The 55,814-nt window shown below is 69.9% G+C and carries 48 protein-coding genes, 1 tRNA gene and 1 pseudogene (1 of these 50 running past the window's edge); 31 read left to right on the forward strand and 19 right to left on the reverse strand.

Translation table 11 applies throughout. The annotated features are described in order from the left end of the window. Positions 1 to 260 (forward strand): annotated as a pseudogene (locus HNR28_RS04960) (hypothetical protein); the annotation flags it as partial. A gap of 141 nt (positions 261 to 401) precedes the next feature. On the opposite strand, the gene HNR28_RS04965 reads toward HNR28_RS04960, so the two are convergent. Beyond that, complete coding sequence (locus tag HNR28_RS04965) at positions 402 to 947, reverse strand: cytochrome b (protein WP_151025647.1); 546 nt, start codon at positions 945 to 947, stop codon at positions 402 to 404. A 350-nt stretch (positions 948 to 1,297) separates the two neighbouring features. Between HNR28_RS04965 and tpiA the strand changes: the two genes are divergently transcribed. Together tpiA and secG are read left to right on the forward strand one after the other, a co-directional pair. Further along, complete coding sequence (gene tpiA, locus HNR28_RS04970) at positions 1,298 to 2,047, forward strand: triose-phosphate isomerase (protein WP_151025646.1); 750 nt, start codon at positions 1,298 to 1,300, stop codon at positions 2,045 to 2,047. A gap of 36 nt (positions 2,048 to 2,083) precedes the next feature. Further along, on the forward strand, positions 2,084 to 2,560 hold the full coding sequence (gene secG / locus HNR28_RS04975) for a preprotein translocase subunit SecG (RefSeq protein ID WP_184142554.1): 477 nt from the start codon (positions 2,084 to 2,086) through the stop codon (positions 2,558 to 2,560). Positions 2,561 to 2,771: 211 nt separating this feature from the next. Here secG and HNR28_RS04980 read toward each other — a convergent pair whose 3' ends face one another. Next, entirely contained in the window at positions 2,772 to 3,308 is a 537-nt protein-coding gene (locus HNR28_RS04980) for a nucleoside 2-deoxyribosyltransferase (RefSeq protein WP_151023938.1), read from the reverse strand. A gap of 231 nt (positions 3,309 to 3,539) precedes the next feature. Here HNR28_RS04980 and HNR28_RS04985 point away from each other — a divergent pair. After that, positions 3,540 to 3,624, forward strand: a tRNA-Leu gene (locus HNR28_RS04985). A 208-nt stretch (positions 3,625 to 3,832) separates the two neighbouring features. On the opposite strand, the gene HNR28_RS04990 is transcribed toward HNR28_RS04985, so the two are convergent. Both HNR28_RS04990 and HNR28_RS04995 read right to left on the reverse strand, forming a co-directional pair. After that, positions 3,833 to 4,297, reverse strand: a complete 465-nt coding sequence (locus HNR28_RS04990; protein ID WP_151023939.1) for a hypothetical protein — start codon at positions 4,295 to 4,297, stop codon at positions 3,833 to 3,835. 178 nt (positions 4,298 to 4,475) lie between these two features. Continuing rightward, on the reverse strand, positions 4,476 to 5,240 hold the full coding sequence (locus HNR28_RS04995; RefSeq protein ID WP_151023940.1) for an IclR family transcriptional regulator: 765 nt from the start codon (positions 5,238 to 5,240) through the stop codon (positions 4,476 to 4,478). A gap of 171 nt (positions 5,241 to 5,411) precedes the next feature. Between HNR28_RS04995 and HNR28_RS05000 the strand changes: the two genes are divergently transcribed. Together HNR28_RS05000 and HNR28_RS05005 are read left to right on the forward strand one after the other, a co-directional pair. Beyond that, positions 5,412 to 6,467 carry a zinc-dependent alcohol dehydrogenase gene (locus HNR28_RS05000; RefSeq protein ID WP_151023941.1) on the forward strand — a complete coding sequence of 352 codons (1,056 nt, stop codon included), beginning with the start codon at positions 5,412 to 5,414 and terminating at the stop codon, positions 6,465 to 6,467. Between the two features lie 261 nt (positions 6,468 to 6,728). Beyond that, a complete protein-coding gene (locus HNR28_RS05005) occupies positions 6,729 to 7,976 on the forward strand; it encodes an MFS transporter (protein WP_151023942.1) in 1,248 nt (415 codons plus the stop codon). Between the two features lie 121 nt (positions 7,977 to 8,097). Here HNR28_RS05005 and HNR28_RS05010 read toward each other — a convergent pair whose 3' ends face one another. The 5 genes from HNR28_RS05010 to HNR28_RS05030 form a co-directional block, all read right to left on the reverse strand. Beyond that, complete coding sequence (locus HNR28_RS05010) at positions 8,098 to 8,718, reverse strand: hypothetical protein (RefSeq protein ID WP_151023943.1); 621 nt, start codon at positions 8,716 to 8,718, stop codon at positions 8,098 to 8,100. Next, entirely contained in the window at positions 8,715 to 9,581 is an 867-nt protein-coding gene (locus HNR28_RS05015; RefSeq protein WP_151023944.1) for an EthD domain-containing protein, read from the reverse strand. Before HNR28_RS05015 ends, HNR28_RS05010 begins: the two co-directional genes overlap by 4 nt. Positions 9,582 to 9,649: 68 nt before the next feature. Further along, positions 9,650 to 9,973 carry a hypothetical protein gene (locus HNR28_RS05020; protein WP_151023945.1) on the reverse strand — a complete coding sequence of 108 codons (324 nt, stop codon included), beginning with the start codon at positions 9,971 to 9,973 and terminating at the stop codon, positions 9,650 to 9,652. Between the two features lie 79 nt (positions 9,974 to 10,052). Further along, positions 10,053 to 11,408, reverse strand: coding sequence for a DUF1329 domain-containing protein (locus tag HNR28_RS05025; RefSeq protein WP_151023946.1), 1,356 nt, complete (start codon positions 11,406 to 11,408; stop codon positions 10,053 to 10,055). Positions 11,409 to 11,423: 15 nt separating this feature from the next. Next, on the reverse strand, positions 11,424 to 13,037 hold the full coding sequence (locus HNR28_RS05030) for a DUF1302 domain-containing protein (protein WP_170288418.1): 1,614 nt from the start codon (positions 13,035 to 13,037) through the stop codon (positions 11,424 to 11,426). Between the two features lie 370 nt (positions 13,038 to 13,407). On the opposite strand from HNR28_RS05030, the gene HNR28_RS05035 reads away from it, so the two are divergent. From HNR28_RS05035 to HNR28_RS05090, 12 genes are all read left to right on the forward strand, one after another. Beyond that, positions 13,408 to 14,244: a cyclase family protein gene (locus HNR28_RS05035; RefSeq protein ID WP_244978184.1), complete on the forward strand. Its 837-nt coding sequence runs from the start codon at positions 13,408 to 13,410 to the stop codon at positions 14,242 to 14,244. A gap of 15 nt (positions 14,245 to 14,259) precedes the next feature. Then, on the forward strand, positions 14,260 to 14,607 hold the full coding sequence (locus HNR28_RS05040) for a cupin domain-containing protein (RefSeq protein WP_151023948.1): 348 nt from the start codon (positions 14,260 to 14,262) through the stop codon (positions 14,605 to 14,607). Continuing rightward, entirely contained in the window at positions 14,604 to 15,404 is an 801-nt protein-coding gene (locus HNR28_RS05045; RefSeq protein WP_151023949.1) for an SDR family NAD(P)-dependent oxidoreductase, read from the forward strand. Before HNR28_RS05040 ends, HNR28_RS05045 begins: the two co-directional genes overlap by 4 nt. 3 nt (positions 15,405 to 15,407) lie before the next feature. Further along, positions 15,408 to 16,319, forward strand: coding sequence for a 3-hydroxyacyl-CoA dehydrogenase family protein (locus HNR28_RS05050; protein WP_151023950.1), 912 nt, complete (start codon positions 15,408 to 15,410; stop codon positions 16,317 to 16,319). 94 nt (positions 16,320 to 16,413) lie between these two features. Further along, positions 16,414 to 17,706: an ABC transporter substrate-binding protein gene (locus HNR28_RS05055; RefSeq protein ID WP_151023951.1), complete on the forward strand. Its 1,293-nt coding sequence runs from the start codon at positions 16,414 to 16,416 to the stop codon at positions 17,704 to 17,706. Positions 17,707 to 17,762: 56 nt separating this feature from the next. Next, entirely contained in the window at positions 17,763 to 18,485 is a 723-nt protein-coding gene (locus HNR28_RS05060) for an ABC transporter ATP-binding protein (RefSeq protein WP_151023975.1), read from the forward strand. Beyond that, a complete protein-coding gene (locus HNR28_RS05065) occupies positions 18,478 to 19,182 on the forward strand; it encodes an ABC transporter ATP-binding protein (protein ID WP_151023952.1) in 705 nt (234 codons plus the stop codon). The genes HNR28_RS05060 and HNR28_RS05065 overlap by 8 nt, the downstream gene beginning before the upstream one ends. Positions 19,183 to 19,184: 2 nt before the next feature. Continuing rightward, on the forward strand, positions 19,185 to 20,048 hold the full coding sequence (locus HNR28_RS05070; RefSeq protein ID WP_151023953.1) for a branched-chain amino acid ABC transporter permease: 864 nt from the start codon (positions 19,185 to 19,187) through the stop codon (positions 20,046 to 20,048). A gap of 3 nt (positions 20,049 to 20,051) precedes the next feature. Beyond that, positions 20,052 to 21,071 carry a branched-chain amino acid ABC transporter permease gene (locus tag HNR28_RS05075; RefSeq protein ID WP_151023954.1) on the forward strand — a complete coding sequence of 340 codons (1,020 nt, stop codon included), beginning with the start codon at positions 20,052 to 20,054 and terminating at the stop codon, positions 21,069 to 21,071. Positions 21,072 to 21,091: 20 nt separating this feature from the next. Then, positions 21,092 to 22,030 (forward strand): beta-keto acid cleavage family enzyme, encoded by a 939-nt coding sequence (locus HNR28_RS05080; protein ID WP_151023955.1) that lies wholly within the window; start codon positions 21,092 to 21,094, stop codon positions 22,028 to 22,030. Positions 22,031 to 22,188: 158 nt separating this feature from the next. Next, the gene (locus tag HNR28_RS05085; RefSeq protein ID WP_211369273.1) at positions 22,189 to 23,403 is read left to right on the forward strand and encodes a WD40/YVTN/BNR-like repeat-containing protein; all 1,215 of its coding nucleotides are present in this window, start codon (positions 22,189 to 22,191) and stop codon (positions 23,401 to 23,403) included. Positions 23,404 to 23,541: 138 nt separating this feature from the next. Beyond that, positions 23,542 to 25,992 (forward strand): efflux RND transporter permease subunit, encoded by a 2,451-nt coding sequence (locus HNR28_RS05090; RefSeq protein WP_151023956.1) that lies wholly within the window; start codon positions 23,542 to 23,544, stop codon positions 25,990 to 25,992. A 137-nt stretch (positions 25,993 to 26,129) separates the two neighbouring features. Here HNR28_RS05090 and HNR28_RS05095 read toward each other — a convergent pair whose 3' ends face one another. The 7 genes from HNR28_RS05095 to HNR28_RS05125 all read right to left on the reverse strand — a co-directional run bounded on the left by HNR28_RS05095 (position 26,130) and on the right by HNR28_RS05125 (position 34,390). Further along, positions 26,130 to 26,912, reverse strand: coding sequence for an IclR family transcriptional regulator (locus HNR28_RS05095; RefSeq protein ID WP_151023957.1), 783 nt, complete (start codon positions 26,910 to 26,912; stop codon positions 26,130 to 26,132). Positions 26,913 to 27,022: 110 nt separating this feature from the next. Next, positions 27,023 to 28,453 carry an aldehyde dehydrogenase family protein gene (locus HNR28_RS05100; protein WP_151023958.1) on the reverse strand — a complete coding sequence of 477 codons (1,431 nt, stop codon included), beginning with the start codon at positions 28,451 to 28,453 and terminating at the stop codon, positions 27,023 to 27,025. A 95-nt stretch (positions 28,454 to 28,548) separates the two neighbouring features. Further along, positions 28,549 to 30,186, reverse strand: coding sequence for a thiamine pyrophosphate-dependent enzyme (locus tag HNR28_RS05105; protein ID WP_151023959.1), 1,638 nt, complete (start codon positions 30,184 to 30,186; stop codon positions 28,549 to 28,551). Between the two features lie 17 nt (positions 30,187 to 30,203). Beyond that, a complete protein-coding gene (locus HNR28_RS05110) occupies positions 30,204 to 30,947 on the reverse strand; it encodes an SDR family NAD(P)-dependent oxidoreductase (RefSeq protein WP_151023960.1) in 744 nt (247 codons plus the stop codon). A gap of 52 nt (positions 30,948 to 30,999) precedes the next feature. Continuing rightward, a complete protein-coding gene (locus HNR28_RS05115) occupies positions 31,000 to 31,422 on the reverse strand; it encodes a nuclear transport factor 2 family protein (protein ID WP_151023961.1) in 423 nt (140 codons plus the stop codon). Further along, on the reverse strand, positions 31,419 to 33,278 hold the full coding sequence (locus tag HNR28_RS05120) for a phytoene desaturase family protein (protein ID WP_151023962.1): 1,860 nt from the start codon (positions 33,276 to 33,278) through the stop codon (positions 31,419 to 31,421). Before HNR28_RS05120 ends, HNR28_RS05115 begins: the two co-directional genes overlap by 4 nt. A gap of 200 nt (positions 33,279 to 33,478) precedes the next feature. Next, complete coding sequence (locus tag HNR28_RS05125; protein WP_151023963.1) at positions 33,479 to 34,390, reverse strand: LysR family transcriptional regulator; 912 nt, start codon at positions 34,388 to 34,390, stop codon at positions 33,479 to 33,481. Positions 34,391 to 34,532: 142 nt separating this feature from the next. Between HNR28_RS05125 and HNR28_RS05130 the strand changes: the two genes are divergently transcribed. The 3 genes from HNR28_RS05130 (at position 34,533) to HNR28_RS05140 (ending at position 37,085) form a co-directional block, all read left to right on the forward strand. After that, positions 34,533 to 35,219 (forward strand): nuclear transport factor 2 family protein, encoded by a 687-nt coding sequence (locus HNR28_RS05130; protein WP_170288419.1) that lies wholly within the window; start codon positions 34,533 to 34,535, stop codon positions 35,217 to 35,219. Between the two features lie 148 nt (positions 35,220 to 35,367). Further along, positions 35,368 to 36,147 (forward strand): EthD domain-containing protein, encoded by a 780-nt coding sequence (locus tag HNR28_RS05135; RefSeq protein WP_151023965.1) that lies wholly within the window; start codon positions 35,368 to 35,370, stop codon positions 36,145 to 36,147. A gap of 41 nt (positions 36,148 to 36,188) precedes the next feature. Next, positions 36,189 to 37,085, forward strand: a complete 897-nt coding sequence (locus HNR28_RS05140; protein WP_151023966.1) for a DAPG hydrolase family protein — start codon at positions 36,189 to 36,191, stop codon at positions 37,083 to 37,085. A gap of 48 nt (positions 37,086 to 37,133) precedes the next feature. Here the strand turns inward: HNR28_RS05140 and HNR28_RS05145 are convergent, their stop codons facing one another. Continuing rightward, positions 37,134 to 37,604 (reverse strand): MarR family winged helix-turn-helix transcriptional regulator, encoded by a 471-nt coding sequence (locus HNR28_RS05145; protein ID WP_151023967.1) that lies wholly within the window; start codon positions 37,602 to 37,604, stop codon positions 37,134 to 37,136. A 122-nt stretch (positions 37,605 to 37,726) separates the two neighbouring features. On the opposite strand from HNR28_RS05145, the gene HNR28_RS05150 reads away from it, so the two are divergent. Together HNR28_RS05150 and HNR28_RS05155 are read left to right on the forward strand one after the other, a co-directional pair. Further along, complete coding sequence (locus HNR28_RS05150) at positions 37,727 to 38,491, forward strand: siderophore-interacting protein (protein ID WP_242404196.1); 765 nt, start codon at positions 37,727 to 37,729, stop codon at positions 38,489 to 38,491. A 197-nt stretch (positions 38,492 to 38,688) separates the two neighbouring features. After that, the gene (locus HNR28_RS05155) at positions 38,689 to 40,992 is read left to right on the forward strand and encodes a putative bifunctional diguanylate cyclase/phosphodiesterase (RefSeq protein ID WP_151023968.1); all 2,304 of its coding nucleotides are present in this window, start codon (positions 38,689 to 38,691) and stop codon (positions 40,990 to 40,992) included. Between the two features lie 97 nt (positions 40,993 to 41,089). On the opposite strand, the gene HNR28_RS05160 is transcribed toward HNR28_RS05155, so the two are convergent. Then, positions 41,090 to 42,541, reverse strand: a complete 1,452-nt coding sequence (locus tag HNR28_RS05160; protein WP_457912086.1) for an RNA polymerase factor sigma-54 — start codon at positions 42,539 to 42,541, stop codon at positions 41,090 to 41,092. 207 nt (positions 42,542 to 42,748) lie between these two features. Here HNR28_RS05160 and HNR28_RS05165 point away from each other — a divergent pair, with 207 nt between their 5' ends. From HNR28_RS05165 to HNR28_RS05195, 7 genes are all read left to right on the forward strand, one after another. Beyond that, entirely contained in the window at positions 42,749 to 45,481 is a 2,733-nt protein-coding gene (locus tag HNR28_RS05165) for an ATP-binding cassette domain-containing protein (RefSeq protein WP_151023970.1), read from the forward strand. A 184-nt stretch (positions 45,482 to 45,665) separates the two neighbouring features. After that, a complete protein-coding gene (locus HNR28_RS18305; RefSeq protein WP_151023971.1) occupies positions 45,666 to 46,853 on the forward strand; it encodes a BON domain-containing protein in 1,188 nt (395 codons plus the stop codon). A 19-nt stretch (positions 46,854 to 46,872) separates the two neighbouring features. Next, entirely contained in the window at positions 46,873 to 47,289 is a 417-nt protein-coding gene (locus HNR28_RS05175; protein WP_043683782.1) for a PRC-barrel domain-containing protein, read from the forward strand. A gap of 243 nt (positions 47,290 to 47,532) precedes the next feature. Then, on the forward strand, positions 47,533 to 48,264 hold the full coding sequence (locus tag HNR28_RS05180) for an SDR family oxidoreductase (RefSeq protein ID WP_151023972.1): 732 nt from the start codon (positions 47,533 to 47,535) through the stop codon (positions 48,262 to 48,264). A 71-nt stretch (positions 48,265 to 48,335) separates the two neighbouring features. Then, on the forward strand, positions 48,336 to 50,075 hold the full coding sequence (locus HNR28_RS05185; RefSeq protein ID WP_151023977.1) for a carbamoyltransferase family protein: 1,740 nt from the start codon (positions 48,336 to 48,338) through the stop codon (positions 50,073 to 50,075). Further along, entirely contained in the window at positions 50,072 to 50,842 is a 771-nt protein-coding gene (locus tag HNR28_RS05190; protein WP_084330686.1) for a PIG-L deacetylase family protein, read from the forward strand. Before HNR28_RS05185 ends, HNR28_RS05190 begins: the two co-directional genes overlap by 4 nt. After that, complete coding sequence (locus HNR28_RS05195) at positions 50,835 to 51,743, forward strand: glycosyltransferase family 2 protein (RefSeq protein WP_184142558.1); 909 nt, start codon at positions 50,835 to 50,837, stop codon at positions 51,741 to 51,743. The genes HNR28_RS05190 and HNR28_RS05195 overlap by 8 nt, the downstream gene beginning before the upstream one ends. Here the strand turns inward: HNR28_RS05195 and HNR28_RS05200 are convergent. Continuing rightward, entirely contained in the window at positions 51,721 to 52,716 is a 996-nt protein-coding gene (locus HNR28_RS05200; RefSeq protein ID WP_151025465.1) for an SDR family oxidoreductase, read from the reverse strand. The two genes, HNR28_RS05195 and HNR28_RS05200, sit on opposite strands and share 23 nt — an antisense overlap. A 284-nt stretch (positions 52,717 to 53,000) precedes the next feature. Here HNR28_RS05200 and HNR28_RS05205 point away from each other — a divergent pair, with 284 nt between their 5' ends. Next, a protein-coding gene (locus HNR28_RS05205) for an ATP-binding protein (RefSeq protein ID WP_151025464.1) crosses the window boundary here: on the forward strand, positions 53,001 to 55,814 show its 5' portion. It continues 183 nt past the right edge of the window; 2,814 of the gene's 2,997 nt are visible here — the first part of the coding sequence; the start codon lies at positions 53,001 to 53,003; its stop codon lies beyond the right edge, outside the window.

Below are 55,814 nucleotides of genomic sequence, written 5' to 3' on the forward strand. Positions count from 1 at the left end.
GTGCGCAGGCCGGTGCCCAGGCGGGCGCGCGCGCGGCCCAGGCGGAGGCCGCCGCCGCGGGCGCCGGCGCCGCACGCGCGGCCCAGCCGGCGCGCATTCCCTCGGCGCCGGAAAAGGTCGTCAGCCCCGCGCCGCACCGGCCCCGCTCCGGCGCACCGGCCGATGCGCCCGCGCCGCGCGCGGCCGCGAAGCCGGCCCTGCGCGCGCCCGGCAAGCCCGCTCCGGCCTCGGCCGGCACCGAGGAGTGGACCGAGTTCTGAGCCCGTTCCCGAGGGCCGCTCCCGTCCCTGCCGCCGCCGAGGAATGGAGCGGGTTCCGAGACGCGCGCCCTCGCGGGCGGCGGGAGGCGCCGCGGCGTGCGCGGCGGCCTTGCGGCCGGGCCGTGCTTCCGCCCGGACGTGTCAGCGGTCTTTGCCGGGCAGCATCCGCGTCAGGGTACCGTCGCGGTCGATGAAATGGTGCCAGAGGGCGCCGACGGTGTGCAGCACGACCAGACCGACCAGGATCGGTCCGGCGAAGCCGGCGTGCACCGTGTGGATGGCCTTGGCCGCCGCCTTGTCCTCGTCCAGCCAGACCGGGATGGAAAACAGGCCGAAGAAGCTCACGGACTGCTGCGCGAACTGCGACATCAGCAGGCCGGCCAGCGGCAGGGCGAGCACCAGGACGACCATGGCCCAGTGGACCGTGGATGCCAGGCGCAATTGCCAGGATTGACCGACAGGCTGCGGGCGGCCGGTGTTCAGCCGCGTCGCCACCCAGGCGATCATCAAGGCCAGGGCCGTCAGCCCGAAGCTCTTGTGGAAGAACATGAGCTGTCCCTTGACGGGATCGCCGCGCTCGTAGCCGCCGGCGGCGACCACACAGACCACCGCCGCGGCGATGATGACGAACAACGACCAGTGCAGGAATTTGAGTGAAGGGCTCCAGGTGGTGGGTGTGGCAGGCATGTGATCCCCCTTGGTCTGAGCGATGCAAGCGGATGATGGAATGGCGATTCTGTCGAATGCGGTTCTGCCGAATGGCCATTCTGACTATAGCCTGAATGGGAACGCATTTTGCACGTACAAGATACAGGATGTGATGGCCTGCCCGAAAGGGAGGGCAGGCAAGCGCGCCGGCCTCGTTCGCCTCGTGCCTCTGGACGCGGCGGCCTGGCCGGCAGAACCGGCGGAGTCGGCGCGGCACGCGCAAACACGCTACAATTCAGGGTTACTCTTTGCGGGGTCGGGCCTGCTTTTCCCCGAGAAAAGCGGGCGCATTCCGCAATCATCCCGCTTTGACTGGATCGACGACACCAATGAGCCACACTCGCACGCGCCTTGTCATGGGCAATTGGAAAATGCACGGCAGCCTCGCGGCCAATGCCGCGCTGCTCGACGGCCTGGTCGCGGGCGCTGCCCGGGCGGGCGCCGCCCAGCTGGCCGTGTGCGTGCCCTTTCCCTACCTGGCGCAGGCGCGCGACGCCCTGGCGGGCACGCAGATTTCCTGGGGCGCCCAGGACGTCAGCGTCCACACCCACGGCGCCTACACCGGCGAAGTCGCCCCGGCCATGCTGGCCGATTTCGGCTGCACCTGGGCGCTGTGCGGGCACTCGGAACGCCGCGCCCTGCACGGCGAATCCAGCGCCGTGGTGGCGGCCAAGGCCGCATCCGCACTGGCGGCGGGGCTGACCCCGGTCGTCTGCGTGGGTGAAACCCTGGACGACCGCGACGCCGATCAGGTCGAGTGCGTCATCGGCGACCAGCTCGATCCGGTCCTGGCGCTGGGCGCCGAAGCCCTGGCGCGCCTGGTCATCGCCTATGAGCCCGTCTGGGCGATCGGCACCGGCCGCACGGCCACCCCCGAACAGGCCCAGGCCGTGCATGCCTTCATCCGCGCGTCCCTGAACCAGCACGGCGCCGGGCAGACGCGCATCCTCTACGGCGGCAGCGTGAAGCCCGCCAATGCGGCGTCCCTGTTCGCCCAACCCGACATCGACGGCGCCCTGGTGGGCGGCGCCTCGCTCGTCGCCGAAGAATTCCTCGGCATCGCGGCCGCGGCCGCCTGATCCGAGAACACCCATAAGGTCCGGAGTCCTATCATCATGCAATGGCTTTCCTCGATCCTGCTGACGCTGCAGGTCATCTCCTCGCTCCTGGTCATCGTGCTGGTGCTGCTGCAGCAGGGCAAGGGCGCCGACATGGGCGCCGCCTTCGGCAGCGGCTCGGCCGGCAGCGTGTTCGGCTCCGCCGGCGCGGCCAACTTCCTGTCGCGCGCCACCAAGTGGGCGGCCATCGTGTTCTTCGTCACCACCGGCGGCCTGGCCTGGGTGGCCCACCACCCCGCCGGCTCGCCGATCGAATCGGGCATCATGCAAGGCTTCAGCGCGCCGGCCAAGGAAGCCGCTCCGGCCGGTTCCGCCGTGCCCGACGTGGGCGGCGGCAGCGCCGTCCCGTCCGTTCCCGCCGCGCCGTCCTCGGGCGCCGCGCCAGCCGCCGCCGTGCCCGCAGCGCCCGCCGCGCCGTCGGCGGGCGATGCCTCGGTGCCGTCCGTGCCGGCGGCTCCCGCCGGGAAGAAGTAAGGCGGGCATGGCATTGCGGCGGGCCGCGCGGCGGACGCGGTTGCGCGAGCCCGCAGCCGCCTGGTTCTGCCGCCGCTTCGCGGAGTCAGCCGCGCTTGCCCGAGTCCGCTGTTGTTTGAGCCTGCCGTGGCTTTGAGCCCGCCGCCGCTTGGATCTGTCGCTGTTGGATCCTGCCGGCGTTTGAGTCCGTCTTCGCGCCGGCCCGCCGGCGTCAGCCGGCCTGGCCGTCGTGCTCCGCCGCCATCCGCCGCAGGCATGCTTCCGCATCGCCGATGACGACTTCCACGCTGCAGGCGATCATCAGGTTCAGATTCAGGCCGAAGTCCTCCACCGTGCAGCCTTGCGCGTCGACGAGCCTCGATCCCTGGCGAACGCAGGGAATCTGCGCCGTCAGCGGGACCGCGACGTCGGTGTAGACCCATACCGGCGTCCCGCGCGCCACCGCGAAACCCACCTCGAACACCGTGCCCGAATCGGGCTCCGCACCCCGGAAGGGATTGAGATTGGCCATGACGAAGTCCGCACGCCGCAGAAGCTGGACGTTGGCCTCGAAGATCCATCGGGCGAGCGCCCGGCCGGCCAGCCCGGCGGGTGCCGCGTTGTCCAGCGGATAGAGTCCCTCGAATCCGTACCGGCCGCAGAGCCGCTTCAGATGCTGCCCGTGTTCGATGGCGTCCGGGCGGAAGACATCGAAGCCGGCGAGGTAGACGGAGGGGTTCGCGGGGGAGGCGTGGGTGGCATGGGTCATGGCGTCAGCCGGGTGGGCGCTTGGTCATGGGTTCGGGCGGCCGGTGAAGCGGGCGTTTCCGCGGGCGACAGGGGCGGGGCCGCCTGTTCCTGCCACCGGTGGTGGGATGTTAACGTTTCGCGGGATGTGCTGCCGGGCGCCGGCGGCTCCCTGCGGAGCCAGGCCGGCGATGCCGCCCGGCCATGGCCTCGTCTTTGTGCTAGAATGCCCGTCTTTGCCGCAGGGCAAAACGCCGTCGTGGTGGAATTGGTAGACACGCTATCTTGAGGGGGTAGTGGCGAAAGCTGTGCGAGTTCGAGTCTCGCCGACGGCACCATCGAATAGTCCAGGCTGATCCGGATCAGTCCGGGAAATCAAAGGAAACCCGCATGAACACTGGTTCTTGCGGGTTTTTTCTTGTCCGGGTGTTCCGGGTCGGGTCCCACAATCGGTACGAAGCAGTGGTTGGTGCGGTTTCTCACCCCTGGGCTATGCAGCAGGCTTCAGAGGAATGACGAGCAAGCAGGGTGATGCAGTACGGAGCCCTAGAACGGCGCTCCGCCAAAGTCGTCGACGGACGGATCCTCCGGGGCGTGCACGGCGTCCATGTCCATCATGAGCGCATCCGCGTCGGTCCCGCAGGACTTGTACATGACGACCTTCGTCCCCTTGTAGACCACCAGGCCGGTGAATTCCCAGCCCTTGCCGATGCCGCTGTACGCGACGTAGCTGTAGGGGCCGGTCGCAAACCGCACGTAGCCGGCGCCGCCGCCTGAAAACATGACGGAGCCCTTGTAGACCGTGATGCCGCGCTGTCCGGCGGCGAGCGTGATTTCCTCTTTTTCCGCCGTGCCGTAGCGGTAGGCCGGCGCCGTGCCGAGGTGGCTCAGGGAGACGGTCTTGCCGTTTTCCAGGGTGCAGCCGGCCGTGCCGCCGGCCAGCGCGGCGGAGGACAGGCAGGAGAGCGCCAGTAGGTGTGCGAGGTGTCGGGCGTGCCGTCTGAGGTTCATGGGAAGCCTGAAAGCGGGTGAGAGTTGCGGAATGGCCTTGTGCCGTCATTCAGCATACGCCATGAAGCGCGCCGTGTTCATCCGGTTCTTTCATCGGCCCGGGACGGATGCTTGGACGATCCGGCGGCCGGACACCTTCCAGGCTGGAGAAAAGCGGGACTGGAGAAAGCCGATCCCCTCAGTTCAAGCGCTTTTCGATCGTCCTGAGGGCGTGGAGCAGCACGTCGCGCAGGGTTTCCTTGGTGTCGCGGTAGCGCGGGGTCGGCAGGGTGATGGCCAGGGTGCATCGGGTGCCGCCGGGGACGGTGAACGCGATGGCCAGGGAACTGATGCCTTCGGAGTGCTCTTCGTTGTCCTCGGCGATACCCTGGGCGCGGATGCCGGCCAGTTCCTTTTCCAGCCGGGGCCAGGTGGTCATGGTTCTGGCGGTGTACTTTTCCAGGGTCAGGGTTTCGCGGGCGGCCTGGAGTTCGGCGGGGCTCAGCGCGGCGAGGATGGCCTTGCCGCTGGCCGAGCAGTGCAGGGGGAGGGTGGCGCCGACTTCGATGATGGAGGTGACGCGCTGGCGGGCGAGGATGCGGTCGACGAAGACGACGTGATCGGCTTCGGCCACGCCCAGTGCGACGGTCTCGTCGGTGTCGTCGGCCACCGCGGAGAGGATCGGGCGGATCAGTTCGGTGACGGGGAAGCGGGTGGCCGCGGCCAGGGACAGCAGCATGGGGCCGAGCCGGATGCGCCCGCCGCTGGTGCCGATGAACACGAGGGACTCGTCGGACAGCGAGTCGACGATGCGCTGTACCGTCGAGCGGGCGAGGCCGACCTGCTGCGCCAGGGCGGTGAGGGTCATGCCTTCGGAGTGCTTTTCCAGCACCCGCAGCAGCGCTGCGGCCCGGGCGATGACCTGGATTCCTTGCCTTTCGGCGTACCGGTTGACGTCGTTCATGGGGGTTTCTGGCCTGGCCGTAGGGTGTAATTTCAGTACAATTGTATTGTACTATGGTTTCTTTGGGCTGGCTGTCGTCCGGCGGGGTGCCGGATCGCGCGTGCGGGCCTGCCTGGGCGCCACGCCCGGCCGGCCGCGCAGCCAGTCCCCCAGCCGAGGGCGGTGGATGACATGAAATGCGCAGTCTATTACGGGCCGGGAGACGTGCGGCTGGAAGACCGTCCGGTTCCCGAGCCGGGGCCGGGCCAGCTGCTGGTGCGGGTCGACTACGTGGGGATCTGCGGCACCGATGTGCACAGCTACCAGCGCGCGGGCATCATCGCTCCGGTCCGGGTCTTCGGCCACGAGACGGTGGGCACGGTGGCGCGGGTGGGCGAGGGCGTCGCCGGGTTCCTGCCCGGCGAGCAGATCCTCTGCGGTCCGCCCACCCATTGCCGCGAGAACTGCCCGTCGTGCCGGCGCGGGGAGACCAACATCTGCCTCAACGGCTTTCCGCGCACGGCGGGCATCGGGGCGCTGGACGGCGGCTATGCCGAATACATGCTGGTCCACGACGTCCGGCACACGATGCTGGTTCCGGTGCCCGCCGGTGTCGATGCCCGCGAGGCGGTGCTGTTCGACGTGGTGTGCGTGGCCTTCCACGCCATCCGGAAGTCGCGCTTCAGGCTGGGCGACACCGCGGTGGTGAGCGGCGGCGGGAGCATCGGGCTGTCGGCCATCGCCCTGCTGAAGCTGGCGGGCGCAAGCCGCATCATCGCCCTGGAAGTCGCCGAGGACAAGCACGCGATCATGCGGGCCTACGGCGCCGACCAGGTAATCAATCCGGCGCAGGTCCACGACGTGGGCGCGGCGGTGCGCGACGCCATCGGCAGCGGGGTGGGCGCCGACGTGGTGTTCGAGTGCGTCGGCCGGGCCGAATCCGTCGAAACCTGCGTGATGCATTGCGTTCGGCCCGGCGGCCAGGTGATGCTGGTCGGCGCGGGCGCGGAGCCGCTGTCGCTGGTGACGGCGCGGTTCGTTCCGCGCGAGATCGATCTGCAGTGCTCCTTCGTTTACACCGAGGATGAGGTCCGCACCTATCTGGCGCTGATGGCCGCCGGCAAGGTCGATTTCAGCGCCCTGGTGACCGACGTGATCCGCCTGGAGGAGTGCGTCGAGCGGGGCCTGGAGCGCCTGTCCAGGCCGGGCAACGGGCAGATCAAGGTGCTGATCGCGCCCTCGGCTTGAAGGACCAAAGGACCAAAGGACCAAAGGCCACAGGCCCAAAGGGTGGATGGGCCGAGGACCTGGGAAGCCAGGAGGCTGAAAGTCCGATCCTTTTGAAGACACATCGGGGCGCCGGCTGCGCCCGCCTCCTTGGGGAGGCCGCGGCATCCGGCCCGCATCCGATGCGCCTCAATAAAAAACAATACATTTGTATCGTATAGCGGTATATTAACGATTATTCGGATAACGGGGGCCATTGCGAGCCCCAGACGGAGACAAACGATGATTCTTTCAGCCGGCAGCCATTCCGCCAACGCGCACGCCCCCGTGCGCACGCCCCGGGCCATTCACGCCTTCATCCTGCTCGTCGCCAGCGGCCTGTCGGTCCTGGTGACGGCGATCCTCGGCCCGAGTCTGCCCCAGATGCAGGCGCATTTCTCCGACGTGCCCAATGCCGACTACTGGGTGCCGATGACGATGACGCTGCCGCTGCTGGTCATGGCCCTGTGCAGCATCTTCGCCGGCGCGCTGGCCGACCGGATCGGGCGCAAGCCGCTGATGGTCTGGGCCACCGGCCTGTACGCGGTGGTCGGCGTGGCACCGATGGTGCTCGATTCGCTTTCGGCCATCGTCGCCAGCCGCGCGGTGATCGGCATGTGCGAGGCCATCATCATGACCATCAGCACGACGATGATCGGCGACTACTACAGCGGCCAGCGGCGGGAGAAGTTCATGTCGCTGCAGACCACGGTGGCGTCGGGCTCGGCGGTGTTCCTCAACATGCTGGGCGGCATGCTCGGCGGCATCGGCTGGCGGGCGCCCTATGCGATCTACGGGGTCGCGCTGCTGCTCATGCCGCTGATGGCCTATTACCTGTGGGACACGAAGCCGGGCCGCCCGGCCGGCGATGCCGCCGCGCCGGTCCAGGACGAGCCGGGGATCCGCTTCCGCCCGCTGCTGCTGCTCGGGATCTGCGCCATCGCCTTCCTCGCGGGCCTGGTGTTCCTGATGGTGCCGATCCATGGCGCCTACCTGATGGGGGCCATCGGCGTGGAGTCCACCGGCGCGATCGGGATCGCAATGGCGTTCAACAGCGTCGGGGTGGTGGCGGGGACGCTGGTCTTCGGCTGGATCGTCGCGCCGCGCCTGCGGGTGCCCGCGCAGCTGGCCCTCGCCGCCGCGATCGCCGCCGCCGGCTTCCTGATGATGGCCTCGGCCGGCGATTACCGGGCGCTGACGGCCGGGGTGATGGTCAACGGCTTCGGCGCCGGCCTGCTGCTGCCGACCATGGTGACCTGGAACATGCGCGAGCTGCCGTTCTCCCATCGCGGCTTCGGCAATGGCGCGTTCATCTCGTGCCTGATGTTCGGCATGTTCGTCAATCCGGTCCTGGTGGTCTACCTTTCCCACCACGCCGGCGGCCGGGCCGGGGTGATCGGGCTGATCGGCATGGCCATGGGCGGGCTGGCGCTGGTGGCGCTGCTCGTCGGCTGCCTGCGCCGCCGGCGCGTCGCCGGGCATGCCGCCTGAGGGCGGACGAAGGAATCGGGATCGCGGCGCCGCCATGCGGCCCGGCCCGCCGGACGGAGGGCCGGCGGGCCGGGCGGTGTGATATCTGCCGGGCCGGGCCGTGGGATGCGGCCCGATGCGGCTACTTGATGTAGCGATAGGCGGCGTCCCGCCCCCGGCCGTCGACGGAGAGGTCGGCGTAAGGGTTGCGGCGGGTATCGGTGACGACCTTGTACAGCGTGTAGAGCTGGGGCAGGAAATTTCCCCAGTTGCCGATTTCCTGGGCGCAGTGGGCGGCCCAGATGCGGCCGTCCTCGGCGGTTTCCTTGCGCCGGGTGCCGATGCCCGAGGATTTGCCGACGACGCCGGCATCGGTCTTCTGCCACTGGTGGATGCGGTAGCCCATGGGGTCCGGCTTGATCAGGCATTCCTCGCCCAGGCCCAGGCCGGCGACGATCACGACGTGCTCGTAGACGAGGTAGTCGCGCACCTCCGCGGGCACGTCCTCCAGCCGCTCGAAGCGGATGTAGAGGTTCTGGCGGCGGCCGTCGTCCCAGGTCTGGGGCGCGATGTGGATCGAGCCGATGGGATTGCCGTGGCGCGGGGCGATGGCCCATTCGAGCGGCTCGTGCTGCTCCGGGTGCCACAGGATGAAGCCTTTCTCCATGTTGCTCCAGAACCAGTCGATCATGCGCGCGGTGACGCCTTCGTGCTCCCAGTCGATGTGGGTGCCCATGGCGTCCTGGCTGACGGTGTATTTCATGGTGTGTCCTTGGCGAGTGTTTGCGGGGGGATGTTCCAGCCGCGCAGCCCCTGGCGGAAGATGGCGGCTTCGAGGCTGTCCGGATCGTGGATGGCGGCCGGCGGGCTGCTTTTGTCGCCCAGCGTGTAGTCGTAGATCACCCGTTCCGTGGTGACCATCGAGAAGGTGCCGCCGGCATCGACGAAATCGGCTTCGCTGGCGCGGATCGCCTCGTGGATGCGCGGGTCGCGGCGCATCTGCGCGAGGTCGTCGAGCGAGTCGAACCAGAATTCCTCGACGCCGTCGTAGGCGTTGACGCTGCCGTGGGCGAAGATGCTGCCCGCGAAGAAGCCGCGGTCGAAATCGTGCTGGGTGTTCAGCACGTACTTGCGCACCAGCCCGCCGCCGGTGGCGGCGAGCACGGCGGGGGCGTGCCGCTCCTTCCAGTGGCGGTTGAATGCGTCGATGGACATCCCCGGCTTGCGCTTGAGGAAATGGATCAGCTTGACGCCGCCCGCCTCGAAGCCCTCGTCCTGGTGGACGACCGTGCCTTCGGCCAGCATGAGGACGAATTCCTTGTCGCCGAACACGTGCGGCTGCATGCGCTGGACGTAATCCTGGGCATGGGTGGAACCGAGCATGCTGTCGATGCTGTCCAGCCAGTGATCGGCCATGTTGTCCCATTCCATCGGAGACAGCGGGTGGATCAGCATGTCGTCGGTGATCCCTGAAATCGAATAATGCTGGACGTAGCGCTTGAATGTCTTGCCTACGACGGATGGGGTCGTGATCATCAGGGCGACGTGGATGATGCCCCATTCGTAGAAATAGCGCTCCTGCGTGTCCTCCCGCTTGCGGCGGGCGGCGATGATGAACTTGATCATGAAGAGTCTCCTGGTTCGTGTTGTGAGTGGGGTCGGCGCGCCATGGCGGCGGGGCTGCAGGCGGGAGGCTACAGACTACAGGTAGCCGCGCGAGTCGCGCCAGAATTCGTCGGTCGGGCGTTCGAGCAGGAACGAGCTGACGAAGTCCTTGCCCGGCTGCAGCAGAGTTCGACCAGGCGGTCCCAGGCATGCAGGATGCTTTCGGGCGCGGGCCTGCCGCTCCGGGGCCATTCGCCGGGCAGGGAGAGCGGCTCGCGGATCGCCCGGTGACTGAAGAAGCGGAACAGTCCCGGCTGGCGCATGATTTCCGGCGCATGGTCCCGGTAGTACCAGCGTTCCATGGCGGCGACGTGGTCGATGGGGATGTCGTGGAGGACGACGCTCTTGAGCATGGGGATCGTTCCGGACGGAATGGGCCGCGCCCCCCCGCCGCGCCCCGGGAAGGGTGCGCGGCGAGGGGGCGTCCGAGGCTCAGCGCACGCCTTCGCCGGACATGGCTTCGGGGGTGAAGACCGTGTCGTCGTAGCGCGGCATGATCTTGTACTGCTCGCGGGCGTCGTTCAGGATCGAGTCGTAGTACCAGGCCCCGGACAGCAGGTCGTAGAAGCCGAACACCATCGGCGGCGCGGTGGCGGGGAGGTCGGGCATCACGATCGGCATCGAGAAGCCCATCTGCCAGAGCTGGTCGTTGGCGTCCCAGTGGTCCGCCAGCACGGCGACCCAGGTGTCCTCGTCCACGTAGTAGCGGCGCTTGGGCGACTGGTGGCGGAAGCCCTGCGCGACGGTGGCTTCGATGACCCAGACGCGGTGCTTTTCCCAGCGCACGTCGTCCGGGTTGAGGTGGTGCGGCAGCAGCACGTCCTTGTACGAGCGCTGCAGCGCGCGGTTGGTGTTGTACGGGATGATCATTTCCTTCTTGCCGAGGATCTTCCAGTCGAAGCGGTCCAGGCGGCCGTTGAAGACGCCGGTCTGGTCGAACATCGAGACCCCCGCGCTGGCCGGCGTCGGCGTGTCGCAGCAGGCGTTGGGCAGCTTGCGCACGCGGCGCTGGCCGGTCAGGTAGACCCAGGTCTGGCTGTTGTCCGGGTTGATCGATTCCCGCCCCACGATCGCCTCGCCCGCGCGGATCGGGGGGCCGTAGTTCATCATGCGGATCATCCAGAACACTCCCTTGAACGATTCCGGCGAGCCGTCCTCGAAGTAGTAGGGCAGCTGGAAGTCGCTGGACGAGAACACCGTCGGGACGTGCTTGCCGTCGCCGGTGCCCTGCATGCCGCGGACATCGACGTGGAAGGACGTGCCGCGCCAGTGCAGCAGGTGGTTCCACATGACCTCGGTGCCCGTCTTGGGGATGGGGAAGGGGATGCCGCCGTAGGCGCCTTCGAGGGTGTTGCCGGTGATATGGGCGCGCGTCGCGTTCTTGAAGGTGTTGTCGTAGACCCATTGCGGCGCGGCCGCGGTGCGGTGGGTCGGATACACGTCCACGCGGTAGGTTTCGGGATACTTGCGGATCAGCGCCTTGACGCCTTCGGTGAGCTGGTCGGCGTACTGGTCGACGTTCTGCGCGTTGATCGACAGCAGCGGCTTTTCGCCCGCGAAGGGATCGGGGCGCCGGCCGCCGTTCTTGAAGTCCGGCTGCGGCGTGGTGTAGCCGCCGGTCCAGGCGGGGATCGAGCCGTCCTGGTTGCCGGCCTTTTCGGCGCCGAAGGGCGTGAGCTCGGTTTTCAGCTTGGCCGCCTCCTCGGGGGAGACCGCCGCCGTCGCCGGCGCGCCGATGAGGGTCGTCCCGAGCACGGCAGCCGCTGCAAGTGCCAGTTTGAAGTTCATGCGTGACTCCTGATATCAGAACGTATGTGAAATCGATGCCGAGATGTAGTCGCGGTCGGCGTAGTACTGGCCCCAGTTCATGATGCCGTTCGTGGTCTCGGTGGCGGCCCTGCCGAAATAGTGGGTGTAGTTCAGCGAGCCCTTCCAGGAGCCCAGGTAGACGCCGGCCACGCCGATCGAGATGTCGCCGGTGCGGTGGCCGCCCAGCGCGTTGCCGATGGCGCTGGACTTGCCGATGGAGGCGCCGATGTTGATGGGGATCGAGATGTCCAGCCCGTCGAGGACCTGGCGGTACTTGGGCTCGTAGATGAAGCGGATGGCGAAGGCGTCGCGGCTGGCGTTCTCGTCGTAGTGGCCGCGGGTGACCGACAGGGTGCGGTTCCAGGCGATTTCGCCCACGAAGTCGGCTTCCCGGGCGACGAAAGAAGGGCCGAGCGAGGCCAGCCAGGAAATGTTCCAGTGGGCGGTGTCGCCGACCGGGTAGGGGCCGTTGACCGATGCGCCGTTGGCGTAGAACACCGGGACGCGGTTGGCCAGGGTGACGTTCTTGCGGATCGAGAATTCCGTGGCGAGGTTCACGTTGCCGAAGGTCCGGGTCGCGCTGATGCCGTAGGCCTTGGCGCCGGTGTGGTAATCCAGCCAGTACTGGCCGGTGGCGAAGTCGCCGGTGGGCGTGGGGAATTTCTCGTTGTAGCGCAGGGCGTAGAAGCCGAAGTCGGTCTCGATGCTGTTGACGCGGTAGCGCACCTGGATGCCGCCCTGACCGGAGTTGCCCGGCTGGGTGTCGTCGCTGCGCCGCAGGCCGCCGGGCCCGTAGAAGATCTCGCCGCCGTCGTCCAGGAGGTCGCCGGTCGAGAAGTAGCTGCCGGAGGCGGGCAGGCGGGCTTTGCGCCATTCGAGCTGGTAATAGGCGCCGACCATCAGTTCCGGGGTGATCTGGATGTTGCCCGAGATCTGGTTGACCGGCATGAGGATTTCCTTGGTCTGCGAGCCGGGGACCGAGGCCGCCTTGACCGCGTCGACCGGCGCCATGACGCCGGCGAGCGAGTTCGGCGCGAGGAACAGGCTTTCGCCGTAGATCACCGTGTGCTTGCCCAGGCGGAAGTTGGCCTTGGCGGAGCCGAGGTCGAACTTGCCGAAGACGAAGGCGTCCAGCAGCTCGACGTGCTGTCCCATGAGGTTGCGGGTGCCGGAGGTGTAGCGGTCGTAGTCCGCGGACGTGTGGTTGACCGTGCCGGGCGAGTCGTTGTCGTTGCTGCCGTGGTACAGGGTGTCGTACCAGGCGGCGCCGCTGACACGCGCGCCCCAGCCGCGCTTGGAGATGTCCAGCTCGCTGAACACGTCGAGCCGGTTCGACACGAGGCCCTTCCTGAAGTTGCGGTCGCCGTCGTCCTGGTCGGGATCGACCAGCAGGCGGGAGTCCGGATTCTCCAGGCGGTTCATCAGGCTGTACTTGACCGTCGTGTCCCACAGCACCCGCAGCTCCGGGTCGTCGGTCTCGATCTGGAAGGCGCCGGCCAGCGGCGGGATCGCCAGCCCGATCAGGGCCGCGGCGGCGGCCCAGCGGGCGGGATGCGGTGAGAGGCGCCGCGCGGCGCCCGGTCGTTTCCTGCGGGGGGTGTTCTCCATGGGTTTCCTCCTTTTTGACTGGCGGATGCATGCGTGCGCATGCATTTCTGACGAATCCGGCCGCCGGTCGCTGCGGGCTCGCTGGTCGTATGCCAGCTTGGGCCGGAAAGTATTTCGTCCGCAAAAGTACCGCAATGCGGTTGATGTGAATCGTATCGCGGTACATTTCGGGATGTCAACCGAATTTTCGGGGAAGGGAAATGGGGATTTCCCGGCCACTGGAACGGAGTGTTTCGCTTGACAAAATTTCTGAAATGCCCAAAATACGATACTGCTGTACCGTTCTACGGGTTAACAATGCTGCGCCGGGCGGCGCCGGATGTCCGGCGGACGCGCCCGGCCGACCACACAGAGTTCAGGAGGTTTGAAGATGGTCATGATCCGAGGCATCAATTTCCAGGGGAATCTCGACAACGACATGGGGCTGGAGTTCTACGACCTCAGCCACCCCTGGGGGCTCGGCCAGCCGTGCTGGCCCTACTTCGAGGACGTCAAGATCGAGCGGCTGCACACCATGGCGAAATCCGGCGTGCTGACCCAGCGCATCACCACCGTCATGCATTCGGGCACCCACATCGATGCGCCGGCCCACGTGGTGGAAGGCACGCCGTTCATGGACGAGGTGCCGCTGCCGCACTTCTTCGGCACCGGGGTGGTGGTGTCGATCCCGAAGGGCAAGTGGGAGGTGATCACGGGCGACGACCTGGAAAAGGCGACGCCGGAGATCCGCGAGGGCGACATCGTCGTCGTCAACACCGGCTGGCATCACCACTACGGCGACAACCGCATGTACTACGCCTACTCGCCGGGCTTCTACAAGGATGCGGGCGAGTGGTTCGCCGACAAGAAGGTGAAGATGATCGGCACCGACACCCAGGCGCTGGACCATCCGCTGGGCACGGCGATCGGCCCGCACGGTCCGGGCTGGCCCCACGGCCTGCTGCCCGACGTCAACCGCGAATACGAGCGCGAGACCGGGCGCAAGGTGATCGAGGACTTCCCGGAATGGGAGCCCTGCCACCAGGCGATCCTCAAGCACGGCATCTGCGGCATCGAGAACATCGGCGGCGAACTCGACAAGGTGACCGGCAAGCGCGTGACCTTCGCGGCCTTCCCGTGGCGCTGGACCCAGGGCGACGGCTGCATCGTGCGGCTGGTCGCGATCCTCGATCCGAGCGGCAAGTACCGCTTCGAGACCGGCAACTGAGACCGGCGGCCGCTCATGAAGATCAAGCGTTTCGCCGAGGCGAAGCCCTACGCGGCCCCCAATCACTACGACATGCGGGGGCTGCGTCTGCAGGGATTCGAGGAGGGAGGGCCGCAGCGGTTCTGGGTCGGCCTGTCCCATTTCCTCCCCGGAGGAGGGGCGGGGCCGGATGCCTCCCCGCTCGAGAAGATCTATGTGGTCGTGGCCGGCGAGATCACCGTGCGCTGCGCCGGGGACGAGGCGGTGCTCGGCGCGCTCGACAGCTGCCACATCGGGCCGGGCGAGCCGCGGGAAATCAGGAACGAAGGCAACGCCGTCGCTTCCATGCTGGTGATCATGCCCTATCCGGAGAAGACATCATGAAAGACTTCGTCAGCAACCCCATGAGCCTGTTCGACATCCGCGGCCAGGTCGCGGTCGTGACCGGGGCGTCCGGGGCCTTCGGCTCGCTGGCCGCGCGGGTGCTGGCCGGCGCCGGCGTCCGCCTGGTGCTGGCCGCCGGCAGGGCGCAAGAGCTGGAGGCCGTGGCGCAGGCCTGCCGGGAGGCGGGGGCGGAGGTCGAGACCGTGGCGCGCCGCCCCTCCACCGAGGCGGATTGCGAGGCCATCCTGGAAGCCGCCGACCGCCGCTTCGGCGGCGCCGACATCCTGGTCGTCGCCTCCGGCCTGAATGACGTGGCGCCGATCGGCGACATGTCGCTCGAACGGTTCGAGCGCGTCATGAGCGGCAACGTCACCAGCACCTGGCTGCTCTGCCGCGCCTTCGGCCGGCGCGCGCTGGCGCGCGGGCGCGGCGGCAAGGTCGTGCTGGTGTCGTCGGCGCGGGGCAAGCTGGGGCATCCCGCGGGGTACACCGCGTATTGCGCCTCCAAGTCCGCGGTGGACGGCATGACCCGGGCGCTGGGCTGCGAATGGGGAAAGAGCGGCATCACCGTCAATGCGATCGCGCCGACGGTGTTCCGCTCGTCCCTGACCGCCTGGATGTTCGAGGACACCGAGAAGGGCCGCGCGACCCGCGAGGGCATGCTGGCGAGGATCCCCAAGGGTCGCCTGGGCGAACCCGAGGACCTGGCGGGGCCGTTGCTGTTCCTGGCTTCGCGGGCCTCGGATTTCCACACCGGGCACATCCTCTACGCCGACGGCGGCTACACGGCGGGCTGAACGATGAGCGCAACCAAGCCCCGCATCGCCGTCATCGGCGCCGGCCTCATGGGCCACGGCATCGCGCAGGTCTTCGCCCGCGCGGGCCACTTCGTGCACGTCCACGACGCCCAGGCGGCCGCCCTCGACAGCCTGCGCAGCCGGATCGCCGGCAATCTGCGCCGGCTGGGCCTGGACACCGGTCCGGAGGAGCGGGTGAGCGGCCACGCCGACCTGGGCGAGGCCGTGGCGCAGGCCGATTTCGTCTTCGAGGCGGCGCCGGAGAAGCCGGCGCTCAAGCAGGCGATCTTCCGCGAACTCGTCCGCCTCGCCCCGGCGGGCGCGGTGCTCGCCTCCAACACCTCGGTCATCCCGATCGGCGAGATCGCCGGGGACGTCGAGGACGGCGGCCGGATCCTGGGCACGCACTGGTGGAACCCGCCCTTCCTGGTGCCGCTGGTCGAGGTGGTCGGCACGGCGCGCACCGACCCGCGGGCGATCGAGCGGACGATGGCGCTGCTGCGGGCGGCCGGCAAGACGCCGGTGCACGTGAAGAAGGACGTGGCCGGTTTCGTCGGCAACCGCCTGCAGCACGCGCTCTGGCGCGAGGCGGTCGCCATCGTGGCCGAAGGCATCGCCGACGCCGAGACCGTCGATACCGTGGTCAAGCAGAGTTTCGGCCGCCGGCTGGCGGTGCTCGGCCCGCTCGAGAACGCCGATCTGGTCGGCACCGACCTGACGCTCGACATCCACCAGGTCGTGCTGCCGCACCTGAACCGCGAGCCGGGCCCTTCGCCCTATCTGCGCGAGCTGGTGGCGAGCGGCCGCCTGGGCATGAAGACCGGCGAGGGCTTCCGCCGCTGGACGGCGCAGGAGGCCGACGCGCTGCGCGGCCGCGTCTACGACCACCTGAAGGATTTCAAGGAGCCGGGCTGACGGCGCGCGCGATTCCGCCGCGGCATTCCGCGGCAGGCTGGGCCGGCGGCGACGCCGCAGCCCGGCCGCGGCGGCGATTCACAGGAGAGGACACATGCATTCCATCCAGCAGGCGCGGGCCTTCTCCCGCACGCGCAGGACGCTGCTCAAGGCCGCGGCGGGTCTCGCCGCCGCGCCGGCCGTGCTGCGCGCCACGCGCGCCTACGCCCGCGAGCCGGTGCTCCGGGTCGGCCACGTCAGCCCGCGCACCGGCCCGCTCGCGGGTTTCGCCGAGGCCGACGACTACATCCTCCAGGGCGTCGCGGCCGCGTTCGCCGGAGGCGTGCGGAACAACGGCAGGTCCTGGAAGATCGAAATCGTCTCCAAGGACAGCCAGTCCAATCCGAACCGGGCCGCGGCGGTGGCCGCCGACCTGATCCTCACGGACGAGGTCGATCTCATCGTCGCCGCCTCGACTCCGGATACGGTCAACCCGGTGGCCGACCAGGCGGAGGCCAACGGCACGCCCTGCATCACCACCGACTGTCCCTGGCAGCCGTATTTCTTCGGCCGCAACGGCAGGCCCGGCGAGGGTTTCGAGAGCACCTACCACTTCTTCTGGGGCCTGGAGGACGTCATCGCGGCCTTCCTGGCGCTCTGGGACGACCCGCGGGTCGCGCGCAAGGTCGGCGGCCTGTTTCCCAACGACGCCGACGGCAACGCCTGGGGCGACCCGGTGCGCGGCCTGCCCGGGGCGCTGGCGGCGGCCGGCTTCGCGCTCACCGACCCAGGCCGCTACCAGCCGATGAGCGACGATTTCAGTGCGCAGATCGCCGCCTTCAAGGCGGCCGGCGTGGAGATCGTCACCGGCAACATGATCCCGCCGGACTTCGCCACGTTCTGGAGCCAGGCCGGCCAGCAGGGCCTGAAGCCCAGGATCGTCACCATCGGCAAGGCGCTGCTGTTTCCCTCGGCCGTCCGGGCGCTCGGCGAACGCGGCGTCGGCCTGTCCTCGGAAATCTGGTGGTCGCCCGACCATCCCTTCGATTCCAGCCTGACCGGCGAGAGTTCGCGCGCCCTGGCGCAGGGCTACACCCGCGCGACCGGGCGCCCCTGGACCCAGCCGATCGGCTTCAAGCACGCGCTGTTCGAGGTGGTGGCCGACGTGGTGCGGCGCGCCGCCGACCCGGAGGATCCCGCCGCCCTCGTCGAGGCGATCCGCGGCACCGCGATGACCACCCTCGTCGGCCCCGTCGACTGGTCCTCCGGCCCCGTCAGGAACGTCTCCAAGACGCCCCTGGTCGCCGGCCAGTGGCAGAAGCGCGGCGATCGGGTCGAACTGGTGATCACCGCCAACCGGACGGCGCCGGAAATCCCCGTCGGCGGCGAGCTGCGGCTGCTCGCCTGATCCCCCGGCCCGTCCGGCAGGCGGGCCTCTTTCCGAACCGGAGGCATGACGTGACGATGCTCGAAATGGACGGCGTGAGCAAGCACTACGGGCGGCTGCGGGTGGCCGGCGACGTGTCGCTCGCCGTGCAGGCCGGCGAGGCGCTCGGCATCATCGGGCCGAACGGCGCCGGCAAGACCACGATCTTCAACCTGATCGCCGGCACGGTCGCGCCGGACTCGGGGCGGATCCTGTTCGACGGCGAGGATGTCTCGGCGCTGCCGGCGCGGGCGCGCTGCCACCGGGGCATCGCGCGCTCCTTCCAGATCCCGCACCCCTTCGCCGGCATGAGCACCTACGAGAACGTGCTGGTGGGCGCGGCCTTCGGCCGCCGGCGCACGGAGCGCGACAGCGCCGCAAAGGCGGTCGAGGTGCTCGAACTCACCGGCCTGCGGCGCAAGGCCAACGTGCTGGCCGGCCAGCTGACGCTGCTCGAACGCAAGCGCCTGGAAATGGCCCGCGCCCTGGCGAGCGAGCCCAGGCTGCTGCTGCTCGACGAGATCGCCGGCGGCCTGACCGAGCCGGAATGCCGGGAGCTGGTGGCGGCCATCGCGGAAGTCCGCCGGGCGGGCGTCGCCATTCTCTGGATCGAGCACGTCGTGCATGCCCTGCTCGCCGTGGTTGATCGCATCGCCGTCATCGACGCCGGCCGCAAGATCGCCGAAGGCGAACCGCACGCGGTCATGGCGAGCAGGGCGGTGGCCGAGATCTACATGGGCGCGGAGGCGGCGCATGGCTGAGCCGCTCCTCGCCCTCCGCGGCCTGCGGGCCGGCTACGGCGATTTCCAGGCGCTGTTCGGCATCGACCTCGATCTCCACGAGGGCGAGGTCCTGGCGCTGATCGGCGCGAACGGCGCCGGCAAATCGACGCTGATCCGCGCGATCATGGGCCTGGTGCCCGTGCGGCGCGAGATGATCCGCCTGCGCGGCGAGGCGATCGGCGGCCTGCGCCCGGACCGCATCGCGGGGCGCGGCATCGCGCTGGTGCCGGAAGGCCGGCGGCTGTTCCGCTCCCTGAGCGTCGAGGAGAACCTGCTGATCGGCGGCGAGTGCGGCCGGCCCGGCCCCTGGACGCTCGACGCGGTCTACGGCCTGTTCCCGGCGCTGCGGGAACGGCGCAGGGCGCCCGGCACGGCGCTGTCGGGCGGCCAGCAGCAGATGGCGGCGATCGGCCGCGCGCTGATGGCCAATCCCGGGATCATCCTGTTCGACGAGATCTCGCTGGGCCTGGCGCCGGTGGTCGTCAAGGACATCTACGCGGCCCTGCCGGCCATCATCGGCACGGGCGTCTCGGCGATCCTGGTCGAGCAGGACGTGGGCCGGGCGCTCTCGGCCGCCGGGCGCTTCGCCTGCCTGCAGGAAGGCCGGATCTCGCTGGCCGGCGAGCCTCGCAGCTTCTCGCGCGCGGACATCACCGCGGCGTACTTCGGAGCCTGACCATGGACTGGATCAACGCGCTCGTGCAAGGCGTCATGCTCGGCGGGCTTTACGTGCTGTTTGCCGCCGGCCTGTCGCTGATCTTCGGCGTCATGCGCCTGGTCAACATCGCCCATGGCGACCTGATCGTGCTGGCCGCCTACGTGGCGCTGGGGGTGGTCGAGCTCACCGGCCTGCATCCGCTGCTCTCGGCCGTGCTGGTCGTGCCGCTGATGGCGGCGATCGGCTATGGGCTGCAGCGCTGCCTGCTCAATCCGGTCCTCGGCAAGGACCTGCTGTCGCCGCTGCTGGTCACTTTCGGCCTCTCGGTGATCATCCAGAACGGGCTGCTGGCCGCCTTCACCGCCGACAGCCGGCGCCTGGCCGCCGGTCCGATCGAAACCGCGAGCCTCGCCCTCCTGCCGGGCCTGCGGGTCGGCGTGCTGCCGCTGCTGATGTTCTGCGTCTCGGTCGCGCTGATCTTCTGCCTCGAATGGATCTTCTTCCGCACCCGGCTCGGCCGCGCCTTCCGCGCCACCTCCGACGATGCGGAAATGGCCCAGGCGATGGCGCTCGACCGCGACCACGTGTTCGGCATGGCGATGGCGCTCTCGACCGCCGTGGTGGCGATCGCCGGCGTCTTTCTCGCCATCCGCACGAATTTCGATCCGGCCTCCGGCCCGGCGCGGCTGATCTTCGGCTTCGAGGCGGTGATCATCGGCGGGCTGGGCAGCCTCTGGGGGACGCTGGCTGGCGGCATCGTGCTCGGCGTCGCCCAGACGATGGGCGCCCTGATCTCGCCGGGCTGGCAGATCCTGGCCGGCCACCTGGTGTTCTTCGCGGTGCTGGCGTTCAGGCCCCGCGGCCTGTTTCCGAGGATGGACTGAGCCATGGCCGCCCGCTTCCGGATCCGCCGCTCCACGCCGTCGAGCCGCTTCGGCCTGGCGCTGTTCGCCGTGCTGCTCGCTGTGCTTCTGGCCGCGCCCTGGTGGGCCGGCCGCGCGCCCATGCGCCTGCTCGGCGAGGCCTATGCCTTCCTGGCGCTGGCCTGCCTGTGGAACCTGCTGGCCGGCTACGCCGGGCTGGTCTCGGTCGGCCAGCAGGCCTGGGTGGGCTTCGGCGGCTACCTGCTGTTCACCCTGGCCATGTTCCTCGGCATCCATCCGCTGGCGGCGGTGCCGCTGGCCGGTGTCGCCGCGGCGCTCCTGGCGGTGCCGCTCGCGCCGCTGCTGTTCCGCCTGCAGGGCGCCTATTTCGCCATCGGCACCTGGGTCCTGGCCGAGGTCTTCCGCCTGTCCTTCGCGCAGGTGTCGGCGCTCGGCGGCGGCTCGGGCTCGAGCCTGCCCATGTCCGTGGTCGCGCAGATCGCCCGGGACCGCGCCGTGCGGGACGCGGCGATCTACTGGACCGGCCTGGCGCTGGCCGTCGGCACGCTGCTCTTCGTGGTGCTGCTGCTGCGCTCGAAGACCGGGCTCGCGCTGACGGCGCTGCGCGACAGCGAGATCGCCTCCGACAGCCTCGGCGTCGACGGCGCCCGCATCCGGCTCGGCGTCTATGTCGCCGTCTCGGGCCTGACGGCCATGGCGGGCGCCTTCATCTTCCTGCAGAAGCTGCGCATCTCGCCGGACGCCGCCTTCAGCGTCAACGACTGGACGGCCTACGTCATCTTCATCGCGGTGATCGGCGGCATCGGCACGATCGAAGGCCCGATCGTCGGCACGATCCTGTTCTTCCTGCTGCGCGAGACGCTGGCCGATCTCGGCACCACCTATCTCCTCGTCCTCGGTGCGGTCGCCATCGGCGTGATGCTGAAGGCGCCCAGGGGCGTCTGGGGAATCTTCACCCGGAAAACCGGCATCACGCTCGTGCCGATCCAGCGCCACGTCGTCTACCGCGACGACGAGGTTTGAAAACCCCAAAGGAAACCGAAATGGCAGATCTCTCCAAGAAAGTCATCATCACCTGCGCGGTGACCGGCGCCATCCACACGCCGACCCTGTCGCCGGCCCTGCCGTACACGCCGGCCGACATCGCGCGCCAGGCGATCGACGCGGCCGAGGCCGGCGCCGCCATCCTGCACCTGCATGCGCGCGACCCCGCGACGGGCGCGCCGACCGGCGATCCCGAGGTCTTCGCGCAGTTCCTGCCGGCGATCCACGAGGCCACCGACGCGGTGATCAACCTGACCACCGGCGGCAGCCCGGAGATGACGGTCGAGCAGCGCCTCGCCGCGGCGCTGCGCTTCAGGCCGGAAATGTGCTCCCTGAACATGGGGTCCATGAACTTTTCCTTCCATGGCATGGGCGCGCGGATCGAGGACTGGAAGTTTCCCTGGGAAAAGCAGTACATCCTCGACAGCGAGGCCTTCATCTTCAGGAACACCTTCCGCGACGTGGCGCGCGTCTACGAGCTGATGTCCGATTACGGCACCCGCTACGAGCACGAATGCTACGACATCGGCCACCTCTACAACCTGGCCTATTTCGTCGATCGCGGCCTGGTCCGGCCGCCTTTCTTCATCCAGGGCGTGTTCGGCATCCTGGGCGGCATCGGCGCCGATCCGGACAACGTGATGTTCATGCGGCGCACGGCGGACCGGCTCTTCGGCGGCGACTATGTCTGGTCCGTCCTGGCCGCCGGCCGCCACCAGATGCCGCTGATCACGCAGGCGGCCATGCTGGGCGGCAACGTGCGGGTGGGACTGGAGGATTCCCTGTTCATCCGGCGGGGCGAGCTGGCCGCCAGCAACGCCCAGCAGGTCGGGAAGATCCGGCGGATCGTCGAGGAACTGGGCATGGAGGTCGCCACGCCCGCCGAGGCGCGCATCATCCTGGCCCTGAAGGGCAAGGACGGGACCGCGCTCTCTTGATTTTTCACCCGCGCTTCTCCATAATGAAAATTACGGTACAAATGTACCGTATTATGGATATAATGCGGCAGACAAGCGCAACGCATCCGTGCGGCGCAACAGTGCAAGGCAGCGATGCGCCGCATCGGTGCCTTGCACGAGAACAGGAAGAGACAACGATGGGCATCGCAATGCTGGGCGCCGCGCCGCGGCTCGGATTCTGTGCGCTCCTGGGGCTGTGCTGGGCCGTGCCGGCGTGGCCGGCGGGGGCGGTCGCCGCGCCCGAATCCCGTCCCGCCCTGGTCGCGCAACACCCCGAGAAGGCCTGGCTGCAGGCCGTCGTCCGGGCGGGCAGCCGCCTGGTCGCGGTCGGCGAGCGCGGGCTGATCCTCTATTCGGACGATGCCGGGGTCCACTGGACGCAGGCGCGGGTGCCGGTGTCCGTCACCCTGACGGCAGTGTCCTTCGTCGATGAGCGGCAGGGCTGGGCGGTGGGCCATTACGGGACGGTGCTCCACAGCGACGACGGCGGGCAGACCTGGCGGCGCCAGCTCGACGGCGTCGCCGCCGCCCGCATCGAACTGGCCGCGGCCGAACGCGAGGCCGCCGGGAACCCGGCCGGCGGTCTGGCCGCTGAGCATCCGGCCGATGGATCCCCGGCCGCCGGCCCCCTCGCCGCGGAACGCCGCGCCGGGGCCGCAGCCGCGGAAAAACGCCTGGCCGCGGCCCGGCGGCTGGTCCAGGACGGGCCGGACAAGCCGTTCTTCGACCTGCATTTCTTCGACGCGGCGAACGGCATCATCGTCGGCGCCTACAACCTGGCTTTTCGCACCCATGACGGTGGGCGCACCTGGGAGTCGCTGATGGGGGGGATCGCCAATCCGGGAGCGAACCACCTGTACGCGATCCGCGGCACGCGCGACAGGCTCTACGTCGTGGGCGAACAGGGGCTGGTCTTCCGCTCGGACGACGGTGGCCGCTCCTTCGGCCGGCTGGCCACGCCCTACCAGGGCAGCTATTTTTCCGCCGCGGTGCTGCCTTCCGGCGACCTGGTCGTCGCCGGGCTGCGCGGCAACGCCTGGCGCCTGAGCGGCCCGGGGGACCACTGGACGCAGATCGAGCTGCCTGCGCCGGTCTCGGTGACGGCGCTCGCCGTCGATGGCCGGCGCCTGTATTTCGCCAACCAGGCCGGCCAGGTGTACGCGAGCGACGCGGACGCCGCAGCCCCCAGGGCGCTGCAGCTGCCGCCGATGCCCATGCTCACGGGGCTCCTGCCGCTGGCCGACGGCACGCTGGTCGCCACGGGCCTGCAGGGCGTCGCCCGCCTCGCGCCGGCGGCCGCGGTCCCGGCGGCCCCGGCGGCTTCCGCGGCGCACGCCGGCCGGGCGGATTGACCGCCGCCGGCGTCCCGCCCCCGAGCCCGCCGCAGCGCCTGCCGTAGATCCCGCCAAGGATCCCGCCAAAAAGCCAGCCCCAGCGCCCGCCACAGAGCCAGCCCCAGCGCCCGTCACAGACACAAGACAAGGACACTCATGAATCCCGCCTCCGCTTCCACCCCGCCGGTCATCCGCGACCTGGCGGACTTCGACCGGCAGTCCGGCTCGCTCGTCGAGCGGCTGCTGTTCAACCACCGCCTGGCCGTGATCCTGGTCTGCGCGCTCGTCACCCTGCTGCTGGGCTTCCAGGCCCTGGGCCTGCACCTGAACACGAGCTTCGAGAAGACCATCCCGGCCAACCATCCCTACATCGCCAACTACATGCAGCATCGCAGCGACCTCAAGGGGCTGGGCAATGCGGTGCGGATCGCGGTCGAGAACCGGACGGGGACCATCTACGACGCGGCCTACCTGGAGACGGTGCGCAAGATCAGCGACGAGGTCTTCCTCGTGCCCGGCGTGGACCGCGCGTTCATGAAATCGCTGTGGACCCCCAGCACCCGCTGGGTCGGCGTGACCGAGGAAGGGCTCGAAGGCGGCCCGGTCATTCCCGACGGCTACGACGGTTCGTCGAAGAGCCTCGCCCAACTGGAGGCGAACGTCGCGCGCTCGGGCGAGATCGGCCAGATCGTCGCGCTCGACGCCCGCTCCAGCACCCTCTACGTGCCCCTGCTGAGCAAGGATGCCCAGGGCCGGCCGGTGGACTACGCCGATTTCTCCCGCGCGCTGGAGGACATCCGCGCCCGGCACCAGAACGACCGCATCGCCATCCACATCACCGGCTTCGCCAAGATCGTGGGCGACCTGATCGACGGCCTGAAGGAAGTCCTGGCCTTCTTCGTGGTCGCGGTGCTGATCGCCGCGGCGATGGTCTTCTGGTTCACCCGCTGCGTGCGCAGCACGGCCCTGGTGGTGCTGGTGTCGATGATCGCCGTGACCTGGCAGCTGGGCCTGCTGCCGCTCCTGGGTTTCGATCTCGACCCCTATTCGATGCTGGTCCCCTTCCTCGTCTTCGCCATCGGCATGAGCCACGGCGCGCAGAAGATGAACGGGGTGATGCAGGACATCGGCCGCGGCACGCACCGGCTGGTGGCCGCCCGCTACACCTTCCGGCGCCTGTTCCTGGCCGGGCTGACCGCGCTGCTGGCCGATGCGGTGGGCTTCGCGGTGCTGCTGCTGATCGACATCCAGGTCATCCGCGAGCTCGCCATCGCGGCCAGCCTGGGCGTGGCCGCGCTGATCTTCACCAACCTGATCCTGCTGCCGATCCTGCTGTCCTACACCGGCGTGAGCCCGAAGGCGGCGCTGCGCAGCCTGCGCGAGGAGACCGCCTGCAACGGGCCGCAGGCCAGCCGGCATCCGGTCTGGCGCTTCCTCGATCTCTTCACCTCGCGCAAATGGGGCAACGCCGCCGTGGGCGCCGCGCTGCTGCTCGCCGGGGTGGGCTTCTTCTACAGCCAGCAGCTCAAGATCGGCGACCTCGACCCGGGCGCGCCCGAGCTCAGGCCCGGCTCGCGCTACAACCAGGACGTGGTCTTCATGAACCGCGCCTACGGCGCCAGCAGCGACGTCTTCGCCGTCCTCGTCAAGACGGCCGGGGGCGGCGTGGGCTGCACCCGCTACGACACGCTGATGCGCGTCGATGCCCTGGAATGGCAGCTGCGCCAGCTCGACGGGGTCGATTCGACGAACTCGCTGGCCCTGATGAACCGCCGCGTCCTGGTGGGGCTCAACGAGGGCAATCCCAAATGGTATGAGCTGATCCGCAATCAGGACATGCTCAATTTCATCACGGCCCAGGCGCCGCGCGGCCTGTACAACGAATCCTGCGACCTGCTGACGATCTTCGCCTACCTGCGCGACCACAAGGCCGACACCCTCACCAGCGTGGTCGACCGGGTGCAGCAGTTCGCCGCGGCCAACGACACCGCCGACGCCCGCTTCCTGCTCGCCGCCGGCTCCGCCGGCATCGAGGCGGCCACCAACATCGCCGTCAAGCAGGCCTGGCGCGAGATGCTGTTCCTGGTCTACGGCGCCGTGATCGTCCTCAGCTTCATCACCTTCCGTTCGTGGCGCGGCGTGCTGGTCGCGGTCCTGCCGCTGATGCTGACTTCTGTCCTGGCCGAGGCGCTGATGGTCGTCCTCGGGATGGGTGTCAAGGTCGCCACGCTGCCGGTGATCGCGCTCGGGGTGGGGATCGGCGTGGACTACGCGCTCTACATCCTGTCGGTCATGCTGAACCACCTGCGCGCCGGCCTCAGCCTGTCGGAGGCGTATTACCGCGCGCTGCGCTTCACCGGCAAGGTCGTGATGCTGACCGGCGTCACGCTGGCGGTCGGGGTGGCCACCTGGACGTTTTCGAGCATCAAGTTCCAGGCCGACATGGGGATCCTGCTGGCCTTCATGTTCCTCTGGAACATGCTGGGCGCGATGGTCCTGCTGCCCGCCCTGGCGCGGCTGTGGCTCACGCCCGCGTACTTTGCCCGGCGGGGGGCGAAGCGCGGCTCCTCGGGCAAGCGCCTGCTGGCCGCCGCGCCGCCGCTGTAGATTGCAGGCTTGGGGTTCGGGGCCCGGGTCCCGGTCGGGGATCCCGGACCGGCGTCCCCCGCCGGGTGGCCTCCGGCCCTCGTTCCGCCACGGGGGGCCGACCGGCAGGGTCGGCCGCCGCGCGGAGGGCCTGCGCCTCAGAGCTTGGCGATCAGCGTGCTGCAGTGCCGGGTGAGGGCGGCGATGAGTTCCTGCTCGCGGACGGCGAAGCGCTGGGTCGGCACCGGAATCGAGATGGCGGCGATTTCGTCGCCGCGGCAGCGGAAGGCCATGGCGACGGCGCAGATGCCCTCGGAGTTCTCCTCGCGGTCGAAGGCGATGCCCGTGGCGCGGATCCCGGCCAGTTCCCGTTCGAGCGCATCCCAGGTGGTGAGCGTGTTCGGCGTGTGCCGCCCCAGGCTGATGCGCTTTTTCAGCCGGGCGAGTTCCTGCGGGCTCAGCAGCGCCAGCATGGACTTGCCGTTGGCGGCGGAATGCAGCGGGAAAGAGGCACCGACCGCCGAGACGGCGACCAGGCGGTGACTGCCGGCGATCTGGTCGATGAACACCGCCTTGTCCTGGTCCAGGAGCGACAGATCGACGGTTTCGCCGGTTTCCTTGGCCAGGGCTTCGAGCGTCCCGCGGGCGACGTCGGCGATGTCGAAGCGCGTGGCGGCGGCCAGGGAGAGCAGGGCGGGGCCGAGGCGCACGCCCATCGTCGGCGAGGAGGCGATCAGCAGGTTTTCCTGGTCCAGCGCATCGACGATGCGCTGGACCGTGGACCGCGGCAGCCCGACCAGCTTGCCGATTTCGCCCAGCGACAGCCCTTCGGGGTGGCGCTGCAGGATCCGCAGGATCGCGGCGGCGCGGGAAATGACCTGGATGCCGCCTTTGTCCGGGGGATTCGGCTGGAGGGGGGCTTGGGTGCCGCTTCGGGGCATGCGGATTCTCCTGGATGCCAGTATGGGGATCAGTGGAAACCCGAAATTATCCCACGGTGTCCGCGGCAAGGGTAGCGAGGCGCCGGCCGCCGCTCCGCCCGAGCGGAGGTTCAGCACTTCATGATCTTGACCGTCTGGAGAGAGGTGTATTCCGCCAGCCCGTGCAGGCCGAATTCGACGCCGATCCCGGATTGCTTGACGCCGCCGAAGGGTGCATCGGGCTGGATGGCGCCGTGCTCGTTGACCCAGGCCGTGCCGCATTCCAGGCGCCGGGCGAGCGTGCTCGCCAGGGCGATGTCGTTCGACCAGATCGAGCCGCCCAGGCCGTTGGGGTTGTCGTTGGCGAGCGCGATCGCCTCGTCGATGTCGCGGTACCGGATGACCGGCAGGATCGGCCCGAACTGCTCCTCGTCGACCAGGGGCGTGCCGTTGCTCAGGTCGGCGACGATGGTGGGCTGGAAGAAATAGCCGGGCCCGGCGATCGGCCCGCCGCCCGCGAGCAGGCGGGCGCCCCGGGCGCGGGCGTCGTCGGCGAGCGCCTGGACGATGCGGCGCTGTTCCTCGTTCTGCAGCGGCCCGAGCTCGGTGCCCTCGCACATGCCGTCGCCGACCACCACCGCCCGGGCCTGCGCGGCCAGGGCGTTGCAGAGCGCCTCGTAGAGGCTCTCGTGCACGTAGAGGCGCTTGAGGCAGGCGCAGGTCTGGCCGTTGTTGTGGAAGGCGGCCTTGAAGATCTTCCGTGCGACGGCCGCGGGGTCCACGTCGGGCAGCACGATGCCGGCGTCGTTGCCGCCGAGCTCCAGGGTCAGCCGCTTCAGGTTGCCCGCGGCGGCGCCCATGATCCGTTTGCCGGTGGGCGTGGAGCCGGTGAAGACGATCTTGTCGATGCCGGGATGGCCGGCGATCGCCGAGCCGATGCCGCTGCCGTGGGTGCCGGTGACGACGTTCAGCACCCCGGGCGGCAGGATGCCGTTGGCCAGCGCGACGAAGCGGGCGGTGGCGACGGGCGTCGCCTCGGCCGGCTTCAGGACCACGGTGTTGCCCGCGCGCAGGGCCGGGATGACGTGCCAGATCGCGATCATCAGCGGCCAGTTCCAGGGCGTGATCGAGCCGACCACGCCCAGCGGCTTGCGGTGCACCTCGACGCGCGCCTCGGCGTCGTCCTGGATGACTTCCACCGGCAGGGACAGGCCGCCGGTGACGCGCGTCCAGGCGATCGCGCCGCCGACCTCCATCTGCGAGCCGATGCCGTCCAGCCCGATCAGGGGCTTGCCGCTTTCGCGGGTGAGCAGTTCCATCAGCTCGGCCATGTGGGTTTCGAGCAGGTCGGCGAGCTGGCCGATCAGCGCCTGGCGCCGCTCGTCCGGCGTCCGGCTCCAGGCCGGGAACGCGGCCCGCGCGGCCTCGACCGCGGCATCGACGTGGCTCGCGTCGCCGGCGGCGACCCGGGCGAAGGGCGCGCCGGTGGCCGGGTTGACGACCTCGAAGGTGGCGGCGCCGGGCACGGCGCGGCCGTTGATGATCATGTCGTAGGTATGCACTGGCGTCTCCGTGAGGAAAGAGCGGGCGGAAAGAGCGGGGGCCCTGGCAGGCCCAGGCGCCGGAAGGGGGGTGTGCGCATCTGCCGGACGGGGCGCTAGGCGCCGGGGGCGGGCATGAGGAATTCCCAGGGCGGCGTCTCCCGGTCCTTGTCGATCGGCACCTCGATCAGGGCCGGGGCGTCGGCGGCGAAGGCGCGTTCGAGGGCCTGCGCCAGCTGGGCCGGGGTCTGGACGCGCTGGCCGGCGATGCCGAAGCTCTCGGCCAGCTTGACGAAATCCGGATTGCTCAGCTCGGAGCCGATCGTGCGCCCCTCGAACAGCCGCTGCTGGTCGCGGTAGACGTTGCCGTAGGCGCCGTTGTTGAAGACCACGACGACCAGGTTGATGCGGTACTGCGCCGCGGTGATCAGGTCCTGGAGCCCGAACAGGAAGCCGCCGTCGCCGGTGATCGAGACGACGCACTTGTCGGGGTTGCCCACCTTGACGCCCAGCGCCGTGGGAAAGCCGTAGCCCAGCGTACCCTGGTGGCCGGCGGTGACGTAGGTGCGCGGCTGGTAGACCGGAAAGCCGTAGAACGAGGTGAAGCCGGCCTGGCAGATTTCCTCGACGAAGAAGCCGTCGCGCGGCAGCGCCTGGCGGATCGCAGCCAGGTACTGGACGTGCGGCGTGATCTTCTGGATGTCGGCGTGGGTGCGCGCCTTGAGCGCCAGGAATTCCTCGGTCCGGGAGGCGCGGGCGCCCTCGTGGCGGCGGATTTCCTCAAGCAGTCCGCGGCTGGCGCGGGCGGCGTCGCCGACGATGCCGACCGCCGGCTTGAGGCGCACCATCTGTACCGGATCGATGTCGATGTTGATCAGCCGGCGCTGCTTGCCCAGGTCCGGCCAGCGGAACCACATCATCTCCAGGCGCGAGCCGATGCCGATGACCACGTCGGTCTCGGCCCAGCGCCTGAAGCCCGACGCGCAGGTGAAGCCGAGCGGGTGCTCGTCGCTGACGATGCCGCGCCCGCCGCGCCAGCTGACCACCGGCGCCTGCAGCTGCTCGGCGAGCGCCAGGACTTCAGGGGCGGCGTGCTGGGCGCCGCTGCCCACCATGATGAGGGGATTGCGCGCCTCCTTGAGCAGCGCCGCGGCGCGGGCGATCGAATCGGGATCGATCTCGATCTGCGGATAGACGGCGGGCGGCTCGATCGGCGTCACCGGCGCGGCGGCGGTAAAGAGTTCCCAGGGCATTTCCACCACCACCGGCCGCGGCCGGCCGCTCTGCAGCTGGCGGAAGGCGTCGTGCATGACCTCGGGAACCTGGCTGGTGTGCTCGATGCGGGCCGCCCACTTGGTGAGCGTGCGCAGGGTGGCGAGCTGGTCCGGCAGTTCGTGCAGGTGGCCCTTGCCGCTGCCGATGTAGTCCGACGGCACCTGCCCGGTGATGCCCAGCACGGGGGCGCTGACCCCGTAGGCGGTGCACAGCGCCGCGGTGGTGTTCAGGATGCCCGGGCCGGGCACCACGGAAAAGGCGCCGATGCGGCCCGTGGACTTGGCATAGCCCATGGCCATGTAGGCGGTGGTCTGCTCGTGGCGCGGGGTGACGACCCGGATGCGTTTCCCGTTGCGCTGGAGCGCGTCGAACAGGCCGTAGGTCTGGACGCCGGGGATGCCGAACAGCGTGTCGATGCCGTTGCGGACCAGCGACTGGACGATGGCCTCGCCGCCGGTCATTTTCTTGCCTTGACTCATTTGGATTGACTCCGGATTCAGAAAACGGTCCCGCCGTCCACGAAGATATTCTGCCCGGTAATGAATCCGGCATCCTCCGAGGTGAGGAAGGCGAGCGTGCCGCAGAGGTCCTCGGGGACTTCCGTGCGCTTGATCAGCTGGCGCTGCACGACGGCCTCGAACAGGGCCGCGGGCAGTTCCTTTTCCGAGGACGGGGTCTTCGTCAGGCCGGGGGAGATCGCGTTGACGGTGATTCCCTTGGGGCCGAGCTCCGCGGCGAGCCCCCGGACCAGGCCGACGCCACCCATCTTGGTGGCGATGTACGAGCAGAAGCCCGGCATCGGATTGCCGATGGTGCTGGAGGCGATCTGGACGATGCGGCCGTAGCCGCGGCCGGCCATGTCCGCGCCCAGGATGCGCGCGAGGATCAGCGGGGCTTCGAGGTTGATGGCCAGGAAGCGGCGGAAGGCGTCGCGGTCGATCCGTTCGAGCGGCAGCAGGGGCATGTAGGCGGCGTTGTTGACGAGGATGTCACAGCGCCCGAAGCGGGCGAGGACGCCGGCCGCCAGCCGCTCGACGGCCTCGCCGTCGGCGAGGTCGCAGGGCTCGAAATGGACGTCGCGCCCGGTCGCCCGGATCGCCGCGACCAGGTCGTCGGTGGGCGCCCGGTCGGTGATGGCGATGTGGCAGCCCTCGCGGGCCAGGCGCAGGGCGAAGGGGACGCCCAGCCCGCCGGCGGCGCCGGTGACGAGGGCGACCCGGTCTTGATGGCTTCGACTCAAGAAATTCTCCTGGAAATGGGTGTGGCGCCGGTGCGCCGGGCGGGCGCCGGCGCTAGTGCGGGATGCCCAGCGAGCGGCGGCGGCCCTGGACGTCGGTGTGGACGAAATCGAGGTAGGCGACCCGGATGTCGGCGAAGCGGCCGTCGCGGATGCGGTACATGATGACCCCCGTGTAGTCGAAGGCCTCTCCTCGGACGACCGGCCCGAAGAGCGAATCCGGGTCGTCCTTCAGGGCCTCGAAACGGGCGTGCAGCTCGACCGCCAGCGTGTCCCCGTCGCAGACCACGCGCCGGGGGTCCAGGGTTTCCTTCATGCCCGACCAGATCCGGGCGTAGTGCGCCTTCATGGCCTCGATGCCGGTGTACTTCAGGGTGCCGTTCTGGACCGCCACGTCGGGCGTCAGGTAGTCCTCGAAGGCGCTCGGGTCCTGGGCGTTGAAGCGGCGGATGTAGTCGGCGAAGCGTTCGTGGTTCATGACTTGTTTCCTTTGCGAAAGGGCAGCGAGGCGAGGAAGGAGAGCTGCCTGAGGCCCAGCAGCTTCAGGCCGGCGCGGGCCGAGTCGGCGTCGAGGCGGGCTTCCAGCGGCATCGTGCCGAAGCTCTTGCCCTTGATGACGAGCTCGTTGCCCTCGCGCTTCAGCGACTCGACGTGCATCAGCTCCTCGTCGGCCGCGCCGCGCAGGATCAGGCCCTTCTTGCGGACGGCGGCGACGTTGGCCGGCGTGCCCAGGTCCTGCCGGCTGCCGGCGCTCACGCTGGAGAAATCCATGCCCAGCTGCTCGAACATCCTGATCGCGGTGGCGCGCCCGGCGCCGTAGACGCCGCCGCCCGGATGCTGGAAGGGGCCGGCGAGATAGAGGCGGTCGACGCCGGGCACCGTGAACTGGCCCAGGTCCGGGGTCGGGCGGTGGCCGGCGCTCTGGTAGAAGTAGGGCGCGACGCCGTGCAGGTCGCCGCGCATCATGCTGTTCGGGCTGGAGCGCTCGTGGTCCGCCGGGGTGACGATGGTGCGCGCCAGGATGTTGTCGCTGGTCAGGTTGGAGACGAACTTGCGGTAGTGCTCCATCGAGAGATCGCCGATCTCTTCCTTGACGTCGTCCCAGTGCCGGCCGGCCCAGCGCTTGTCCTTGATGGCGTAGGGCGCGAAGGTGATGCCGTGGAACAGCCCCGTCCCGGGCGGGACCCGGGTCTTGTCGCTGATGCTCTCGTCGCCGCCGGCGCACAGGCGGCGCTCGGTGATCAGGCCGCGCTTGAGGTCGTCGAAGTCGGCCATCATCTCGTCGAGCCGGTCGGTGGCCATGAGCTCCAGCATGGGCGCGTAGCCGACTTCCTCGCCGGCGTAGAACCTGGCGTTTTCCTTGAGGGCGTAGTGGCTGACCATGATGGAGAACGGCGCGAGCGTGGCCTGCTCGGCGCGCCGCATGACGGGCTCGGGCACGTCGTCGACGAATTTGCGGATCACGTGGGGGTGGATGGCGCCGATGACCGCGTCCCGCGCCATGATGCGCTCGCCGTCGCTCAGCTGCACGCCGATGGCGCGGCCGTCGCGGGTGAGGATCTTGGCGACCTCGGCGTCGCAGCGGACTTCGCCGCCGTGCGCCGTGAGGCAGCGGACCAGGGATTCGGTCAGCTTGCCGCTGCCGCCGATGGGCTGCGATACGCCGTAGGTATGGATGATGCCGGGCATCAGCAGCACGCCCATGCCGGTGCCCAGTTCGTTCGGGCACTGCAGGTTTTCGCTCACCAGGCGCAGCAGGTGGATCTTGATCCGGTCGCTTTCGTAGCGCTGGTTCACCAGGTCGAGGCAGTCGCGGTTCATGAAATCCAGCATCAGCCGGCCTTCGTCGCTGCGGTCGAGCATCGCCACCAGCTCGCCGAGCGGGGGCGGCGGCGCGTACAGGCCCGGCATGAACATCTGCAGCACCTGCTGGCTGACCTTGACGAAGCTGCGGTAGGTGTCCGCGTCCTTCTGGGAGATGCGCGCGAAGCCCTCGCAGGTCTTGTCGAGATCCTTGTAGGTGAAGAGGGCCGTCTGGTCCGGGAAGACCGTGGCGTGGGGAACCGGCGAGTAGTGGTATTCCAGGCCGTGCTGGCTCATCAGTTCCAGCTCGTCCTGGCGCAGCATCGGATTGCCCTGGATCATGATGTGCACGCTGCTGTGCTCGTCGTGCCAGTAGCCCGGGATGTTCAACTGCCGGGTGCTCACTCCGCCGCCGGGATAGGACTTGCGTTCCAGGACCAGCACCTTCTTGCCGGCCTTGGCGAGATAGGCCGCCGCGGTCAGGCCGTTGTGGCCGGCGCCCATGGCGACGATGTCGTATTCACTGCTCATGCCTTCCTGTCTCCCGTATGTGCGGCGGCGCGCCTGTCCTGGTGGCCGAGCCGTATTGTTGAGCGGTACGCTTGTATCGTATTATGGGAGTTATTTTGGGCTTGTCAAGCGGATGACGGTCTGACGGCCGTCGGCGGGCGTCAGCGATTGGCGGCCGGTCGGCGGATTCGCCGGCGGGCGGCAGGAGTCGTCGGGGGGCGTCAGCGGCCGTTGGCGGCGTCCTTCAGCATGCGGCGCAGCCAGGCCAGGCCCGCGTCCTGGTCGCGGTACTTGAGCCACACGGCCGCCTCGGCCAGGGGCGGGATGTCGATCGGCGGGGCCACGCATTTCAGCGGCAGGTGCCGCACGTACAGGTCGGCCAGCCGCTTGTGGATCGTGGCGATCCGCGTGGTGCCCACCACGGCGAAGGGCACGGCGGTGAACGCGGCCAGCACCACCTCGGCTTTGCGCGCATGGCCGATGGTGCGGAAGAACCATTCGTCGTAGGCGGGAACACGGCCGGTGACGCCGAAATTGACGCTGACGTGGCCCAGTTCGAGGTACTGGTCCAGGCTCAGGGTGTCGCCGACGAGCGGATTGTCCTGCCAGGCGATGCAGGTGTGGGTGTCCTCGAACAGGACTTCGGACGGATGGCCCTCGTGGGTGTACTGCGTGGGCAGGATCAGGAGGTCGATGTCTCCCTTCTGCAGCGCGTCCCAGGGGCTTTCCGTGTGGGTCAGGCATTCGATCGTGATGCCGGGCGCTTCCCGCTGGAGGCGCGGCAATGCCGGATTGATCAGCACCGAGACGACGTAGTCGGACACCAGCAGCTTGAAGTGCCGCGTCGACGTGGCGGGATCGAAGGCCTGCTGTGCGGTCACGACGGTGGCTTCCACTTTCAGCAGGATTTCCCGCACCGGCAGGACGAGCCCCTCGGCCAGGGGGGTGGGCGTCATCCGCCGCCCGACCGGCACCAGCAGGTCGTCCTGAAAATAGTCCCGCAGGCGCGCCAGCGCGCTGCTCATGGTGGATTGGCTCAGGTGCAGGCGCTCGCCCGCGCGGGTCACGTTTTTCTCTTCGAGAAGCACGTTCAGGGCCACCAGCAGATTCAAGTCCAGGCGATTGAAGTGCATTGCATGCTCGTGTGGCGGTGCCGGCCGGCCGGTGCGGCGGGGGCGCGGCGCCCCGTGGATGGAATCCGTGACGGTCTCATCGATGAAATCGATGAGAGTCATCAGGAATATGCGTTTCTGCGGTTCCCGGCGTGCCGCTAGCATGAAAAAACAGGAATTCGCCATGCAAGGCACGCAATCCGGATCTGGACGCGGGCCTGAAATTCCGGGAGGAAACGCAGTGGAATCATCGTACATCGAGCGCAGGATCGCCAGACTGGAAAGTTTCCGCGACATATGCAATCTGCAGGGGCGCTACAACCACTACATGCAGACGGGGCAGCTGGCGGAAAAAATTCCCGAGCTGTTTGCCTTGTCGCGGCCGGACGTGAAGGCGGAAATGTGCGACAGCGGCCTCTGGGAAGGGGCGGAAGGGGTCATGCGGCTCTTCGGCCACATGGGCGCCAAGTATTCCATGAGGGGCGCCTTGATGGTGCACATGCTCCTCACGCCGGTGGTCGAAATCAGCGAGGACGGGCAGACCGCCCGCGGCATGTGGAATTCGCTCGGCACGAATACGTATGTGAAGGATGACGGCACGCTCGACGCGATGTGGCAGCTGGGGAAATACGACCTGACATTCTGCCGGGAGGAGGGCATGTGGAAATACCTCGAATTCCGGTGGTACGTCATTTTCCGCAGCCCCTATGGCGCGGGATGGGTCGAGCGCCCCCTGGTGGAGGGCCTGCACCAGGAGGGCTTTCCGCCGGTCAGCCCCCTCCATGCGCCTTACGACCCCGGCAAAGCGGTCAACCGCTTTCTTCCCTTTCCGCCGGAACCCCGCGCCTGAACCGGCCCGGCGTTCGCCGCGGCCCGGAACGGCTCGCTTGAAACAGATGGCTTGCAACGGACCGCTCGAAACGGCTCGCCCGACACAGCTCGCCCGAAGCCGACCGCTTGAAACGGATCGATCAACACGAATTCAAAGGAGGGCAGACATGCCAATCAAACTACTGGCGGCTTCGCGCCGCCGGCCCGGCCTGACCCGGGCGGAATATCAACGCTACCTGGAGTTCTATCACGGCAGCATCGCGCGCAGGGAGCGCATGAAAATCGCGTCCTATGTGCAGAATCACGTCATCGACGGCGCGTTCGGCGTGCTTCAGGACGAGACGCACCGGCAGGTGGCCGAGCGCGATGCCGTGGTCGAGCTGTATTTCGACAATTTCCCGGACATGATCGCGACGCTGGAGCCGGAAACGCCCTCGGCCGCCTCGCAGGACGGGAAGTTCTTCGCCGACGAGCGCACCAACATCATCGTCATGGCCGAGGAGGAAGAAATCCCCGTTCCGCAGCCGTGCCCGTCCTTCAATCCGGGCCTGGGCATCGTGAGCGGCGTGGGCGCGCTCAAGGTGCTGCACTACGTCATGCGCGACGAGGAGGTCTACCCCGAGGACTACCACCATCACTGGCGCCGGGCGCACGAGGCGGCGCTGGAGCAGGCGCCCTATGCGCGCGCCATGCTGCGCCGCTGTGTCGTCAACCGGCGCTGCCGGATGAACGACAACGATGGCGCGGCCCGGAAGCATTTCAAGATGGTGGATCCGCCCGTCTACGACATGGTGGCGGCGCACTGGTTCGACACGATGGAGCACGCCGGCGCGTTCCGCCAGTACGTCGAGGCATTGCAATCGTTCCCGACGCGCTTCGCCGACTGGTCCAGGTCCTTTTACCTGTACACCCGGGAAGTGCCGATCGTGCGCGACACGCCGTTCTGACCCCGGATAAACGAATACCCCGAAGACGAGGAGATTTTCCCATGCTGCCGACGACCCCCGAACATTCCGCCCAGAAAAACTTCAAGGAATGGCAGGCTTCCACCCGACCCAAGTCCATGCGGCCCGCCCTGACGCCGGAAGAGGAAGCCCGGCCGTTTTCCAGCTACTACCACGAAAGCATTCCCCGCCCGGAGCCGGTCAACATGGCGATGATGGAGTCGCCCTGCGATCCCGCCAAGGCGATCCTGCCGCACCAGATGAACGAGCTGCTCGACCCGGGCCATCTGGATGTGGAGATCGGCTGGTGCATCCTGCCGAACGGCGCGGGATTCATCGCCAACCGGATGGTGTATCCGGACGCCACGGCGGACATGATCGACTGGTGGTTCGCCTGGCATCCGCTGGAAGACCTGCGCTACCGCATCTGGTATCCCCCGCAGCACGCCGGGATCATGGTCAGCCCGATGGGCCGCCGGCGCCTGCTGGATCCGTCGATTCCCATGGCCGAGAAGAACTGGGGCGTGACCCACCACGTCACGGAGAACTGCAACAACGGCATGGACAACGTCGATATCCAGTTCATGTCGCCGAAGGATTTCGGCTTCGACATGGACCGCTGGAAGCAGCCGTACGTTTCCGCCTTCGCCGGCGGCGCCGGATGGGCGGTGTCCGTCGACAAGACGGACGAATCGATCACGGCCCCGGCCTTGATGTGCCATATTTTCCGCGATACGCCCGAGGGCCTGGAACACCGCACCCGCTTCTGGATGGGGTATCGATTCTCGGCGGGCAGGCCGGAATTGTCGCTGCCTCCCGGCGTCCAGGTGCCGGTCAAGGCCGTGCAGGGCCTGGCGCGCCATAACGTCATGGAGTTCACGCGCTTCAAGCATTTCCTGCCGCGCATCTACGCAGAATTCGGCGGCCGGATGGAGGTCTGAGCGCGGGCGGCATGCATTCCGCCGCCGCGCCGGAGGCGCCGCGGCGCTTTAGTCCGGCCGGTCCGGACGGTCCGGACGGCCGGCGCGGGCGCCGGCGCTGTCGCGCGCCTGCCGCAGCAGCGCCAGCAGGTCCGCCTGCATGGACGGCGGACAGTCCCGCAGCAGCTCGGTGGCCACGCGCTCCTGGAGCGTGCGCAGCTGCGCGAAAAGCCGTTCGCCCTGCGCGCTCAGGCGCAGGCAGCGCACGCGCCTGTCGCTTTCGCTGGCGCTGCGGATCAGCCAGCCGCGTTCCTCCAGGTGGGCCAGGAGCCGCGCCATCTGGGCCTTGTCGGCGTGGCTGCGCTCCACCAGGCCCTTCTGCGTCAGGCCGGGCTGGCGGCCCATGCGCAGCAGGATGCGCATCTCGTTGAAGGTGAGTTCGGGGTGCACGGCTTCCATGGCCTTGCGCATGCGCGCGCGGAACAGGTGCAGCAGTTCGTGCAGGCTGTCGAAGACCTCGATGGGCAGGGAAGGGTTCATGGCGACCGGTTAATTGTTGACTATATCAACTTATTGGCACAATAATAGTGGACTTTAACAACCAATAGGGAACCATGTCCACAGACGAAAAAACAGCCGGAAAAACAGACGAACAAGCGGTCATGCGGCGCGTGCGCCATCCTTTCCGGGCGCGCCACGTGCAGGTGCTCGCGCGCGAGTCCCTCAGCCCCGGCTTCGTCCGCCTGACGCTGGGCGGACCGGAACTGCATGATTTCACGAGCGCCGGCTTCGACGATCACGTCAAGCTCATCCTGCCGCAGGCGGGACTGGACAAGCCGCGCCTGCCCGTCCTGGTCGACGGCCGGCCGCACGTCGAAGGCCCGCGCCCCGTGATGCGGGACTATACGCCGCTGCGCTTCGACCCCGCCAGCCGTACGCTGCTGATGGATTTCGCCCTCCATGGCACGGGGCCGGCGGCCGAATGGGCGCGCAGCGCCCCGATCGGCCAATGGGCGGGCCTGGCGGGCCCGCGCGGCAGCCTGCTGCTGCCCGAGGATCTGCAATGGCACTGGCTGCTGGGCGACGAGACGGCCATGCCCGCGATCGAGCGCCGCCTGGCGGAGCTGCCGGCGGGGACGCGCGCCGTGGTGCGGGTGCAATTGAGCGACCCCGCCGACCGGCGCGCCTGGCGCAGCGCCGCGGCGCTGGACCTGCAGTGGGTGGAGTCGCTGGCCGATGCGGCCGACGCGCTGGAGATTCCGCCCGGCCCCGGCTTTATCTGGGCCGCCGGCGAGCACCGCGTCATGGCGCTGCTGCGCAAGCGGCTGCTCGCCCGGCCGGGCGCCGATCCGCGCCGCATGCGGATCGCCTCGTACTGGAAGCAGGGCGAGGCGGGGCACCACGAGGAACTCGGCGCCGGCGGCTGAGGCTGCGCCGGGAGGGGGCGGCCCGCTCGTGATCGGGCGCTGTCCGCCGGGGCTCGCGCCGCCGCGCGAGCGGGGCAGGCCGATGCCGGCCGGATCGATGCGCAGGCGCGCTGAAGCCGCGTTCCCGTGCGCTATAGTTGCGCTTTGGCGTGGATCACCGACCCGCATGGCGGGCCCCCCCGGAAGCGCGACAGCCTATGTTCATCGAGCTCGTCAAAGGAGTTTCCCTGCTGCTGGCGCTGTGCTTCCTGCACGGCGTGAACGTCCGGCTGTGGCGTTCGCGGCCGCTGGCGGGGCAGGTGTTCTCGGGCCTGATCTTCGGCGGCATCTGCGTGGTCGGCATGCTGACGCCGCTGGCGCTGGAGCGCGGCGTCATCTTCGATGCGCGCTCGGTGGTGCTCAGCATGGCGGGCCTGTTCGGCGGCCCGCTGGTGGCCGGGGTGGCGGCGGCGATGGCGGCCGTGGCGCGGCTGTCGCTGGCGGGCGAGGGCGCCCTGGTCGGCCTGCTGGTGATCCTGCTGTGCGCCGTCTCGGGCCTGCTCTACCGCCGTGCGCGGACGCTCGGATGGCTGGACGTGGATCCGGTCTCGCTGGCGTGCTTCGGGCTGCTGACGCATGCGGCGGTGCTGGGCCTGTTCCAGTTCCTGCCCGCCGATGTGGCGCGGCATTTCAATGCGATGGTCGCCCAGCCGTTCCTGCTCACGTTCACGTCCGCCACGGTGGTGCTGGGCCTGCTGCTGCGGGACATGGACGACCGGCTGGCCACCGAGCGCGTCCTGGCGGACACGGCGGCCCGGCTGCGAGAATCGGAACTGCGCTTCCGTTCGGTGCTGCTCAACATCCCTTCGATCGCGGTGCAGGGCTATCGCGCGGACGGCACCACGACCTACTGGAACCGGGCGGCGGAGCGGCTCTACGGCTATACGGCGCAAGAGGCCATGGGCCGCAGCCTGCCCAGCCTGATCGCCCCGGCTTCCCTGCGCGAGCGGATGCGCGAGGACATCGCCCGCATGTTCGCCACCGGCGAGGTCGCCGCGGCGCGCGAGACGCGGCTGCGGCGCAAGGACGGCTCGCCGGTGGACGTGTTCTCCAGCCATGCCTTCGTCGATGCGCCCGGCCAGCCGCCGGAGATGTTCTCGTTCGACGTGGACATCTCGGGCCGCAAGGCCGCCGAGGAGGAGGCGCGCCACCTGGCCTCCTACGACGCGCTCACCCAGCTGCCCAACCGCCGGCTGCTGGCCGACCGGCTGCAGCGCGTCCTGACCGAGGGCGCCCGTTCGGGCCTGATCACGGCGGTGTTTTTCCTCGACCTGGACGATTTCAAGACCCTGAACGACACCCAGGGGCACGAGGTGGGCGACGAGCTGCTGCGGCAGGTGGCGCGCCGCCTGCGCGAGAGCGTGCGCGAACGGGACACCGTCGCCCGCCTGAGCGGGGACGCCTTCGTGGTGGTGGCGCCGGGCCTGAGCGACAGCGCGCCGGAGGCGGCCCGCCAGGCGCGCGCGCTGGGCGAGCTGATGCGGGCCCGCCTGCGCGAGCCGTGCGACCTGGCGGGGCAGGAATACCACTGCACCGCCAGCATCGGCGTGGCGCTGCTGGACTGCGCCTCGGAGTCGGTGGACGAGGCGCTCAAGCGGGCGGACATGGCGATGTACCGCGCCAAGGACGCCGGGCGCGACACCCTGTGCTTCTTCGATCCGGACATGCAGCAGGCCGTGACCCGCCGCGCGGCGCTGGAGACCGAGCTGCGCAACGGCCTGCGCCAGGGCCAGTTCCTGCTGCTCTACCAGCCGCAGGTGGACGGCGAGGGGCGCGTGACCGGCGCCGAGGCGCTGGTGCGCTGGCGCCATCCGGTGCACGGCATGGTGCCGCCGGCCGAATTCATCCCCCTGGCCGAGGAGTCCGGGCTGATCCTGCCGCTGGGCCACTGGGTCATGGACACGGCGCTGCGCCAGCAGGCCCGCTGGCGGACGGACCCGGCGTTCGGCCGCCTGGACCTGGCGATCAACGTCAGTCCGCGCCAGTTCCGCCAGGAAAACTTCGTGACGCAGGTCCTCGCGCTGCTGCGCGAGACCGGTGCCGATCCCGCGCGGATCAAGCTCGAACTCACCGAGAGCCTGCTGCTGCACAGCGTGGACAGCGCCATCGAGACCATGCGCGCGCTGCGGGCGCACGGCCTGGGCTTCTCTCTGGACGATTTCGGCACGGGCTACTCCTCGCTGAACTACCTCAAGCGCCTGCCGCTGTCGCAGATCAAGATCGACCAGAGCTTCGTGCGCGGGGTGCTGCTGGACCCCAGCGACGCGGCCATCGCGCGCTCCATCATCGCGCTGGCCGACAGCCTGGGCCTGGGCGTGATCGCCGAGGGCGTGGAAACCGAGGCGCACCGCCGCTTCCTGCTCGGGCACGGCTGCCCGGCCTTCCAGGGATACCTGTTCGGCCGCCCGATGGCGCTGGAGGCGTTCGAGCAGCACGTCCGCGCGGCGCGGCCGGACCGCTGAGCGCGTCCGGACGGGCGGTTGCCCTCTGCGTCCCACGCTCCGCGGCGCGGCGCCCGGAAGCGGCGTCCGGCAGCGGCGTCCGGAAGCGGCCCAGTCCTCAGTAATGGACCCTGCGCAGCTCCACCGCGGGAATCTTCAGCTGCCCCCGGTACTTCGTGACGGTGCGGCGCGCCACCCGGATGCCGTGGCGCGCCAGCTGCTGGGTCAGGTCCACGTCCGACAGCGGCTGCGCCGGGTCCTCGGCGTCGATCAGCTCCTGGATCAGCGCGCGCACCGCGCCGGCCGAGCAGGAGCCGGCGCCCTCGGTGCCCAGTTCGCGGGAAAAGAAATGGCGGAATTCGTACAGGCCGCGCGGCGTGAGCATGTACTTGCCGGCCGTGGCGCGCGAGACGGTGGACTCGTGGATGTCCAGGTCCTCGGCGATCTCGTGCAGCATGAGCGGGCGCAGGGCCACGTCGCCGTAGTCGAAGAAGCGCCGCTGGCGCAGCACGATCGCCTCGGCCACGCGCAGGATGGTGGCGTAGCGCTGCTCCACGTTGCGGATCAGCCAGCGGGCTTCCTGCAGCTCGCGCTGCAGCGGCTCGCGGCTGTCGCAGCGCGCCCGCTGGAACCAGTCCGCGTACTGCCGGTGCAGGCGCGCCCTGGGGATGGCGGCTTCGTTCAGGCGCACGCGCCAGCGCGCGCCGACCTTGTCGATCACCACGTCGGGGATGGGGTAGGCGATCGGGCTGTCGTCGTAGCGCAGGCCCGGCTTGGGGTCGAGCGTGCGGATCAGTTCGCAGGCCTGCCTCAGCGTAGCGTCGTCCGCCTCCAGTTCCCGCCGCAGTCCGGCCCAGTCGTTGCGCGCGAGCCGCGGCAGGTGCCCGTCCACGATGGCCAGCGCCAGCCGGTGCGCCGGATCGCCGGCGTCCTCCCGCGCCCGCAGCTGCAGCATCAGGCATTCGCGCAGGTCGCGCGCGCCGATGCCCGGCGCGTGCAGCTGCTGCACCAGACCCAGGGCCATGCGCCACTCGGCTTCCTCGGCGGGCGGATCGAAGGCGCCGTCCTCCGACAGCGAATCCAGGGGCTGGCGCAGGTAGCCGTCCGGATCCAGGGAGTCGATCAGGTAGCTCGCCAGCATGCGGTCGCGCTCCGACAGCGGCAGCGTGCCCAGCGCCCCGAGCAGGCGGTCGCGCAGGGACCGGCGGGTGGGCTTGTGCGCGAAGGGATCCATGTCGCCCTGCGCGGCCGGCTGCGGATAGTCGCCGGGGTAGGGCGCGTCGGGCGCGTCCGGGGCGGGCGGCGCCGGCTCGTCCAGCGTGTCGGCGGGCCCGGCGGGCAGCAGTTCTCCGCCGGCGGCGGGCGCCGTGGACAGGGCGATGTCGGCGCAGGCGGCGACGGGATCGGACTCTTCCTCGGCTTCTTCCAGGAAGGGATTGGTCTCCAGGGCATGCCGGACGGCCTGCTGGAATTCCAGGGTCGACATCTGCAGGAACTTCACGGATTGCTGCAGACGGGGAGCGAGCGCCATGCCATGGCGCAGCTGTAGTTCCGGACCGGCGTAGCTCAACGTTTCCTCCATTCATCGAAGTGGCGACATTCATTGAAGTCGCAAGGAACGACTTCATTTCAAGCAATATCCATGCCAAGTGGGCGGCCGGCGGCCCTCCGAGAGGACGCGCGCGCGAGGCGCCGGACGAACGCCGCGCGGGCGCCGATGCCCGGGTACAGAAATTGCGCATCGTCGGTAGTTTTTACGTGGCGCGGAGGTGCCGGCATGGAGAAGGAAGACGATGCGGCGTTTGCCCGGCGCGAGGTGTTGCGCATCATCGGCGGCGTGCTGTGGGAGCAGCGCTGGCGCACCGGGCTCGCCCTGGTCCTGCTGGTGGCGGCCAAGCTCTTCATGGTGGCCGTGCCGATCGCGCTGAAGCGGATCGTGGACGTGCTCGGCGCGCCGGCCGGGCTGGTGCTGCCGGTCTTCCTGCTGCTGGGCTACGTGCTGCTGCGCTTTGCCGGCAGCCTGGGCACGGAGATCCGCGACGTGGTGTTTTCCCCGGTGGCCCAGCGGGCGGTGGTGATCTTCACGCTGCGGGTCTTCCGCCATCTGCAGTCCCTGGGCGCGCGCTTCCACGGGACGCGGCAGACCGGCAGCATGGCGCGCGACCTGGACCGGGGGACGGCGGGCGTCTCCTTCCTCGTGGGCACCGCGCTGTTCACGCTGCTGCCGACGGTGGTGGAAATCGTGTCGGTGGTGGGCATCCTGGTGTTCGGCTACGATCTGGCGTTCGCCGGCGTGGTGGCCGCGACCTTCGTGCTGTACGGCGTCCATACCTCGGTGCAGATCGGCCGGCGCATCCCCTTGCAGCGCCACCTCAACGACCTCGACTCCCAGGCGGGCGGCAAGGTGGTCGACAGCCTGCTGAACTACGAGGCGGTCAAGCTCAACGGGACCGAGGCGGGCGAATCGGACCGGCTCGAAGGCGTGCTGCGCCAGCGGATGGAAGCGGCGGTGCTCAACCAGAATTCGCTGTCGCTACTGCACGTCGGGCAGGCGGGCATCATCGCCGTGGGGTTGGGCGCCGTCATGCTGCTGGCGGGGCAGCAGGTGGTCGGCGGGCGGATGACGGTGGGCGACCTGGTGCTGATCAACGCGTACATGATCCAGATCTGCCTGCCGCTGAACATGCTGGGACTGATCGTGCGCCAGTCGCGCGAGGCCTTCATCGCGGCCGAGCGGGTCTGCGCCCTGCTGCGCCTGCCGCCCGAGCCCGGCGCGGAGCCCGGCCTGCCGGCGCTGGCCCAGGGGCCGGGAGAGGTGGCGTTCGAGAACGTGTCGTTCGGCTACGAGCCGGGCAGGCGCATCCTGCACGACGTGGACCTGCGCATCCCGGCCGGCAGCACCCTGGCGGTGGTGGGGGGCAGCGGCTCGGGCAAGTCCACCCTGGCGCGGCTGCTGCTGCGCTTCTACGATCCGGACGAAGGCCGGGTGCTGGTGGACGGCCAGGACGTGCGCGCGGTGGGCATCGCCAGCCTGCGCCGCCGGCTCGGCATCGTGCCGCAGGACACGCAGCTGTTCAACGACACCATCGCCTACAACATCGGCTACAGCCGCCCGGGCGCCACGCGCGAGGAGATCCGCCAGGCCGCCGCGGCGGCCCGCATCCACGACTTCATCGAAGGCCTGCCCGCCGGCTACGACACGCCGGTGGGCGAACGGGGGCTGAAGCTGTCCGGCGGCGAGCGCCAGCGCATCGCCATCGCCCGGGCCCTGCTCAAGCGGCCCTCCATCATGATCTTCGACGAGGCGACCTCGGCGCTGGACACGCGCACCGAGCGGGCGATCCAGCAGGAGCTCGACCGCATCGCGCGCGACCACACCACGCTGATCATCGCCCACCGGCTGTCCACCATCGTCGATGCGGACCGCATCGTGGTGCTGGACCGGGGCCGGGTGGCGGAATCCGGCACGCACGAGGAACTGCTCGCGCGCGGCGCCGTGTATGCGCAGATGTGGCAGTTGCAGCGCCAGCTGAGCGCGCTGGAGACGGCGGGCGGACAGTCCGAGCGCCTGCCCGTGAATCTCGTCGCCCTGGTGGCCGGCGTGCTGGACGCCTCGCGCGACCTGCTGCGCGGCCGCGGGGTCAATCTCTATACCCTGATCGGCGCCGAGGCGGCCCGCATCACGGGCGACCCCGGCGCCCTGCAGCGCCTGATCCTGGACCTGCACCTGCGCGCCCTGGCCTTCACGCCGCCGGGCGGCCGCATGGCGCTGAAGCTCGCCCGCGACGGCCCGGCGACGCGCCTGTCCATCACCGACGGCCGCGCCTCGCCGGACGGGGCCATCGTCCAGGCGCCGCTCGACGATCCGGCCCTGGCGCGCGCCGCGGCGCTGGACCCGGCCGCGCTGGCGGCCGACATCCAGCGGCAGGGCGGGCATTTCTCCGAGACGCGCGAGGCGGATGGAGCGATGACCGCGTCGGTGGAATTTCCGCTGCGGCCCCTGGCCGATCCCGATCCGGCCGCGGCCGCGCCGGCGGAGCCGGCGTCGGCGGAACTGTCCGGATTGACCGACCTGTCGGGGCTGACCGTCATGCTGGTCGATGACCACGACGAGGCGCGCGACATGCTTTCGGCCGTGCTGCGCGACGGCGGCGCGCGCACCGAGGTGCATTCGAGCGGCCGCGAGGCGCTGGATGCGCTGCTGGGCCGGGCGTTTCCGCAGTGGCCCGACGTGCTGGTCTGCGACATCTCCTTGGGAGACATGGACGGCGATGAGGTGGTCGCGCGGGTGCGGGCGCGCGAATCCGAGGCGCGCGTCGCCCTGTCCGGCCAGCTGCCGGCCATCGCCGTGTCCGGCCATGCGTCGCCGGAATACCGCCTGCGCGCGCTGATGGCGGGCTTCCAGATGCATCTGAGCAAGCCCGTGGACGCGCGCGAGCTGCTGGCCAGCGTGGCGACGCTGGCGCGCTCGCGCCGGCCGGCGAAGGAAATCCCGGCCGGGAGCCCGTGAGGCTGGGTACGGCCGGCCGGGTTTTCGCGCCGCGTCCCGCCCGGTCCGGCAGGTTCTGCCCGGCTTGGTCCAGTTCGGCCAGGTTCCGTCCGGTCCCGCCTGCGCGCCGGTCGCGGCACGGTACTTGCTCAGGCAGGGATGCGGCGCTGCCTTTCGTGGTGCCACTCAAATCAGGAGAGTCGATATGCAACGGGATGATCAATATCGGGACCGGTGGACGCAGGAAGGTGGCCAGAGGTACGGCGGGCAGCGCGAGGACTATAGCGGCCCGCGCGAAGGCTTCGGCGACGACTACGGCCAGCGGCGTTCGCAGCGCGATGCGTGGGGCGACGAGGGCCGCGGCGGCCGCTCCGACCTGCAGTCGCGGGGCGACCACTGGGAGCAGGACGATTATTCGCGTGATCGCGGCCCGTCCCATCACCGGCGCGGGCAGTACGGCTACGGCCAGTCCAACCCGCAGGGGGCGCAGTACGAGCAGGGCGGCCGCTACCCCGGCACGCGGCCGTACGGCGACCGGCAATGGCTGGGTCGGGACGAGGAATACGGCCAGGGACGCCGCGGCCGCTCGGGCGGCGGCTGGGACCTGGAAGGCGGCCAGAGCTACGGCATGAGCAGCGAAGACCGCATGCCCTACGACTACGGCCGGCGCGAGCAGGGGCGCGGCCAGCAGGGCGGCGAATACGGCGGCTATGGCCGCGGCGGCGGTGAATACGGTGGTTATGGCCGGAGCGGCGAATACGGCGGCTACGGCCGCGGCGGCGAGCATGGCGGCTATGGCGGGCAGGGCGGCTACGGCGGCGGCCGCGGCCGGTACGGTCAGGGAAGCCAGGGAAGCGAGTACGGCGACTACGGCCAGAGCAGCTATGGGCAGGGCGGCGAATTCGGCGGCTACGGCCAGTCCCGCGGTTCCGGCCGGGGCGGCGAGTACGGCGGCTACGGCGGTTCCGGCCAGGGCGGGATGCATCGGCATTCCGGACACCAGCAGCGCATGGACCCCAAGGGCTACACGCGTTCCGACGAGCGCGTGCGCGAGCACGTTTGCGAGCATCTGAGCGAAAGCGGCCTGGACGTGCGCGACGTGGAAGTCAACGTCAAGGACGGCCAGGTCACGCTGCAGGGCCACGTGCCCGACCGGCATACCAAGCATGCCGTCGAGGACTGCGCCGATCAATGCGTCGGGGTCAAGGACGTGGAGAACCGGCTCAAGGTGAGCGCGGACGAGGGCCGGGGACGCTCGGGCGGCACGGGATCTTCCGGCGGCTCGGCTGCGTCGGGCGGTTCGGGTTCGTCCAGCGGCGCGGGATCTTCCGGCGGTTCGGGGACTTCCGCCGGCGCCGGCTCGGGCCGCCAGGCGCCGGGCCAGCATACTTGATGAATCGAGGAGGACATCCATGGTGCAGACGACACAACAGGCGGCCGGCGCGCGCATCGTCGGCGGCCCCAAGGCCGACTTCAAGGGACCGGGTCCCGAGCTGATGGCGGCCGATACGCTGCAAGGCAACGAAGTCTACAACCCGCAGGGCGAAACGCTCGGTTCCATCGAGGACATCATGCTGGACGTGCCCCATGGCCGGATCGCCTATGCCGTGCTGTCGCGCGGCGGCGTGCTGGGCATCGGCGACAAGCTGTATGCCATTCCGTGGCACGCGCTGGTGCTGGACACCGACCGCAAGTGCTTCGTGCTGGACGTCAGCGCCGAGCGCCTGAGCCAGGCTGACGGCTTCGACAAGGACGACTGGCCGTCCATGGCCGACGAGGCCTGGGCCCGGCGGGTCCATGACTTCTACGACCAGCCGCCGTACTGGTAGGCGCGGCCGGTGGCAGGCGCGGCCGGCACTCTCCCCGGCCTCGTCCCGCCCCCGCGGCCGCGCAGAGCGGCCGCGGGGGCGGTCGCCGCCCGGCTTTTCTTCCGACCGGTTTTTCTTCCGGCAGATTTCCCATCCGGCAGATTTCCCATCCGGCCGACTTTCCATCCGACCGACTTTCCATCCGACCGACTTTCCATCCGACCGACTATCCATCCGACCGACTATCCATCAGGAGTTCTTTGCATGCAGGATGATTCCATTCCCCTGGCCGACCGCGTCGTGCTCGTGACGGGCGCCGGCAGCGGCCTGGGCGCGGCCCTGTGCGCGCGGCTGGGCGCGGCGCAGGCGCACGTCGCCGCGCTGGACCTCAACGAGCGCCGCGTCCGCGAAGTGGCCGAGGACCTGTGCGCCGACGGCGCCGACGTCCGGCCCTTCGTCGCCGACGTGGGCGCGGCCGCCGAGGTGCGCCGCGCCCTGGACCAGGTGCTGGAGCGGCATGGCCGGCTGGACGCCGTCATCAACTGCGCCGCCATCGACGTGACCGCGCCCATCGATCAGATCGACGAGGATACCTGGGAACGGGTGCTGCGCACCAACCTGACGGGGCCCTTCGTGGTGTCCCGGCAGGCGTGCCGGTCGCTGCGGGCGGGCGGCCACATCGTCAACGTCGCCTCGACGGCGGCGCGCCGCGCCTGGCCGAACGCCTGCGCCTATCACGCCAGCAAATGGGGCCTGATGGGGCTGACGCAGGCCCTGCACGCGGAACTGCGCCCGACCGGGATCAAGGTCAGCGCCGTCATCGCCGGCGGCATGCGCACGCCCTTCCTGCTGGAACGCTTTCCCGACATCGACGTGAGCACGCTGCAGGACCCGGACAGGGTGGCCCGGGCGATCTGCTGCGTGCTGACCCAGCCGGACGACAGCGTCATTCCGGAAATCATGGTGCTGCCCATGAAGGAGACGTCCTGGCCCTGAAGGCGGCCGGGACGCGGACGAGGAAGGGACATGCGGACGAGGGAACGAGGCGGAAACGGGAGGCAATGAACATGTACACCCTGGGCATCAATGCGGCATTCCACGATTGCTCGGCCGCGCTCGTGTGCGACGGCCGGGTCGTGGCGGCCGCCGAGGAAGAGCGCTTCACGGGCATCAAGCACGGCAAGCGGCCGGTGCCGTTCACGGCGTGGCAGCTGCCGTTCCATGCGATCGATTACTGCCTGCGCGAAGCCGGCATCGTGCTGGGCGACGTGCACCGCATCGCCTACGCCTTCGATCCGGCCCTGCTGGACCAGGGTTCGGTCACCCCGGAGGGCGACATCCGCCTGCCGCTGGAGCCCTCGCTGCGCGGCGCGCCCCGGGACGGCCATTCGCCGTGGGACCCGCTCTTCCTGTGCTACGTGCTCAACGCGCCGCGGCAGCTGGCCGCCGCCGCGCCGCTGCACCTGGCCGCGCGGTTCCAGGGCACCACCGTGGAAGCCATCCAGGAACGCTGGGTCTTCCTGGACCACCACCTGTGCCACGAGGCCAGCGCCTACCTGGCCTCGCCGTTCCAGTCTCCCGCCGTGCTGACGATGGACGGGCGCGGCGAGGGCGTCACCACCAGCTACGGGCACTTTTCCGCGGGCGAGTACACCCGCCTCAAGCAGATCTCGATGCCGCATTCGCTGGGCCTGCTGTACGAGGAAGCGACGCGCTACCTGGGCTTTCTGCACGCCAGCGACGAGTACAAGGTGATGGCCCTGGCCTCGTACGGCCGGCCGGCGTTCCGCTCGGTGTTCCGCGACATCCTGCGCCTGGACGACAACGGCGGATTCTCGCTCCAGCCGGCCCGGCTGGCCGAGCGCCTGGGGCCGCCGCGCCGGCGCGGCGAGCCGCTGGAGCAGCGCCACATGGACATCGCCAGTTCGCTGCAGTCCGTGCTCGAGGAAACCGTCCTGCACATGGCGCAATGGCTGTGGCGGCGGACGGGCGCGGCGGAGCTGTGCATGGCCGGCGGCGTGGCGCTGAACTGCGTGATGAACTCGCGCGTGGCGCGCGACGGTCCCTTCGAGCGGGTCTGGGTGCAGCCCGCCGCCGGCGATGCGGGGACCGCCCTGGGCGCGGCGCTGTACGTCGACTACCAGGTGCGTGCGGACGGCCGCCGCTGGGTCATGGAAGACGCCTATCTGGGCCCGGCCTACGGCGACGAGGAGATCCGCCGCACGCTGGAGCGGGCCCACCTGCAATACCGCCGCGAGGACGACATCGCCTCCGCCGCCGCGCGCCTGCTGGCGCAGAACAAGGTGGTGGCCTGGTTCCAGGGACGCATGGAATTCGGTCCGCGCGCGCTGGGCAGCCGCTCGATCCTGGCCTCGCCGCTCGATCCGCAGATGCAGTCGCGCCTCAACGGCCTGAAGGACCGCGAGGACTTCCGGCCGGTCGCGCCCGTCGTGATCGAGGAGCGGGCGCATGAATGGTTCGATGCGATGGGCCGCGCCGAGCTGCGTTCGCCGTTCATGCTGTTCGTCTACGACGTCCTGCCGCAATGCGCCGGCCGCATTCCCGCGGTGCGCCACATCGACGGCACCGCCCGCGTGCAGACCGTGCGGCGCGAGCAGAATCCGCGCTATTACGACGTGCTGCGCGCGTTCGAGGCGCGCTGCGGAGTGCCGGTGCTGGTCAACACCTCCTTCAATACGCGCGGCAGGCCGGTGGTCTGCACGCCCCGGGATGCGCTGGAGGCGTTCTATACCTCGCCCCTGGACGCCCTGGCGATCGGCAGCTTCCTCGTGGAGAAGCCGCAATGAGCCCGGGCCCGCCGGACGTCCCGCGGCCGCATGCGGCGCGCCGGCCCGCGCCGCAGCCCGAGGCGCCGCACGTGGTCCGCCGCGACCTGCCCGAGGGCGGCATCCTGGTCATTTCCCCCCATTTCGACGACGCGGTGCTGGGGTGCGGCGCCTTCCTGGCCGGCCGGCCGGGCAGCATCGTCATGACGGTGTGCGCCGGCCTGCCGCCGGAGGACATGCCGCTGCCCGACTGGGACCGCCGCTGCGGCTTTCCCAGCGCCCGCGCCGCCGTGCTGGCGCGCATCGAGGAAAACCGGCACGCCATGGCGCAGCTGCGCGCGGACGAGATCCGGCTGGACCTGCTCGACAGCCAGTACGGGGGATGCTGCGACGGGCTGGGGCCGCGCCTGGCGCGGGAACTGGCGCGGATCCGCCCGCGGCTGGTGCTGCTGCCGCTGGGCCTGTTCCACGACGATCACGTGCGGGTCAGCGACGCCGCCCTGATGGCCTGGCGCGTCCTGGGCGACCGCCCCCTGTGGGTAGCCTACGAGGACGCGCTCTATCGCCGCCGTTCGGGTCTGGTGCAGCAGCGGCTGGCCGCCCTGCGCGCCCGGGGGATCCGCGCCACGCCCTGGCTGACCGTGCCGGCCGACCTGCCCGTCAAGCGCCGCGCCGTGGCGGCCTACGCCAGCCAGCTCGGCCCCCTCGGCCTGACGCCCGGGCGGGGCGACGACGCGCTGCCGGAGCATTACTGGCGGCTCAGCCTCGAAGGGCAGGCCGATGGCTGAGCGCGCGCCGTCCAGGCTGAGCCTGGTCGTCCTGACCCACAACCGCCGCGACGAGGTGCTGCGCACCCTCGGCCGCCTGGGGGCGGCCGCCCCCGAGGTGCCGCTGGTGGTGGTGGACAACGCCAGCACCGACGACACGGTGCGCGAGATCCGGCGGCGCTTTCCGCGCGCCCATCTGGTCTGCGCGCCCGCCAACCTGGGGGCGGCGGGCCGCAACCTGGGCGTGCGCGCGGTGTCGAGCGAATACGTGGCCTTCTGCGACGACGACGTGTGCTGGCTGCCCGGCGCCCTGGCGCGCGCCCAGGACCTGCTGGACCGCCATCCGGACGTCGCCGTGCTGAGCGCGCGCGTCCTGGTGGGGGCGTCAGGGGCCGTCGACCCGGCCTGCACGCTGATGGCCGCCAGTCCGCTGGACGGAGAGCCGGATGTCGGCCCGGCCCTGGTCGGGTTTCTGGCGGGAGCCTGCGTCTTTCGTACATCGGCCTTCCGCCAGGCGGGGGGCTACTGGCCGGCCCTGTTCATCGGCTGCGAGGAATCGCTGCTGGCGCTCGACCTGCTGGAGCGGGGCTGGCGCATCCTGTATGCCCCCCAGATCGAGGCGCGGCACTGGCCCTCGGCCCGCCGCGACGCCCCCGGCCGCCGCCGGCTGCTGGCGCGCAATGCCCTGCTGGTGGCGTGGATGCGCCTGCCGTGGAGCGCCGTGCTGAGCGGCGCCTGGAACGTCCTGGCGGGGCTGCCGGACTGGCGCGCGCGCTGGCTCGCGCTGCGCGACGCCGTCCGGCATGGCCGCGCCACGGGGGCGTGCCGCCGGCCGGTCGGCCCCGGCGTGGCCCGTCGGCTGGCCCGGGTCAGGCTGGCGCAGCGCCGCCCGGCCCCGGTCAGTCGCCCGCCGTCCCGGTGACCGGCAGCACGATGCCGGTGATGTAGCTCGAGCAGCTCGGCGCCGCCAGGAAGACGTAGGCGGGCGACAGCTCCTCGGGCTGGGCCGGGCGCCCGTACTGGGTCTTGCGGCCGAAGTCCGCGACCTTGCCGGCGGGGCTGTCGGCCGGGTTCAGGGGCGTCCAGACCGGGCCGGGCGCCACCGCGTTCACGCGGATGCCGCGCTCGACCAGATTGGCCGCCAGCGAGCGCGTGAAGGCGTGGATGGCGCCCTTGGTGGCCGAATAGTCCAGCAGCCGGGGACTGCCGCGCAAGGCGGTCACGGAACCCGTGTTGATGATGCAGCCGCCTTCGGGCAGGTGGCGCAGGGCGGCGCGGGCCATGCGGAAATAGCCGCCGATGTTGGTGTCGATGGTCTCGCGGATGCGCTCGTCGGTCAGTCCGTCCAGCGAGTCGGCGTGCTCCTGGAAGGCGGCGTTGTTCACCAGGATGTCCAGGCGGCCGAATTCCTCGAAGGTTTTCGCCACCGCCTCCTCGCAGAAGCGGGTGTCGCGGACGTCGCCGCTGATCGTCAGGCAGCGCGCGCCTTCGGCCAGCACGGCCCGGCGGGTGTGGTCCGCGTCCTCGTGCTCGTTCAGGTAGACCACCGCGACGTCGGCGCCTTCGCGCGCGTACAGGACGGCGACCGCCCGGCCGATGCCCGAATCTCCGCCGGTGATGAGGGCCGTCCGGCCTTCCAGCTTGCCGCTGCCGCGATAGTCCGGCGCATCGTAGCGAGGCGCCGGATTCAGGCGCGATTCGTCGCCGGGCTTCTCCTGGTGCTGGGCCGGCAGCGGCGGCTCGGGTTCCGCGTGTGTGCCGGGCTGGGCGGGGGCGCGCGGGTTCGAGCCGCCCCGCGCCTGCTTGCGCGCGTCGCGTTCGTCCTGTTCGCGTTGCAGTGTCCGCTGGCGCTGGGCCGCGGCGTCGGCATCCTTGCCGGAAGTGGGGTCGCTCATGCCGGATCTCCTTGTGATGAGGCGCGCTCGCGGGTGCGCGCATGAGCCGGCGTTCCAGCAAGGCCCGTGCCGGAAGGAGGGCCTCGCGGGGCTCCCCCGCCCGCGCTGCGCAGGGGGCTGCGCAGGAGGCTTCGCATGGGGCTTCGCATGTGTTTACACATTGGTTCACATTGCAACAGCCCGGGGAATCGAACGCGCGCATGATGCCGCAAACCCGGCCGTTCACCAGGGGGGGAAATCGAGGGTCCGTTCCGACAGCCGACGCCTCGCAGAGAGGAGACGCCATGCTGACGCGGTCCCATTCGCGGGGCAAGCCGTGGTCCGACACCTGGGCGCGGCTGGAAGACGAAAGCATCATGCTGCAGCGCATTGCCGCCGGGCAGTCCCTGGCGGACGTGCTGGCCTACATGCTGAGCACGGTCGAGGCGCAGTCCAGCGTACCCTTGTGGACCTCCATCCATCTCCTCGACGAGGCAGGCTGGCTGCGCCTGGGCGCCGCGCCGCGCCTGCCGGCCGAGTGCCGGGCCGCGCTCGACAGCGTTCCCGTGGGGCCGCATGCCGCGGGCTGGGGCCTGGCCGCCTGCAGCGGGGAACCCGTCTACGTCGAAGACATCGCGGCGCACCCGGACTGGGCGGCGTGGCGCGATCCCCTGCTCGCCTTCGGCCTGCGCGCCTGCTGGGCCTCGCCGATCCGGCACGTGGGCGGACGCCTGCTGGGGGTGTTCTCCAATTACTATCGCCAGCCCCGCCTGCCGACGGAGCACGATGTCGAGGCCATCGCCCTGGTCGCGCGGACCGCGGCGCTGGCGATCGAGCGCCAGCGCACCGAGCAGGCGCTGCGGGAAGGCGCCCGCCGCTGGCGCAGCATGTTCGAGGGCATGCGGGAAGGATTTTTCATGGCCGAGGCGGTGCGCGACGAGGCGGGCGCGTGCCGGGAACTGCGCTTGCTGGAGGCCAATCCCGCCTTCGAGCTGCAATGCGGCCTTCCCCCCGGCACCTGCGTGGGCCGGACCTTGAGGGAGGTGCTGCGGCGCGCTCCGGCGGGACTGCTGGACCGGTTCACGGAAGTCCTCGCCTCCGGCGAGCATGCGCAGATCGAATACTGCGTGGAGGGACCGATACCGGCCTGGTACGAAGTGCATTTGCGGCGGGAGGGCACGGACCGCGTGATGGCGATGCAGCTGGACGTGTCGGCGCGCAAGCGGGCCGAGAAGAATCTGCTGGAAGAGCAGCGGCGCAAGAATTTCCAGCTGACGCTGGGCGACCGGCTGCGGCACATCGAGCTGCCCGCGCGCATCGAATCGACGGTGTGCGAGGCACTGGGCCGGCATTTCGAGCTGAGCGAAGTCTGCCTGCTGAGCCCGGAGCCCCACGAGGACGGCATCCGCGTGCTGGCGAGCTGGTCGCCCAGCGGCGTGCCGGCGCCCCTGTCGCGCGCGGTCCGGCTGGCGCTGCGCAAGGCCATCCTGCGCGAGCGCAGCGTGTTCCTGTCCCGCGTGGCGGACGTGGAGGAGAACGGCCTGGTCGTGCCGCTGGGCCGCTGGGGCCGGCCCGGCCAGGGCCTGGTGCTGCGTTCGGCGCAGACCTTCCGGCCGCAGCTGGCGGACCTGACCTGCATCGAGGAAGTCGCCGAACGCCTGTGCGACGCGACCGAGCGCGCGGCGCATCCGCTGCAATTGCAGGAGCGCGTCGAGCAGACCATCGCCGAGCGCGACCGCATCTGGCGCCTGTCGCCGGAAATCCTGGCCATCATGGACGAGGCCGGCTGCTTCCTGAACGTCAGCCCCGCCGTGCGCGCGATCCTGGGCTGGACGCCGGAGCAGTTCCTGGCGCGCGGCTTCCTGACCCTGCTGCATCCGGACGACCGCCGCATGACGCGCCTGTTCCTGGCCCAGGCCGCCCAGAGCGGGAGTTCCGGCCTGCGCCCGCTGGAGAACCGCCTGCGCAGGCGCGACGGCGGCTACAGCTGCATCACCTGGACGGCCTCCTTCGCCCAGGGGCTGCTGTACCTGGCGGGCCGGGACGACACGCAGGCGAAAGCCCAGGCCGAGGCGCTGAGCGAGGCCGAGACCGCCCTGCGCCAGGCGCAGAAGCTGGAGGCGGTCGGCCGCCTGACGGGCGGCATCGCGCACGATTTCAACAACATCCTGCAGGGCATCTCCGGCGCCCTGTACCTGGTCGAGCGCCACCTGCGCCGCGGCGACGTGGCCGCCATCCCGCGCTACGTCGGCATGGCGACCGACGCCTGCGAGCGCGCGGGCCAGCTGACCCAGCGCCTGCTGGCCTTCTCGCGGCCGCAGCCGGTCAATCCCCGCGTCTGCGACGTCGCCGGCGCCTTGCGGTCCATGCTGGAACTGTTCCGCCGCTACACCGGGGAGCGCGTCGTCCTGGACATGGAGTTCGACGAGGGGCTGTGGCCCGTGCGCTGCGACGTCAGCCAGTTCGAGAACGTGGTGCTCAACCTGGTCATCAATGCCTGCGACGCCATGCCGGAAGGCGGCGGCATCACGCTGCGCGTACGCAACGTCCGGCTCGACGGGCTGCGCCTGCGCCGCTTCCCCCGGCTGCTGTCGGGCGAGTTCGTCGAGGTGGCCGTGGCCGACACCGGCGGCGGCATGACGCCGGAAGTCCTGGCGCGCACCTTCGAGCCCTTCTTCACGACCAAGCCGGTGGGCGCGGGCACCGGCCTGGGCCTGTCCACCTGCTACCGTTTCGCGCAGCAGGCGGGCGGCGCGGTGGACATCGAGAGCACGGTCGGCGAGGGCACGGTGGTGCGCATCTGGCTGCCGCGCCATTCCGAGGACCGCAGCGGAGAGCCGGCGCCGGCGGCTGCGCCCGCGGCCGTGTCCGAACCCGCGGCGGACGAGCGGCAGGTGCCGCCGCAGGCGGTCGTGCTGCTGGTGGAGGACAACGAGTCCGTCCGCGAGATGATGACCGAGGCGATCGCCGGGCTGGGGGCGACCGTGCTGTGCGCCGCCGACGGGGTCGAGGGCGTGCGCGTCCTGGAGCGGGCCGGGCGGGTGGACCTGCTGATCACCGACGTGGGGCTGCCCGGCATGGACGGCCGCGCGCTCGCGGAGCGCGCGCGCGAGGGCCGC

This window comes from Castellaniella defragrans, assembly GCF_014203015.1.
Lineage (GTDB): Bacteria > Pseudomonadota > Gammaproteobacteria > Burkholderiales > Burkholderiaceae_B > Castellaniella > Castellaniella defragrans.

What these genes read in the sequence shown, in the direction of transcription:
- HNR28_RS04965 (WP_151025647.1), bottom strand. Translation starts at nt 947, where the DNA reads ATGCCTGCCACACCCACCACCTGGAGCCCTTCACTCAAATTCCTGCAC.
- tpiA (WP_151025646.1), top strand. Translation starts at nt 1,298, where the DNA reads ATGAGCCACACTCGCACGCGCCTTGTCATGGGCAATTGGAAAATGCAC.
- secG (WP_184142554.1), top strand. Translation starts at nt 2,084, where the DNA reads ATGCAATGGCTTTCCTCGATCCTGCTGACGCTGCAGGTCATCTCCTCG.
- HNR28_RS04980 (WP_151023938.1), bottom strand. Translation starts at nt 3,308, where the DNA reads ATGACCCATGCCACCCACGCCTCCCCCGCGAACCCCTCCGTCTACCTC.
- HNR28_RS04990 (WP_151023939.1), bottom strand. Translation starts at nt 4,297, where the DNA reads ATGAACCTCAGACGGCACGCCCGACACCTCGCACACCTACTGGCGCTC.
- HNR28_RS04995 (WP_151023940.1), bottom strand. Translation starts at nt 5,240, where the DNA reads ATGAACGACGTCAACCGGTACGCCGAAAGGCAAGGAATCCAGGTCATC.
- HNR28_RS05000 (WP_151023941.1), top strand. Translation starts at nt 5,412, where the DNA reads ATGAAATGCGCAGTCTATTACGGGCCGGGAGACGTGCGGCTGGAAGAC.
- HNR28_RS05005 (WP_151023942.1), top strand. Translation starts at nt 6,729, where the DNA reads ATGATTCTTTCAGCCGGCAGCCATTCCGCCAACGCGCACGCCCCCGTG.
- HNR28_RS05010 (WP_151023943.1), bottom strand. Translation starts at nt 8,718, where the DNA reads ATGAAATACACCGTCAGCCAGGACGCCATGGGCACCCACATCGACTGG.
- HNR28_RS05015 (WP_151023944.1), bottom strand. Translation starts at nt 9,581, where the DNA reads ATGATCAAGTTCATCATCGCCGCCCGCCGCAAGCGGGAGGACACGCAG.
- HNR28_RS05020 (WP_151023945.1), bottom strand. Translation starts at nt 9,973, where the DNA reads ATGCTCAAGAGCGTCGTCCTCCACGACATCCCCATCGACCACGTCGCC.
- HNR28_RS05025 (WP_151023946.1), bottom strand. Translation starts at nt 11,408, where the DNA reads ATGAACTTCAAACTGGCACTTGCAGCGGCTGCCGTGCTCGGGACGACC.
- HNR28_RS05030 (WP_170288418.1), bottom strand. Translation starts at nt 13,037, where the DNA reads ATGGAGAACACCCCCCGCAGGAAACGACCGGGCGCCGCGCGGCGCCTC.
- HNR28_RS05035 (WP_244978184.1), top strand. Translation starts at nt 13,408, where the DNA reads ATGGTCATGATCCGAGGCATCAATTTCCAGGGGAATCTCGACAACGAC.
- HNR28_RS05040 (WP_151023948.1), top strand. Translation starts at nt 14,260, where the DNA reads ATGAAGATCAAGCGTTTCGCCGAGGCGAAGCCCTACGCGGCCCCCAAT.
- HNR28_RS05045 (WP_151023949.1), top strand. Translation starts at nt 14,604, where the DNA reads ATGAAAGACTTCGTCAGCAACCCCATGAGCCTGTTCGACATCCGCGGC.
- HNR28_RS05050 (WP_151023950.1), top strand. Translation starts at nt 15,408, where the DNA reads ATGAGCGCAACCAAGCCCCGCATCGCCGTCATCGGCGCCGGCCTCATG.
- HNR28_RS05055 (WP_151023951.1), top strand. Translation starts at nt 16,414, where the DNA reads ATGCATTCCATCCAGCAGGCGCGGGCCTTCTCCCGCACGCGCAGGACG.
- HNR28_RS05060 (WP_151023975.1), top strand. Translation starts at nt 17,763, where the DNA reads ATGCTCGAAATGGACGGCGTGAGCAAGCACTACGGGCGGCTGCGGGTG.
- HNR28_RS05065 (WP_151023952.1), top strand. Translation starts at nt 18,478, where the DNA reads ATGGCTGAGCCGCTCCTCGCCCTCCGCGGCCTGCGGGCCGGCTACGGC.
- HNR28_RS05070 (WP_151023953.1), top strand. Translation starts at nt 19,185, where the DNA reads ATGGACTGGATCAACGCGCTCGTGCAAGGCGTCATGCTCGGCGGGCTT.
- HNR28_RS05075 (WP_151023954.1), top strand. Translation starts at nt 20,052, where the DNA reads ATGGCCGCCCGCTTCCGGATCCGCCGCTCCACGCCGTCGAGCCGCTTC.
- HNR28_RS05080 (WP_151023955.1), top strand. Translation starts at nt 21,092, where the DNA reads ATGGCAGATCTCTCCAAGAAAGTCATCATCACCTGCGCGGTGACCGGC.
- HNR28_RS05085 (WP_211369273.1), top strand. Translation starts at nt 22,189, where the DNA reads ATGGGCATCGCAATGCTGGGCGCCGCGCCGCGGCTCGGATTCTGTGCG.
- HNR28_RS05090 (WP_151023956.1), top strand. Translation starts at nt 23,542, where the DNA reads ATGAATCCCGCCTCCGCTTCCACCCCGCCGGTCATCCGCGACCTGGCG.
- HNR28_RS05095 (WP_151023957.1), bottom strand. Translation starts at nt 26,912, where the DNA reads ATGCCCCGAAGCGGCACCCAAGCCCCCCTCCAGCCGAATCCCCCGGAC.
- HNR28_RS05105 (WP_151023959.1), bottom strand. Translation starts at nt 30,186, where the DNA reads ATGAGTCAAGGCAAGAAAATGACCGGCGGCGAGGCCATCGTCCAGTCG.
- HNR28_RS05115 (WP_151023961.1), bottom strand. Translation starts at nt 31,422, where the DNA reads ATGAACCACGAACGCTTCGCCGACTACATCCGCCGCTTCAACGCCCAG.
- HNR28_RS05120 (WP_151023962.1), bottom strand. Translation starts at nt 33,278, where the DNA reads ATGAGCAGTGAATACGACATCGTCGCCATGGGCGCCGGCCACAACGGC.
- HNR28_RS05125 (WP_151023963.1), bottom strand. Translation starts at nt 34,390, where the DNA reads ATGCACTTCAATCGCCTGGACTTGAATCTGCTGGTGGCCCTGAACGTG.
- HNR28_RS05130 (WP_170288419.1), top strand. Translation starts at nt 34,533, where the DNA reads ATGAAAAAACAGGAATTCGCCATGCAAGGCACGCAATCCGGATCTGGA.
- HNR28_RS05135 (WP_151023965.1), top strand. Translation starts at nt 35,368, where the DNA reads ATGCCAATCAAACTACTGGCGGCTTCGCGCCGCCGGCCCGGCCTGACC.
- HNR28_RS05140 (WP_151023966.1), top strand. Translation starts at nt 36,189, where the DNA reads ATGCTGCCGACGACCCCCGAACATTCCGCCCAGAAAAACTTCAAGGAA.
- HNR28_RS05145 (WP_151023967.1), bottom strand. Translation starts at nt 37,604, where the DNA reads ATGAACCCTTCCCTGCCCATCGAGGTCTTCGACAGCCTGCACGAACTG.
- HNR28_RS05150 (WP_242404196.1), top strand. Translation starts at nt 37,727, where the DNA reads ATGCGGCGCGTGCGCCATCCTTTCCGGGCGCGCCACGTGCAGGTGCTC.
- HNR28_RS05155 (WP_151023968.1), top strand. Translation starts at nt 38,689, where the DNA reads ATGTTCATCGAGCTCGTCAAAGGAGTTTCCCTGCTGCTGGCGCTGTGC.
- HNR28_RS05165 (WP_151023970.1), top strand. Translation starts at nt 42,749, where the DNA reads ATGGAGAAGGAAGACGATGCGGCGTTTGCCCGGCGCGAGGTGTTGCGC.
- HNR28_RS18305 (WP_151023971.1), top strand. Translation starts at nt 45,666, where the DNA reads ATGCAACGGGATGATCAATATCGGGACCGGTGGACGCAGGAAGGTGGC.
- HNR28_RS05175 (WP_043683782.1), top strand. Translation starts at nt 46,873, where the DNA reads ATGGTGCAGACGACACAACAGGCGGCCGGCGCGCGCATCGTCGGCGGC.
- HNR28_RS05180 (WP_151023972.1), top strand. Translation starts at nt 47,533, where the DNA reads ATGCAGGATGATTCCATTCCCCTGGCCGACCGCGTCGTGCTCGTGACG.
- HNR28_RS05185 (WP_151023977.1), top strand. Translation starts at nt 48,336, where the DNA reads ATGTACACCCTGGGCATCAATGCGGCATTCCACGATTGCTCGGCCGCG.
- HNR28_RS05190 (WP_084330686.1), top strand. Translation starts at nt 50,072, where the DNA reads ATGAGCCCGGGCCCGCCGGACGTCCCGCGGCCGCATGCGGCGCGCCGG.
- HNR28_RS05195 (WP_184142558.1), top strand. Translation starts at nt 50,835, where the DNA reads ATGGCTGAGCGCGCGCCGTCCAGGCTGAGCCTGGTCGTCCTGACCCAC.
- HNR28_RS05200 (WP_151025465.1), bottom strand. Translation starts at nt 52,716, where the DNA reads ATGAGCGACCCCACTTCCGGCAAGGATGCCGACGCCGCGGCCCAGCGC.